This is a genomic window from Lentzea alba, assembly GCF_011067745.1.
GTDB classification, from domain to species: domain Bacteria; phylum Actinomycetota; class Actinomycetes; order Mycobacteriales; family Pseudonocardiaceae; genus Lentzea; species Lentzea alba.
The window spans coordinates 57672-114645 of the sequence record NZ_JAAMPJ010000011.1 but is presented as its reverse complement, the minus strand read 5'-3'; the positions used below and the strand labels follow the sequence as shown (position 1 = coordinate 114645).

Genomic DNA, 56974 nt, shown 5'->3' with positions numbered 1-56974 from the left:
ACCGCTTCCCTGAGCAGCTCGACGTCCTGCCTCGCCACGCCGGTCACCCTGCGGATCGTGGTGCGCGACCAGGGCGACACCCTGGTGGCGGACACCGCGGCCAGCCGCTCCAGTGCTTCGTCGGCGGCTTCCGCGCGGCCGCGTTCCAGGTCGAGTTCGATCATCCGCGCGACCAGGACGCAGGAGTAGGAGGACTCCAGCCGTTCGCCCACGGCCTCGGCGAGCAGGTCGTAGGCCTCGGTCAGCTCGCCTCGGGCGATCAGGTACTCGGCCAGTGCGATGGCGTGCAGCTTCGAGATGTTGATCGACTGCGGCGCCGGCAGCGCGGCCAGCCGGGCCGCCACGTCCAGCTCGCCGCGCCAGGTGCGGATCGACAGTTCGATCGCGTGCAGCACGCCGAGGGCTTGATCGGCCTGCGCCGCCTCGACGTCGGGGAGCCAGCGGCCGATGCCGTCCAGCGCGGCGTCCCAGCGGCCGCCCAGCCAGTCCAGGGCGATGCGGGACGCGGCACGTTCCGCGCGGAAGCCGTGCGAGCCGACCTGGTCGACGAGCTCCTCGGCCCGCCGCACCCGCCACGACGCGTCGTGCACCAGGCCGGCGAGCGAGGTGATCGACGCACAGACGGAAAGAGCCTGCAGTTCGAGCATCGGCTGGCCGTCGCTGCAGGACAGGGCGCGGTTGGCGAACTCGACGGTCTTGTCGTGCTGGAACAGCAACGAGGTCAGCATCGCGAGGTGTTCGAAGACGATCACGCCCTCGGCCGGTGAGCTGATCGGCAACGCCTCTACGCGCGCGACTTCCTTTGCCGCGTCCTCGTAACGGTTGTTGTAGATGAGCAGCACGGCGCGTTGGGCTTCCAACGAGGCCGGGACCGAACCGCGCGCAACTTCGACGTCTGCCAGTTCCATCGCTTCTGCCGTGCGACCGACCGAGAAGAGCGACGAGATCACGGCCGTGGCGACGCGAGCGCGTTCGTGGCCGGTTTCCAATGATTTCAAGGCGGCGAGCCCAGGCTCGATCGCCAGTGCCGGGCGGGAAGCTCTGGCCAGCACACGGCATTGCAGCGCGAGCAACTCGGCACGCTCAGGTGCGTTGCGCGGCAACAACTGCAGGGCTTTGCCGCACAATGCGGCGGCGGTTTCGGGTGCGGTCGCACGAGCGAGCGAGGCGGCCTCGGCGAGAACCCCGACGGCCACGCGGTCACCGGGTGCGGCGGACTCGGCGAGGTGCCAGGCGAGTTGCAGGAGGTCGACCTGAAGGCCCTGATCCCGGTCGTCCAGCAGACGCGCGGAGATCAGGCTGTGGAGGTGACGCCGTTGAGCCGGGCCGACCTCGTGGTAGAGCGCCTCACCCACAAGCGCGTGCGAGAAGCGATAACCGCGGTCGTCGTCGTGCACCACGATGTGCGCGCGCAGCAGTTCGTCGAACGCTTGGACAACAGTCTCTTCTGGCAGTGACGCGACACGCGCGAGGAGAGAGATCTGGTCGAGGCGAACCCTTCTGAACACAGCAACCGCACGCGCCACGAGCCGTGTGTCGTGCTCCAGCGGTGCGACCCGCCGAAGCACGGCCTCGCGCCGAGTCAGCCGAATCGCGTCCGGCGACACCGCAAGCCGCGCGCGGTTGCCGTCGACCGTCACCAGATCGAGTTCTCTCAACGAGCGCGCGATCTCGGTGACGAAGAAGGGGTTGCCGTCGGATCGTTGCCGGACCTCGCGCGCGAGCCCCTCGTCCACGGCCGTCTGCAGCACCGACTCGACGATCCGCGCGACATCCGCCCCCGACAACGGAGCAAGCTCGATCCGCATGACCTCCGCATGCTGCTCAACCCGATCCAACAAGCTCTCCGCACCTGGCTCACTGACGTGCGAACGGCTAGCGGTGACCAGCACGAGCGGCGCCGCCGACACGCGCCGCAGCACCAGTGTCAGCAAGGCCAGGGAGTCGTCGTCCACGTGGTCGAGGTCGTCGATCAACAACGCCGCCGGACGCGCAGCCGTGAGCTCGGTGAGCACCCGCACAACTCGATCACACGCACGCCCGAACCACGCACCGGAGTCCTCGGCAACCGAGATCTCCAACGCCGCCAAGGCATCCGTGCGACTCTTGTCCGCACCGAGTGACCTGATCAACGCGACCACCGCGCCGTACGGAATCCGCTTGCCCAGCACGTCCGACGCCGAAGTCAGCACCGCGCACTGCCGTTCCCGCAGCCGCCGCGCGACCTCCGCGAGCAACGACGTCTTGCCGATCCCCGGCTCACCGCTGACCTGAACCACGACAAGCCCCGTAGCGGGCGCCTGCTCGACGGCGTCGAGCACGGCGCGCAGTTCCGGTTCCCGCCCCCACAGCTCGGGAGCACCACGGAGCGGAGTGTCGGCGATGACGGCCTCCCGGCGAACTTCGGCGGAGCTGCGCTGAGTCTTCCATGTGGGTGTCGCACCCAGGCAAGTGCCGCTTTCCGTACCGGATCACTCACTCTCAGTAGCACTTTCGCTCTCTATGAGGCCCAACACGTTAGCCATTGAGTGTTCCCTACTAATCCGTCGTTCCTCTGAGTGATGACCTGAAGAGGCCAAGCCGCCGCCACGAGGAGGGGTAGATGTCGATCCAGGGAACCTGCACCCCGCAGTTCGCCGAGGTGCGCACCGAGTTCGAACGCAACTTCGCCGAACGCGGCGAAGTCGGCGCCTCCGTGCACGTGACCCTCGACGGCGAACCCGTCGTAGACCTCTGGGGCGGCATCGCCGACCCCTCCACGGGCCAACCATGGTCCGAAGAAACCATCGTGCACGTGTGGTCGTGCACCAAAGCCGCAACCTCGCTGTGCGCACACATCCTGGCCTCACGCGGCGAGCTCGACCTGAACGCACCGGTCGTCAAGTACTGGCCCAAGTACGCCGCCGAGGGCAAGGACACGACGCTGGTCCGCCACGTCCTCTCACACCAAGCAGGCCTACCGGCACTCACCGACTGGCTACCCGCCGGCGCCTTCTACGACTGGGACCTGGTCACCTCAGCACTGGCCGCCCAGAAACCTCTGTGGGAACCGGGTACCAGACACGGCTACCACGGCCTGACGTTCGGCTTCCTGGTAGGCGAGATCATCCGCCGGGTAAGCGGCCTCTCCCTGGGCCAGTTCTTCGAAAAGGAAATCTCCGGCCCCCTGGGCCTGGACTTCTGGATGGGCCTGCCCGACGACCTGGAACCCCACGTGGCGCACACGATCCCGGTCGACCCAACTCAACCCGGCATCCTTCTACCTTCCTTGTTCCTCACCGCCATGACCCAGCCGGATTCGATGCCCGCCTTGATGCTGCTCAACAACGGCGGCTACATGACCCCAGGCGAATCCGACTCCCGCGCCGCCCACTCCGCCGAGATGGGCGCGATCGGCGGCATCTCGAACGCCCGAGGTCTGGCCGGCATGTACCGCCCACTGGCCCTGGGCGGTGCCTACAACGGCGTGCGCCTGGTAGACGAATCCCAGATCCCCCAGATGTCGAACACCGTCGTCTCCGGCCTGGACGCCGTAGTCGGCGTCCCGTCCCGATTCGCGCTCGGCTTCCAGAAGCAGGTCGACAACTCCTACCTGCCCGCCAACGACGCCGAGGGCCTGCAAATGCCCGAGGATGCGTTCGGCCACACCGGAATGGGCGGCTCACTGGGCTTCGCCGACCCGCGCGCCCGAATCTCCTTCGGCTACACCATGAACAGGCAGGGCCCAGGCCTGGCTCTCAACGCACGCGGCCAGTCGCTGGTCGACGCGCTCTACCGCGCCCTCGGCTACCGCCAAAGCCACGACACCTGGTTCGCCTGCGCCTGACCCATGCCGTTATGCCATGGGGGTGACATTCATGGACCTGAGGTCCATGAATGTCACCCCCATGGCAACTCACGCTGCGGATCAGAAGGGTTTGGGTTCTGCGGCGATCTCGTCGAGGATGGTGCTGAGCGGGACCGAAGACTGCGTCGACAGCGCGGCGGCCGCACCCGGCGGGACGTTCTCGGCGATGTCCGTACCGGCACAGGTGACCCGGGAAGCCGGCAAGATTCCCGACACCAGGTACTTGTTCACGATCGTGTCCACACAAGCGTTGCGCCGCAACGCGTAGTGCCCGTGCTGACCGTCGTTGGAAACGTTGATCAGCGGAATGCCCAGGTGCTCAGCCATGACCCGTCCGTTGGCCAGCGGAGTCTGCGTGTCACCATCAGAGTTGACCACCAAGCCGGCCGGGTACTTCCGCGTGATCGCCGGAATCTTCTCCGGCCGCTTGAACGCCCGGAACGTGCAGTTCGTCGGCGCCATGTAGTCGACCGTGCCACCGTACGGGTTCGTGTCCCGCCACCGCTTCATGTCGTTGTAGTACGTGTTCACATCGGTGAACCAGTCCCACTCACAAGTGACAGCCTGGTACACACCAGCAGAAGTGGGCTCGATGTCACCCTTCTTCAACGCGGCCACGATCGCGGAAGCCTCCCCAGGATCACCAGTCCCGGCCACGACAGAAGCGATGTGCCTGGAGAACGCCGCCCAAGACCGGCGATACCGAGTAGCCCCCACCGCGTAGTCGAACGACGAAACATCCGAGTACCCACCAAAAGGCCCAGCCTTCAACTTCTCCGCGATCCCGTCCAGCACCGACCGCACAGCAGCAGGCGTGGCCCCGAGCCCGTACGTCCCATGACGAGCAGCGGTCCACTCGGTCCACTTGCGAAGGTTGTCCGTGATGGCGTCCACCACGTCGACGTCCTGCTCGTGCCAAGTCTTCAACGGATCCAACGCGGAGTCCAGAACACTGCGATCCAACGACTTCGGGAACATCGAGCCGAACACAGCACCGAGCTGCGTGCCGTACGAGTACCCGACGTAGGAGATCTTCTTCTCCCCCAACGCCCCTCGGATCACGTCCATGTCGCGTGCGGTGTTCATGGTCGAGACGAACCGGCGCATCTCACCGCCGCCACGCTGGCAGTTCTCCTCAACCGCCCGCGAGTACTCGGACCAGTTGGAGAGCTGGGAATCCGTCGGACGCGTGGGCATCACGTCGTCGGACGACGTGGAAATGCACCGCAGCTGGGTGGACCGCCCGACGCCGCGCGGGTCCATGCCGATCACGTCGTAGATCTTCAACACCTCGGTCTGCGCGTTGAACCAATGCACAGCACCGAGTCCGGACCCGCCAGGCCCACCGGGGTTGGTCAGCAGGACGCCTCTGCGGCGCGCGGGATCCGAGGCACGTTTACGTGAGATCGCGATTTCCAGGTTGCCGTTGCCCGGGTTCTTGTAGTCCATCGGCACGATGACCGTGGCGCAGTCGATGCCCGTCGAGGGCGTGACCCAGCCGGCCGGGCACTCGCCCCAGGCGACGGTCTGGTCGTAGTACTCGTCCAACGGCCCAGCAGCCTGAGCCGTCCCCACCAGTGACACCACCAACGGAGCGACCAAAGCCACTCCACCCCAACGCTTCCTCACCGCAGAACCCCTCCCGATCATCGGTCAGCGACAGACGCTTCCGCAGTCGCCGACCCGATCGACACCCCCAAAGGTCGGGTGAATTTCACCTCACCTCGCACACCTCGTAGGTCAGCACCAGGCCGTCCAGAACGCCCTTCGCGACCGCCTGGACGCGGTTCAGCCACCGGTAGCGGTCGTCGCCGGTTTCGAACAGCGGGGCCGCGTACAACGGCTCGCCGAAACCATCCGAGACGTCAATCCGCCCTGAGTAGTGCAGAAACACGAAGGCGCCGTCGTGCGTGCGCAGCACAGAGCGGACGTCCAGCGTCGCGGTGCCGTCCGGGCCGATGGTCAGCCAGTCGGCGGCCGACGTGCCGTGCATCTCGCCGCGCAATCGGTCACCGACGAACGAACCGGACTCGACCTCGTAGATCAACCGATCACCGGATGGAGTTTTCGGGAGACGGTAAGGCTTTCGCAAGACAGCGGTCATCGTTCCCAACGGCACGAGCTCCATCACGCCACCGTCCCGCCGTCGACGACGATGATCGAACCTGTGGTGTAGGCGGCGGCCGCGGAAGCCAGGTACGCCACGGCACCGGCGACCTCGGCGGCCTCACCCACCCGTCCCAAGGCGGTCTTCGCGACCACGGACGCGTGCAGCCGCTCGTCAGCCACGATCGCCGCGGAGAAGTCAGTCCTGATCACGCCTGGCGCGACGGCGTTCACGCGGATCCCGGCGGGACCGAACTCCCGAGCCAAAGTCCGGGTGGCGCTGATCATCGCCGCCTTGGCCGCGGAGTACAGGCCCATGAACGGCTCGGCCTTCAAACCCGCTGCGGACACGATGTTGACGACCGAGCCGCCACCGTCGCCGAGCCCGGCCGCAACCGCAGCGCGGGTCAGGGACAAAGGCGCGCGCACGTTCACGGCCATGATCTTGTCGAAAGCGCGAGCGGAGACATCGATCAGCGGTCCGAACGGCGGCGCGGCGCCGGCGTTGTTGACCAGCACGTCGATCCGGCCGAAGCGATCGACGACGGACGACACGACGCCCGGGATCTCGTCGTCGTGCCCGAGGTCGGCGACGACGGGCAGGGCCTCGACCTCGAACTCGCGTTCCAGGGCCGACGCGACCGGCTTGGTGGCCTCGGCGGTGCGCGCGACCACGACAATGCTCGCCCCCGCGCGGGCCAGCGCCCGCGCCGACTCCAGGCCGATGCCACGGGTGCCGCCGGTGACCAGCGCGACGTGTCCGATCAGCGAAAACGGGTTGCTCGACATGGTGGCGAAATTATTCGACACTGTGTCGATTCAACAACGGCCACCGCTTATCTACCGGGAAACCCCGTACACGGACCGCAGCCACACCGCGGTCAGGGTGTCGACGACCTCACGGTCACGAGCCGCCGACTTCCGCGAGAGCGACAGGCTGTAACACATGGTCTCGTTCATCGAGACCAGCACAGTGGCCAGCGAACGTGCGGTCGGCGGCCCCGGCACGGCCACACCGGCGTCGCGTTCGATCTCGATCTGCGTCGCGGTCGAGTCGATGAACCTGCGGGCAACCCCGGACCAGAACCCGCGCACCAGTTCGCTGGTGTCGCGAGCACGAACGGCCGCGCGCAACACGGGACCGTGCGCCCGCCACAACGAAACGGTGCCCGCGATCGCCCGCCGGATCGAGTCCTCCGGCGGTTCGCTGCCCCGCCGCAACCACAGCGCCGCGTTGTCGTAGAGGCCTTCCACGACCCGTTCCGACAACGCGTACAGCACGGCTTCACGCGATTCGAAGTGGAAGTAGAACGTGGACCGGGAGATTCCCGCGCCGGAGGTCAGTTCGTCGACGGCGATCTCGTCGAGCGACTTCGTCTCGAGCAACCGCTCGGCGGTGTCGAGAATGGCCTGCGACGTCAGATCGCCCTTGCTGCGCTTGCGCCGCGAGCCGGTTGGGGACATGGCGAACATCATCGTGGATCGCCGCGACCCCAACAACACAAGGCGTGCGCGGTGCGGATGGGGTAGGAAGAGGTATGGATCCGGTCAAGGCGTTGAAGCAGGTGGCCTTCCACCTCGAACGGGCGGGCGAGCCGACCTACCGCGTCCAGGCGTTTCGCAACGCGGCGGCCGTTCTCGCCGAGCTGGACCCCGCGGACGTGGAGAAACGCGCGAAACTCGGCACGCTCACCGACCTGAAGGGCGTCGGGAAGTCCACCGCGGGCGTGGTCCTCGACGCGCTCGCGAACCGTGAGCCCGCCTATCTCGCGAAGCTCCGGCACGTCGACATCACCGGCGGCGAGGAGCTGCGCGCGCAGCTCAAGGGCGACTGCCACGTCCACTCCGACTGGTCCGACGGCGGCAGCCCGATCAGGGACATGGCGGAGGCGGCCCGCGATCTCGGCCACGAGTTCATGGTGCTGACCGACCACTCGCCGCGGCTGACCGTCGCGAATGGACTGACCAGGGAGCGCCTGGAGAAGCAGCTGGAGGTCGTCGCCGAGCTGAACGTGGAGCTGGCGCCGTTCATCGTGCTGACCGGCATCGAGGTCGACATCCTCGACGACGGTTCGCTCGACCAGGACGAGGACCTGCTGGCCCGGTTGGACGTCGTGGTCGCGAGCGTCCACTCGAAACTGAAGATGCCGAAGGCCGAGATGACCGCGCGCATGGTCAACGCCGTCGCGAACCCGCACGTCGACATCCTCGGCCACTGCACGGGCCGCCTGGTCGTGGGCAAGGGCCGGCCGGAGTCGCAGTTCGACGCCGCACGCGTCTTCGAGGCGTGCGCCGAGCACGGCACCGCGGTCGAGATCAACTCACGTCCGGAGCGGCTCGATCCCCCGCGCCGGCTGCTCAGCCTCGCCGTCGACGCCGGCTGCACGTTCTCGATCGACAGCGACGCGCACGCGCCCGGCCAGCTGGACTGGCTGAACTACGGCTGTGCGCGGGCGGAGGAGTGCGGTGTCACGCCGGACCTCGTGATCAACACCCGGCCCGCATCTCGGCTGCTGTCCGGGTGAGGTGCTCGTACCAGGAGACCAACGGCCCGGTGTCGGCCAGCGCCCGGCTCAGCGCGACCCGGCACAGGTCCCGGACGGGCTCGGGATCCCACCCGGACAACAGCTCGTCGATCGTCCCCAGAGATCCCAGCGCGTACCGCTCCAGTCCGGCGCAGATCGGCACGACCGTCCCGTCCGGCTTGACGACCAGCGGATCGACCCGCACGAACGCCGACGGGTCCGCCCGCAGCAGCGCGGCGGACGTGACGTCGAACTGGACCTCGACGGCGTCGTCCTCGGCGACCCGGTTCAGCTCGACCGCCGCGTAGACGAGGTCGACCCGGTCCACGCCGTGCGGGCGCACGCGCACCTTGCGCGCGCCCTCCCCCACCGCCTCGGCCGCCATGCGCCGAAGCGATGACACGTTGTCCGGCACCAGGTCGATCAGCACCGTCGTCCGGTGGCCGCTGGCAGCGCATTCACCCACATCGTCCAACCCCACCACGAGCTCGGCTCCCGGCACGGCCGTGAGCCAGCGAGGGTCGTGGACCTCGACTCCCATGTCCGTAAGGAGCGTCCATTCGGCCGACAAATACCTCCGTACCGCTCATCGGGCCATTTGGTTTTCTCATCTGGCTGTATCACGGCGAACGGCGCTTCCATCAGAGTGCAAACGAACCAGTCGCCCAGGTGGGCCACCTGCTCGGATGGGCCGATCAGGCGACTTGCCGCCACACCATCGGGAACGCCGGAAACGGGTACCGACGTCCAAGCGACGTCCTAGTTGGAGGGGAGGCAGCATGCGCCGCCAGTTCATCGTGCCCGCGGAGTCATGCGCCAGGAGTGCGGCAGAAGCACGCCGCACGGTGCTGCGCGACCTCCACGACGGTGTCGGCCCATCGCTCGCCGCCGTAGCCCTCGGGTTGCGGTCGGCGCGGCAGCTGCTGACCACCGACCCGGCCGGCGCGGCGAGGCTGCTCGCGCTGCTCGAGGACGAGATGCACTCCGCGATCGGCGACATCAAGGCGCTGGTGGCGAACGAGAGCCCGTCCTCGGTGACCAGGCTCGGCCTGGCGGGCGCCGTCCAGCAGTTCGTGGCCGCGTTGAGGTCACGGCTGCACGTCACGATCGACGTCGTGGTGCTCGGCGACCTCCCGCCGCTGCCGGACGCGGTGAGCGTCGCGGCGTACCGGATCATCCGCGAGGCGCTCACGAACGTCGTCACGCACGCCGACGCGCGCACGTGCCAGGTACGGCTGTGGTTCGACTCGGAGCTGCACGTCGAGGTGGTCGACGACGGCGTCGGTACCGCTGAGGTGTCGAACGGCGTCGGGCTCGCGTCGATGCGCCAGCGGGCCGGCGAGCTCGGCGGCACCTGCCGCGTCGAGCCCGGACGCGACGGCGGCACCAGACTCGCCGCGGCCATCCCGCTGAGATGAAAACACGATCATGATCTTGCGCGCCCTGGTCGTGGACGACCACCCGCTCTTCCGCCGCGGTGTCATGGCGGCTCTGACCGACAACGGCATCGACGTCCTCGGTGAGGCTTCCGGCGGCACGTCGGCGGTCGAGCTGGCCGCCCGGCTGCAACCCGACGTGATCGTCATGGACCTCAACATGCCCGACCTCGGCGGTGTCGAGGCAACGCGACGGATCGTGGCCGCGCGGCCGTCTGCCCGCGTGCTCGTGCTGACCATGTTCGACGATGACGAGTCGGTGTTCGCGGCGATGCGAGCAGGCGCGCGCGGGTATCTGGTGAAGTCCTCGCGGCCGCAGCAGATCGTGGACGCGGTGCGTGCGGTCGGAGAGGGTGAGGCGATCTTCAGCCCGGCCGTCGCGACCCGGTTGCTCGAGTTCTTCGCGACCGCACCACGTCCGAGCACGCTGCCGGAGCTGACCGGGCGCGAACGCGAGGTCGCCCGTCTGATGGCGGCGGGCAAGGGCAACGCCGTCATCGCCAGAGAGTTGTTCCTGAGCACCAAGACCGTGCGCAACCACGTGTCCAACATCCTCCGCAAGCTGCAGGTAGCTGATCGCGCCCAGGCGATAAACCTGTTCCGGGACAGTTCGGGATAACTGCCCCTGTCAGCCGGGACGTCCCAGGAAGGATGATTTTCAGGCAGACGTCAGAAGGGGAGCTGATGAACGCCGAACCGGTAACCGTTGTCCTGCACGCCGCCGACTCGATCACTCGCGCGGGCGTGACCGTCGCACTGCGCTCGCGCCCGGAGATCCGGCTCGTCGAACCGGAGACCGCGGAGAGCTGCGTCGCCCTCGTCGTCGCGGAACGTCTCGACGAGAACGTCCTGCAACTGCTGAGAAAGCTGCAGTGCCAGCCCAACCCGGGCATCGTCCTCGTCACGGGCGACGTGGCCGACTCCGAGCTGCTCGACGTCGTCGGCAGCGGGGTGTCCGCCGTGCTGCGCCGCGCCGAGGCCACGCCGGACACGCTGGTCCGCCTGATCCGCGCGGCCCACGCCGGGGAGGGGTCGCTGCCCGCCGACCTGCTCGGCCGGCTGCTGGGCCGGGTGTCGCAGCTGCAGCGCAACGTGTTGCGGCCCAACGGGCTCAACCTCGCCGGCATGTCCAGCCGGGAGACCGAGGTGCTGCGCATGATCGCCGACGGCCTGGAGACCAGGGAGATCGCGGAGCGGCTGTGCTACTCGCAGCGGACGGTGAAGTCGATCCTGCACGACATCACCAACCGCTTCCAGCTGCGCAACCGCGCCCACGCCGTGGCCTTCGCCCTGCGCGAAGGCCTCATCTGAGCTGGTCACTCAGCTCGCCCGTTGAGGACGACGGAGGGCGTGCACGCGCCCTTCGGTTGCGGGTTCTGGCAGCTCACCCGGAACACGATCTTCTCGCCGGGCTGGAACCGGAGCGGTTCCTGGAAGTGCTCGTCGCGGTCCCGGAAGTTCCCGAGTCCGATGACCCGGATGACGCTGCGGGTCCCGCCCGCGTCCCGGACGAGCTGGGCGGTGCCCGTGTCGCCCTTCGCGTTCTCGAAGAAGATGTCCTTGATGAGCAACGTCTTCTTGTCGTCCGGTGGGGTGAAGGTGACCTCGGTGAAGGTGCCGGCGTTCGCGACGATCGCGGAGGTGGAGTCGAGCCGGAACGTCACCGGTTCGCCCTTCTCCGCGGGCTTGGGCAGCGTCGGCGTCGCACTCGTGTCACCCGGTTTGATGCCCAGCGCGTCCAGGGCCTGTCCGGCGTTGGCCGCCGCCTCCTTCGACTCGTTCTTGGCCGCACCGGCGGCGCTGGCCGCCTCGTCGGCCTTCTCCTTGATCTCCTTGCTCTCCTGCTGCATCGCCTCGCGGGCCGCGGACTTCACGGCCGGCGCCAGCACCGAGAACCACAGCGCCACCAGGGCTCCCGCGAGCAACAGCAGCGCGATCAGGGCCGGCAGCAACCACTTCGGCAGCAGCTGGCGCTGGACCATCGTGCCCTGGGCGACCAGCGGCTCGCCCTGCTCCGGGACGACCTCGACCTGGAACGGGCGCCGCTGGGGCTCACCGCGCCAGAACGTCTTGCGCGGCTTGGCCCGCAAGCCGACGAACGCCGTGGTGCCCGGCGGGAGCGAGATCTCCGTGCGGTCCAGCCGGAAGTCGAGATCGTCCTCGGGGTCGATCGCTCGCAGCCGCAGCAGCGCGGGCGCGTTGCCCACGTTGTCGACGGCGACCTCGTACTTGGCCTTGCGGGCACCCTCCGCCTTGGCTGGCACCAGTTCCACGGCCACGTCGGTGAACGCGCCGACCACGACGACGCCCTCTTCGACGACCGACCCGTGCGGGTCCTCGCGTGAGATCACCCGGACGCCGAACGGGACGGAGCCCGCGTAGACGCCCGCGTCCCGGGGTGGTGCGAACCGGACGAGCACGGGCGCGGACTCGCCGGGGTTGAGGTTGACCACGGCCGGTTCGGCGTGGCTCCACGACGCGGCATCGCCGACGACGTCGATCGTGAACTGATCCACCAGCTCGCCGGCGTTGCGCACCACTACCTGACAGGTGACGTCCCCGCCCGGCGCGACCGCGAGGTCCGAAGTGGACAGTGTCGCTGTTGCTCCCATGACTTGAAGTCTCCTTCTTCAGCGGCCCTGTGGCAGCGGCGGTTCAGACGTGGGCGGGTGCGCTCATCTCTGCCCGTTGGTGCAGTTGCGCGGAAGGTCAGCCGCGCTCGACGAAGTCCGACGGCTGCACGGTGCTCGGCAGCGCGAGGAAGTCCGCGGACTTCACCTCGCCGAACTTCGTGCCCTCGACGGAAACGGCCTGCGCTTGGCGAATTCCTTCGGAGTCGTTGTGGAAGACCAGCAGCTGCGCGGAGAACGTGCCGTCGGCGGTGGTGACTTCTCCCGGTGTCTCGGAGATGCCGGTGGTCCAGCCGAGCCGGAGTTTCGCGCCCGCCGGGAAGTCCTTGCCCTGCAGCGAGACCACGCCGCCGAGCGGTCCGGCCTGCTGGTCGACCGTCAGCGTGGGCTGTTTGATCACGATCCGGGTGACCGCGAGGTTGTCCTGCGCGTTCTGGTCCGGACCGGTCGCGATCACGACGCCGACCAGTTCGCGGTCGACGGCCTGGGTGGCCGGGACGGTGAACTTGACCTCGGCCTGGCCGTCGGGCCCCAGCGTGCCGACCAGGCACTCCGGCTGGCAGCCGAACGCCGAAGCGACCACCCGCACGTTCGTCAGCGTCGACCCGGAACTGTTGAGCAGCTTGAAGGTCACGCTGACGTCGTCACCGCCGACGAACGCAGGCACCGGGTTCGCCGACACCGCGAGCGACAGGGAACCGGTGCGTTCCAGGACCTTCACGGTGACCTGGGACGTGATCGCGCCGACCGCCGCCGTCACCACGTGCTCGCCCGCGGTGATGCCGGTGGCCTCACCGGTCACCGTTTTCCGTTCTCCCGGGGCGATCGGGCCGAGGTTCGTGCCCGCCGGTCCGCCTTGCAGGCCGGGCGGCACGGTCACGGTGACCGTGGCGGGAGCGGGCGCGAAGCCGGAGTTCGTGACCGCCACCTCGATGGTCGTCTTGCCGTTGAACGGTATCTCGGCAGGTGTGGCCGTGGTGGTCACGGCGAGCCGGGGAAGTCGTTGCACTGTCGGCTGACCGGCGTTGCGGGTCAGCAACTGCGGGGTGCCGCCCTGGACGGGCACGGTGTACAGGTCCGGTGGCTGCTCGATGCCTTCGATCTGGAACACGAGCCTGGTTCCGTCGGGCAGCCAGGCGGGGTCGCGCGGGCGGATGATGTCTTCGGCGTCCTCCACGACCTGGCGGGCACCGGACCCGTCCGCGTTGACCGTGCAGATCCGCTCGCTGTCCTGGCTGAACGCGAGGCTCTTGCCGTCCGGGGACCACGCCGGATCCTTGTCGTCACGGGCGTCGCACGGTTCGGCGAAGCGCGCCGACAGATCGGTTTGACTGCTGCCGTCCGGCGTGACGAGCCAGATCCGCGCGCCCTCGGAGTCCTTCGCGACGACCGTGACGACGGCGGTGTCCGTGCCGGTGTTGCCCTGGGCGTCGGTCGCGGTGCAGGTCACCGTGGTGGTGCCGATGGGGAACACCGTGCCGGACGGCGGCGTGCAGGCCGGCGTGAGCGGCTGACCCTGGCTGTTGGTGGCACTCGCCTGGTACGTGACCGGCACGCCAGGGCCGTCCGGGGCCTGCACGGTCACGTCGTCCACGCGCACCAGCGGATCGACGAGATCGGCCACCCGCACGGTGACGGTCTGGACGTGGCCTGGCCGGACGTCGGGTTCGTTGTTGAGCCGGAACTCGATGGTGCAGCGCAAGGTGCTGCCCGGCGTGGCGTTCGGGGCGATGGTGAACTTCTCGGCGAACGTGAAGTCCTGCCCGCTCGGACCTTCGACCGGCCCCGGCGGGGTGAGCTCGACGCTGAGGCCGGTGTCGCACTTCGCCGTCGGCATGACCTTCACCGGGAGGTCGTCGATGCCCTTGAGGATCGCCTGGCCGATCTCCTTCGCGCCGCTGGTGAGGTGTTTGACCACACCGTTGGTGCGTGCGGCGATCTGCGTGGCCTGTTCTTCCGAGTCGAGCCGGCGCCCGGTGGCGGGGCCGGTGTCGACCCCGATGACGCGGACATTGGCTTTGTTCAACGCGGTGACGGCGTCGTCGAACGTGTCGTCCTCGTCAGGCCCCGGCAGGGTCGGCTCGTCGCCGATGAGCACGACGACCCGGCTCGAGTCGGGCCGGAAGTCGAACTCGCCGCTGGAGGTCTCGATCAACGCGTTGAACCACATCTCCTCCGAGTTGTCCTCGTCGACCAGCTTCACGCCCTGGACCGCGGCCACCGGGTCCGGCGTCAGCTCGACCTCGCGCTTGAAGAGCCTGATCCGGTTGTTCTCGGGGCCCGCGTAGGTGGCGACGCCGAACCTGGTCTCCGACTGCACGTCCTTGACGTCCTTGACGATCGCCTCGAGCTGGTCCTTCACCGCCTGCAGCTCCTCGCCCATCGACTTGCTGGCGTCGATGAGCAGCACCACGTCCGGGTTCGGCGGGATGCGCGAGGTGTGCACGACCTGTTCCAGGTCGAACGTGCTGCCCTGGCGGCCGGGACGATCGGTGTCGGGCTGGGTGATCTGCGGCGGCGGTGGGGTGATCGTGCTGGAACGGCGGCTGATCGCGATGGTCTTCCCGTCCGGGGACCAGTCCGGCTGGGTGTCGTCGGCGCTCAGGTGCTTCGGCACCGGGATCTCGCCCGTTTTGACGCCGTCGGCCACGCGGTAGATCTCGACGACCGGGCGGGAGCCGTCACCGATCGGGATCCAGGTGACGAGCGCGATCTGCGTGCCGTCCGGGGACCACGCCGGTTCCGACTGGGCGAGCACCTCGTCGTTGAGCCGCTTGGGGTTCGTCCCGTCGGCGTTGGCGATCATGACGTGCCTGTCGTCGACGTAGGCGAGTTTGGTGCCGTCGAACGAGAACGCCGGGTCGTACTGCTCACGCCGGTCGTTCGTCAGGTTGGTGCGCGTGTTTCCGTTGCTGTCGACGGTGAGGATGTCGCCGTCACCGGTGAAGCCGATGGTGAACGGCTCGGTCTGCGGTGGCTGGGCAACGGCTACCGGTACTGGCGCTGTCAGCAACGCCACGAGCAACAACGGAAGTGCGCGCACGGTCAATTCACCTGCTTCTGGAACAGTTCGATCTCGCTGATCGCCGTGTCGGTGCTCTCGGCGGACGGGTAAACGCCCGCGATGAGCACCTGGACCTGCTTGACGCCGTCACCGTTCTTGATGGCGTGCTGCTGCTCCTCCGGCGTGTCGATGAGTGGGATGTCGTGGGTCTTGCCGGTGTCGAACACCAGCGTCAGGCGCTGCGGCCGTTGGGAGCCCAGGTACTTCTTCGGGTCGCCGCTGCGCACGATGATCCGGCGCAGGTCCGCGGCGTGGTCGAACTGGATCGTCAGCGCGGCGGTCTTCGGGTCGGTCTTGGCGGCCCAGAAGGTGGCGGTGTTGTTGTCCATCGCGAAGCTCGCCGGGTGGTCCGGGAGTTCCGACGAGGCCGCGATCGCGCTCTGCCGGATGGGAACGGGCTTCTCGACGAACATGCCGACGACCGTGTCCTTCGCGTCGATCACCTGGGTGTTCACGTTGCTCCGGAACGGCTGGGAGAACGCGTACAGGCCGCCGAACAGCAGCACCGCGACCGCGAGCGCCCACCGGAAGGCCTTGCCGATGCCCTGGCGGACCTTGGTCGTTCTCCGGACGCGACCCGGCCGGCTGCCGCGTTCCCTGATCTTCGGTCCCTTGGTGGGCAGCCAGCGCTTCCACCAGGGTTGCTTCTGCGTGATCGCGTCGTGCAGCGAGTGGCCGCAGACGTTGCAGAACTTCCTGGTGGGCACGTTGCCGGACCCGCACTGCCCGCAGATCAGGTCGCCGGGCTGGGGCTGGCGTCGCAACGTCTGTTGTGGACGGTGGTGTGGCTGCTGCTGGGGAGCGGCGTCCGGGCGGACGGGCCCGGCCTGGACCTGGGCGCCGGTCCACTTCAGGAAGTCGCCGCAGTTGCCGCAGAACTCGGCGTTGGGCGCGTTGTGCTCCCCGCAGGTCTGACAGACGATCATGTGGTCACCTCGATGGTCGTGGCGACGTGGGCGGGCACCATCCGGCGCACCGCCGCGGTGATCCGCGCGCGGTCGACACCGTCCGGGTTCGCCACCCGGATGCGGATCAGCACGTGCGCGGGAGAACTGCCGGGCATCGGGCCCTGCGGATGCTGCGAGACCGACGTGCCGCCGCTGTCCGCGATGTCGACACGGCCGCCGGTGAGCAGCCAGACGTGTTCGGCGAGGCCCCTTCTGGTGCCGCGGAACCGGTGCAGCCGCACGGCGCGCGCGACGAGTTCGCGGCGTTGGGGTGCCGACCAGCTCTCGTCGAGGTCGAGCGCCACCCAGCCGGCCAGCCAGTCGACGAAGTCCGGCGGCGCGAGGCGCGGATCGAGGTAGGCCGGGAAGCAGTCGAGGACGGTGAAGACCGGGGCGAGGACCTCGTCGAGGGCCTGGGTGAAGCGCTGGGTGAAGTCGTCGTCGGTGTAGACGGCGGGCATGCGCTCGCCGAGGGGGTGGGGCGAGATCAGGTCATCTACCGCACTTCGCATGGTCAGCTCCTCACCACGCGGACCTGGTGCCCGTACGAGAAAGCCAGCCCGTTCGGCGGCAGGTCCACCCGTTGCACCGCCTGCCCGCGCTCCCCCGTCACCAGGTTCGCGGCGAACAGCCGTACGTCCTCCACCAGCTCCACACCCGCAATCCGTTGCAGCACCGCGTAGACCTCGCCGGAGTGCACCGGCCGTCCGAACGGCCACCCGTCGCCGTCCGCGCCGCCGCGAATCGGGTCGAGGTAGTCCCCCAGCGCGTCCATCGCACGTGCCCGGACCGCCTCGGTCGGCGTACCGGTCCGCGCCTTGAGGTCCGCGACGACCGTGATGCCCTGGTAGAACGGCGGCTCCACGCTCACCCGCGCGCCGACGCACCTCCGCGCGTCGAGGTGGCGCGCGATCTTTTCGAGGGTCTCCTGATCGACCTCGAAGGCCGCGAAGTTCGGCTCCTCGTGCGCCGGAACGGCCGGCACGACCAGCACGCGCACCCCGTCGTCCCCCGGCGCACACCGGACCCGCGCGACCTCCGGGGCGGCCTCTCGGGCGAGGATCTCGTAGTCCTCGGCCGTCACCGCCCGATCGCGGGTCCGCAACGACAGCGGCCCCCGCAGTGCCGCGTCCTCGACGGACTCACCCGCGACACCACCGCGACCGGCCTTGCGGTTGGTCACGTTGCTCACGAACGGCACCGGATCCCGTTGCACGGTCACGAGGTTGCGCGCGACGTTGCCCCGCAGGCCGCCGCCGGTGCGGTACTCGGGCACGCGGATCGCCGCCGACTTCGCCGGAACGGCGCCGTAGTGCCGCAACGTCCCGTCCTGCTGGCGCACGGCCGGGCCGAAGATGATCTGGCCCCCGATGTTGTCCAGCTGGAAGTGCCGGTCGTCCGGCCCCGACTCGACGAACGCGGGGACCTCGACCCACTCGTCCCAGCCGTCGGTGGTCGCGACCTCGACGGTGATCGGCGCCCCCGCGACGACCGGGGTGCGGGCGAGCGGGAACCGTTGCCCGGCCACGCCTTCCGAGACGCCGATGGTCTCCGCCTGGACGACGTCGGCGTGCACGGCCTCGGTGGTGCCGCCGATGGTCGACGCGGTGACGTCGCGGATCTTCGGCGAGCGCTGGTAGAACGGCTGGTCCTGCCACAGTTCGGCGGCGCGGCAGCGCAACCAGCCGGCGCGTTGCCGGACCAGGATCGACGTGGTGTGGCCGGGCGGGACGTGCACCACGACGTCGCCGGCGGAGTTGAAGCCGCCGTTGGTGAAGTGGTCGACCTCGCACGCGGTCCAGCCCTCGCTCGTCCAGGCCTCCCACACCCATGGCGGGTCGGCCGGGTTGATGCCGGACCCCATCGGCTCGCAGTCGAACCTGAGCAGCACCGCGCAGCCCGGAACGGCGGCGGACAGGCCGAACAGCACGGCGTCCCCCGGTTCCGGCTGCTCGCTGAACGCCGACGGTTCCTTGGCGGCCTTGAGGTCGTCGGTGCGGTCCACGGGCTGGCCGTTCGCCGTGGCCGTGGCCAGGTGCGTGAGTTCGCAGGGCACGATCGTGAGCGGGCGGTCGACCGTGAAGACGACGGGCTCCTCGAGGCCCTTTCGCTGCGTCGCGACCTGGTTGCCCTGCGGCACCTCGACCGGGGCAGGTTGGGGTGCCGACAGCCAGTAGGTGACGTCCACGCGAGCGGCGGTCGGGGCGAACAGCTCGACTCCGATCAGCTCCAGGAACTTGAGGTAGTGCAGCCGCGGCACGCGGTTGAGCCGGTACATCAGCTCGTCGACCATGTGCGCGAAGGCTTCGATCAGCGTGACACCGGGGTCGGAGACGTTGTGGTCGGTCCACTCCGGACAGTGCTGCTGGACGCGGCGCTTGGCCTCGTCGACGAGCTGCTGGAAGCGCCGGTCGTCCAGGTTCGGCAAGGGAAGCGGCATCACGCACCGTCCTCGTGCGGCGGTATGACGTAGAACGGGAAGACGAGGTTGCGCGGATCGTTGGTGTTGCTCAGGGTGTAGCGGATGTCGATCAGCAGGGTGCCGTTGCCGGCCTCGGCGAAGTCGACGACCACGTCGGTGAGGTCGATGCGCGGTTCCCACCGCTCCAGCGACGCCCGCACCTCGTAGGCGATCTGCCCGGCCGTCGTCGAGTCGGCGGGCGCGAACACCAGGTCGTGGATCGCGCAGCCGAACTCGGGCCGCATCGGGCGTTCCCCCGGCGCGGTCGCGAGGATCAGCCGGATGCTCTCCACGATCTCGCGGTCGCCGTCGACGAGCGCCACCGAGCCGGTCGCGTCGGTGCGGACGGGAAAGCTGAGGCCCCTGCCGATGAAGTCCACCGGTTCACCCTCCGATCAGGACGGTCGGACACCCCGGCGGGAGGATCGGCGCGCCGCAGCCGCTCATGTCGCCCACGCGGGCCGCGGGCTTGCCGCCGATCAGCACCGTCGGGCAGCCCGGCGGGATGATCGGCGTGGGCGGGTGCACGGCGGGCGGCGGGAACGAGCACGTGTGCATGTTCCCGACCGTCGCCGCGGGCAGTCCGCCGATGAGCACGGTCGGGACACCGGGCGGCATGACGACGCCGGGGTGCCCGGTCATGTCTCCGACTCTGGCTGCGGGTGGCATGTGTGCTTCCTCAGTTGATCTTGACGATGGAACCCTTGACGGTGAGGACACCGCTGGAGGTCACCTCGGTCTGCGCCTGGCCGGCGATCTTGACCTGCGCGCCTTCCGCCTTGAGCTCGGTCTGCGCCTTGACGGTCACCTTCTGGCCCTTGAGCTCCAGCGGCCCGGTGCCGGCGTCGACGGTGATGCCGTTCTGCGCCTTGACGTTGATGGTCTTGCCGCTGGTGATCTCGACGTTCTGCGACTTCTGGTCGAGCTTGACCACGAACTTCCCGTCACCGCTGGAGATCACGATGCCGTCGTCCTCGACGAACTCGACCTTGTGGCCCTTGCGGCTCACGAACCCCCTGGCCGCGATCTCGCCGCTGGCGCCGTCGACCGGCGGTTTGGTCAGCTTCGGCGGCTTGTCCTTGCCGTTGTAGAGGCCGCCGAGCACGTAAGGCGCGTCGAACTCGCCGTGCTCGAAGCCGACCAGCACCTCGTCGCCGACCTCGGGGAGGATCACCGTGCCGCGATTCGCCCCGGCGCCCGGTTGCACCGTTCTGGCCCAGACGCTGGTGAAGTCGTTGGCGAGCCACGGGAACTTCACCTGGACCCGGCCGAGTTGCAGCGGGTCCTTGGCGTTCGTGACGATCGCGGGGACGAGTCCGTTGAGCGGCTTGGCCGTGGTGCCGTGGACCAGCCCGTAGAGCGAGCGTTCCTGCCTGCCGGACACGGTGAACTCGGTGGTGTAGCCGGTGTGCTCGGCGAACAGGTGCCGGGTGCTGGTCAGCGTGTACTTGCCCTGGAACGGCTCACCGACGTTGGCCAGCGCCACCGCCACGCCCGCCTTGAGCTCCGGATTTCCCTTCGCCACCCCGGTGAGCTCGGCGCAGGAGCCACCGAGCTGTGCCGCGATCGCTTCCGCCGCGGTCTTGGCCTCGGCGTGCGTCCGGTAGGGCAGGCCGGTTTCGAGGTGGGGCGGGGCCTTGAACTTGCCCGCGAGCTCCACCGGGTTCGCCTGCGCCACCTCGACTCCCGCGGTGTTCGGGGTGGCGGTCGCGACGACCTCCTGCTTGTTCTCGAAGTCCCAGCCCCTGACCTGCACCTCGGGCACCTGGCCGGCGGTGGTGATGCCGGCCCGCAGCGCCACGAGCGTGCTGTGCATCTCGAGGACGAGCGGGTTCGACTTGGCCTTGGCGTTGGGTTTCGGCGCGGCCGCCGGTGGTTCGGGCAGCTTGAAGTCGAGCTTGCCCTCGCGGACGGCGATCTGCGCGCCGACGGTTCTGGCCAGGCGGCTGAGGAACTCCCAGTCGCTGACGTTGTCCTGGCTGAGCTGCGTGTCCGGCCGGCCGCCGAAGCCCGGCACGTTGTCGATCTCGCCGGGCTTGATCTTCGCGCGTTCGGCGACCTTCCTGACGACGTCGCTGACCGTCATGTTCGGGTAGACCGCGACCCGCGTGCCGCGGAACAGCCGGTGCGCCTCGTCGTACCCTCTGACCTCGGTGAACGTGCCCTGCCCGTCCAGCTCGACGCCGACCGCCGTGATCTCGCCGCTCATCAACGACTTCGGCCCGCCGGGGTCGGCCGTCTGCACCTTGAGCGCGGCCTTCGCACCGATCTTGAAGCCGCCCTTGGCGAGCACGACGTGGCCGGGGTCGCGGAACCGCAGCACGAACATGTCCGGCAGGTTCCGGCTGTCGTCGACGTACGCGTAGGTCAACAGCAGCTTGACGTCCGCGGGCAACGGCCGGCCCTCGACCTCGACGACCAGGTTGTTGGCGAAGCTCTCGTTAGCCATGCTGGATCTCCTCCAACGCCGGAACGAGGACCGTCGTGCCGAGCTTGAGCCGCATCGGGTCGTCGATGCCGTTGGCCTCGGCGATGTGGCGCCACAGCTCCGGATTGCCGTACGCCTGGTACGCCAGGCTCTGCAGCGAGTCGCCGGCGGTGAGGACGTGCACGTCCCTGGCCGCGAGCGCGCCGCTGGTCGGGTTCTGCCCGCCCGGTTCACCGCTGACCTCTTCGAGGTTGACCGTGCACACCGCCCGCACCGGCATGCCGCCGGGGGTGAAGAGCGTGTACTTGGCCGTGACGCTGGAGACGTAGCTCGGGAAGCCCTTCGTGGTGCCCCACTGGAAGATGACCCAGGGCGGGCTGCCCTTGCCGTCCGTGCGGCTGTCCTTCGTGGGCACGGTGAGCTTGAACAGCTGCTCGACCATCTTGACGGTCGAGTCGCCCATGTCCTTGGTGGAGTCGAGGAAGATCTCCAGACTCAGCTTCGCGGGTTCGGCGCCCTTGAACTCCGGCACGCCGGCCTTGGCCGCGTTGGGCTGCGTCTGCCGCTGCCACTTGGCGTTCTTGGCGAGCGTCAACTCCTTGGGGTTGAACTGGAACTCGATGTCGGCGATCCACGCACCCGGCTTCTGCACGCTGCCGCGCTTCGGCGGCTCGTGCACCACCAGGATCGCGTGCACCATCTTCTTGGACGTCGTCGCGGGCCCCGCGCTCGTGAACGTGATGGTCATCGCGCGTCCAAGAACCCGTGGTGCGCCAGCTCGAGCGTCTCCGTGGCGACCTTGGTCTGCTCCGCGCTCAACTGCGGCCCGGTCCACCTGACCGGGATGACCTCGCTCAGCGACCAGCTGGCGATCGTCTTGCCCTCCAGCGTCTTCGCCTCGATGACGGCCGTCCGCCGCTTGACGCCCGACGCCATGCCGGCGATCCACTTCGTGATCTTCTGGCTGTCCCTGGTGACCGGCCGGGTGAGCTTGACGTTGGGATACTTGATGCGCGTCGGCAGCTGCCAGACCATCCCGTTGTTGCCGCCCTCTTCCCGCTGCTCGATGACGAACTCGCACCCGAGCCCCTCACAGCTGTTGAACGACCCCAGGTCGTCCTTGTCCACCTGCACGCTGAAGCAGACGGCGACGGCTTCCTCTGGTGCGGTCATGGCGTTGTCCTCACAGGTCGGTGAGCGCCCCACGACGCTCGCGGTCGAGCCACAGATCGGCCTTGAGCCGGCGCAGCAGGGGGTCGTACAACTTGCGGAGCAGTTCCTCGGGGTTCTGCGCCGACGGTGCCGCGGCGGGCTGAGCCTTTTCGGGCTGGGGTGGTTCGGGCTGGGACGGTTCGGGCTGGGGTGCTTCGACTCGCTGGACTTCCACGATCCGCTGGACGAGTTCGGGCGCCGGGGGTTCGGGAGTGGCGACGACCGGCAGCGCTGGAGGTGTTGCCCGTTGGACGGCCGGCGGGCTGGTACCTGCGAACCGCTGTGCGACCGGCTCGGCGAAGTCTGTCCGGGGCAAGGCGAGTGTCGTGGTTGCTGTTGGGGCGCCGGTTGGTTCGGGGTGGGTGAGGACCGGCAGGGCGGGCGCGGTGCCGACAAGCCGTTGCACCACTGGGGAACTGGCCTGTGGCAACGTGGGCGGATCCCCAATCCGGGTGTTCGGGGAGGCTGGAGTGTGGTTCACCGTGGAGAGGCGCTGAACCGTCGGAAGTGCGGCGGTTCCGGGGCTGTTCTGGCCACCATTGACCGGGTGGTCCACTGCTCGCTGCAGCGTTGGTGCATCCGCCTCGGCCCGCTGCACCATCGGTGACGCGGGTCCGGGGACGGCACCGGTCTGGAGGATGTCAGGCATGCGCTGCAACGTCGGCGCATCCGCACTCCACGCAGTCGAGGGCGGGTCCGACTCGGTCCGCTGCACCGTTGACGCCACGGCACCCTCGGCGGGTCCGGGGATCGGGCCGAGCCGGCGGACGTCCACCGGGTGATCCACTGCTCGCTGCAGTGTCGGCGCGTTCGCCTCGGCCCGCTGCACCATCGGTGACGCGGGTCCGGGGGCGGTGCTGGTCTGGAGGATGTCAGCCGTGCGCTGCAGCGTCGGCGCGTCCGCACTCCGAGCAGCCGAGCGCGGGCCCGACTCGGTCCGCTGCACGATCGGCGGCACGGCACCGCCGACAGGTCCGGGGATGGGGCCGGTCTGGCGGACATCAGCCGGTTGTTCTGCTGCCCGCTGCACCGTCGAGGACGCGACATCGCGGGCGGGTTCGGGAGTGACGCTGCTTTGACGGATGTCGGCTTGCTGCAACGTCGGCACATCCGCACTCCGAGCAACCGTCGCCGACACAGCACCCTCGACGGAGCCGGGGACAGCGCCGGTCTCGCGGACATCAACCGCACGCTGCAACGTCGGCACATCCGCACTCCGAGCAACCGTCGCCGACACAGCACCCTCGACGGAGCCGGGGACAGCGCCGGTCTCGCGGACGTCAGCCGCACGCTGCAAGGTCGGCGCATCCACACTCCGAGCAACCAAGGATTGCCCCTGCTCGGTCCGCCGCACCGCAGGCGACACAGCACCGCCGACCAGTCCGGGACCGATGCCGGTCTGACGAACGTCAGACGCGCGCTGCAACGTCGGCACATCCGGCCCCAGCTCGGGCCCCTGCACCGTCGCCGACACAGCACTCTCAACCGGCCTGGGGACGCTGCCACCCTGACGAACATCAGCCGCACGCTGCAACGTGGGCCGATCCGCAGAACTGCCCACCTCGCCGACCACCGACGGACCCAGCTCGGTCCGCTGCACGGTCGGCGACCCAGCCCCTTCGACGGGTCCGGTCTGGCGGACGTCAGGCGCGCGCTGCAGTGTCGGCGCATCCGCACTCCGAGCAACCTCGGACGGCCCCTGCGCGGTTCGCTGCACCGCTGGCGTTGCGGTGCCTCGGACGGGTTCAGCAGTGCTCGGGCGAACATCGGCCAGGCGCTGCACCACCGGCCCGACAGCTCGCTCCGGCGTGTCCTCGTGGAATTCGGCGGACTGCTGAGGCCCTGCCGGCACCTGCTCGGCGAGGCCCAGTATCGGGGCCGACGCCGAGTCACCAGACTCCTCCGGGCTGTGCACCACGTGTTCGGTTCCCGGCTCGTTCTGGGCAGACACTCGGGTGGCGGAGGGCGGTTCCGGCGCGGACGGCACAACAGATCGCTGCACGACCGGCGAGATCGGCTCACCGAGGCCCAGCCTCCGCGGCCGGGCCGGGCGAGGCGGCTCTTCCGGCACCGAGCGCTGCACCGCCGCCGCCGGCCCGGTCTCGTTCGCGGTCTCGGTCACAAGTTCCGGCAATGCGGGTTCCTGCACGGGTTCCGGCCGCGGTTCAGGTGCAACCTCAACGTGACCTGGCGAAACCGCGGGCGCGCTGTCCACCGCCAGCCGCGAAACCACCGGCACCGCGGCAGGTTCGGACTTCCACACCGGAGTCCAGCCCGAAGGTTCCGCGGCAGCAGGAGCAGCCACGTCCGAGATCGAGCCGGACGGCTCGGCCGGGCCCACGGCGTGGGCCAAGGGCGCCAGGAACGACGGGTTCTGCCACGACGTCAGCCGCGACGAGAAGGACGACACCGGGTTGATCAGCGGATGCGGCGAGACGACCCGCTGCAGGGGCGGCAACGTCCGCCAGTCGGCCCGGACCACGGGCAAAGGAGCAGAACGCCGTCGAAAGGGCCACACGACAAGTCACCTCCCCGAACCAGAACCAGCCGAGATCCGCGTGTTGATGCGGCCGATCTCCTCCACGTACCGCAGCCGCTCGGGGTGCTCCAGGTCCAAAATGGACTCCAGCGACCAGTGGAAGTGGTAGGCGACGTACGCGACCTCCGAGTACAGCCGGTCCGGCGCGTACGTCACGATTCCCCCAGGCGCCCACCTGAGATGTCGACCTCGAACCCGTGCCCGCAGGAGGGACACAGCACCGCCGAGCGCGTGTGCCCCTCGCTGTTGATGCGGCGGTACATGTCCTGCAGGAAAGCCAGGTCCGAGGCGAACAGGTTCTCGATGATCCCGGCGTGCACGTCGGTGACCGAACCGATCCGCACCACCACTCGCCCGAGCAGCACCACCGTCAGGAACGCCGCGTTCTCGCGAACGCGGTCGTCCCGCAACGGGATCAGCTCGTCGCGTGCCGTGGCCAGACGCATCACCCCGGACTTGTGCACCACGCCGGAGTCGTCCACGTAACCGCGCGGAAGCTCGAACGCGAACTCCGTCTGCATCGAAACGACAGCAGCAGCCCGCTTCACTCGACTTCCATCTCCTCGTAGGTGACCGTGAGCTTCTCGGTCAGCACGGAGGTGTCGCCGGCCTTCAACGAGCCGATCTCCAACGCCTTCGGCCAGCAGCGCATGATCTTGTAGCGCTTGATCGCGGAGCCTTCGTAGTCGTAGACGACGACCACGCCGTTCTTGCGGGCGGCGCCCATCTTGCCGAAGCGGGAGTCCTTCACCCACTTCTCGAACGAGTTGTCGCCCGTCAGGCCGCGGGTGAAGACGACCTCGCCCGCCTTCTGGCGGCCGGGCAGCTTCTTGATGACGTACTTGCCGTCGGCCATGTTCTGCTTGAGCTCGATGACGTCCTGCTCCATCTTCAGGCCGGTCACCTCGGAGATCTGCTTGATCGTGATGCCGTCGACCTCCAGGCCGAACGAGTGGCCTACCGACGTGTCGAGATCGGGGAGTGCCATGTCGATGAACCGCCTTTACTCGTTGACCAGACTGGTGCCGCCCTGCAACTGGGCGAGCCGGAAGACGACGAACTCCGCGGGCTTCACCGGCGCGATGCCGACTTCGCACACGACCTGGCCGAGGTCGATGCCTTCGGCCGGGTTGGTCTCGCGGTCGCACTTGACGTAGAACGCCTCGTCCGGCGTCAGGCCGAACAGCGCGCCCTTTCGCCACTCCATCACCAGGAACGCGGCGATGGTGCGGCGGATCCTGGCCCACAGGGCGTCGTCGTTCGGCTCGAAGACGACCCACTGCGTTCCGTCCAGAATGGACTCTTCCAGGTAGTTGAAGAGCCGCCTGACGTTCAGGTAGCGCCAGGCCGGGTCGGAGGACAACGTCCGCGCGCCCCAGACGCGGATGCCGCGCCCGGTGAACGACCGGATGCAGTTCACGCCGATCGGGTTCAGCAGCTCCTGCTCGGCCTTGGTGAGCTGGGTCTGCAGCGCCACCGCACCGCGCACGGTCTCGTTCGCGGGAGCCTTGTGCACGCCGCGGGTCGCGTCGGTGCGCGCCCACACGCCTGCCATGTGACCTGACGGCGGCACGAAGATGTTGTCCGAAGTGGACGGATCGTAGACCTTGATCCACGGGTAGTAGAGGGTCGCGTACTTCGAGTCGTAGCCCGCCTCGACCTGCTTCCAGTTCTTCATCTCGTCCGGCGAGAATTCCGGTGGCGGGTCCAGGATCGCCATGCGGTCGCCCATGAGCTCGCAGTGCGCGATCACCGCCGCCTGCACGGTCTTCACGGCTTCCAGCGTGATCAGCCCGCGCTGGTAGGAGCTCATCAGGTCGGGGACCGCGACCATCGTGACCTCGTCGATCGCCTCCAGACCACCGAAGCCGGTGCGGTCGGCGACGTCGCCCACGTAGTCGTCCGCCACGACCTTGCGCGGCACCGGAGGCGGCGCGGGGGCCTCGCGCAGCGCCACGGAAGCCTTGTCCGGTCGCGCGACCGAAGCTCCGGCGACCTCTTCGATCGTGATCAGCTTCGAGGCCGTGTTCACGACGGTGACGACGTTCTCCTTGCCGCGCTTGGCGGAGACCTGGTGCGTCTCGACGACCTTGCCGTTGTCCTTGACCAGCAACGAGAAGCGGTCGTCCGGCGCGTTCTCCCCCGCCGGGTCACCGACCTCGACCGAGAGCGAACCCGCGCCGAGCTCGCGCGCCGAGACGCGATACGCGCCCAGCTGGGCCTGCGGACCGGCAGGCAGCGCGGCGGCGGACTTCGACCCGCCGACGCGGACGACGTAGCAGTTGTTGCCACCGTTGAGGAAGTAGCCGTAGACGGCCAGCGGCAGGTAGCAGCCCTCGGCGAAGTCACCGAACTTCTCGGTGTACTGCGCCCAGTTCGACACCAGCGTCGCGGTGTTGTACTCACCCTTGGCCGCGAACCCGACGAACGCGGCGACGGCGGTGCCGACGCCCTCGATCGGGCGGGCACCTGCCTCCACCTCCTCGACGTACACGCCCGGCGAGAGATAGGTGGGCATCGACGGCCTCCCATGTCGTACGGAACCCTGTCCGACACATGCTGCTGCGACCAGGGAAAACGCGACACGACCGCGCGGCGGTGCCGGAGGGAGCCGGTGACTGCCCGAAAGGGCAGTCACCCTGTGGCGGGGTTTTCCCGCCGTTCACCGAACTGCCTACGAACGACCGTTGGAGAGCGGTGCTCCGCACCCCTACTCTTCGCGACGGCCCATGTCCGCCCACCACTGCAAGGACTGGCATGTCACGTCGCAGAGCGCCCCTGGCCGTGCTCTCCACGATCATCGTCACGGCGGCGACCCTCACTGCCTCCACCACCGCCCAAGCGGCGACAACGACCTTCACCCCGACCGCCGACACCTACGTCGACAGCGCCGCCGCCGGCACCAACTACGGGACGTCCGGACAGCTCGGCATCGACAACTCGTCGACCAAACGGTCGTTCCTCAAGTTCTCCGTCTCCGGGATCAGCGGCGCGGTCAGCAACGCCAAGTTGCGCATCCACACCGATGACGTCTCCGACGCGCAGAGCCCGAACGGCGGCACGTTCCGGTCCATGAGCAACGTCAGCTGGACCGAAACCGCTGTCACCTGGAACAACCAGCCCGCCGTGGACGGCGCCACGCTCGGCTCGCTCGGCGCGGTCGTGCGCAACGCCTGGTACGAGGTCGACGTGACCAGCTACGTCACTGGCAACGGCACGTTCAGCATCGGCGTCACGTCGAGCAACTCCGACGGTGCCGACTACGACTCGCGGGAGTCCGGCGCCACCACCGCGCCACAGCTCGTGATCACCAGCGGCACCACCGAACCGCCCGGCGACCCGGTGTGGGTCGGCGCCGGTGACATCGCGGACTCCGGCTCCGGTGACAGCGCCACCGCCGCGCTGCTGGACAACATCCAGGGCACGGTGTGGACCACGGGTGACAACGTCTACCCGGACGGCACCGCCGGGCAGTTCACGAGCTACTACGAGCCCACGTGGGGCCGGCACAAGGCGCGCACGCGTCCGACGCCCGGCAACCACGACTACCACACCAGTGGCGCCACGGGGTACTACAACTACTTCGGGTCACTGGCCGGACCGTCGGGGCAGGGCTACTACTCCTACGACCTCGGCAACTGGCACATCGTGGCGTTGAACTCCAACATCAGCATGTCCGCGGGCAGCGCGCAGGAGCAGTGGCTGCGGCAGGACCTCGCGGCGAGCACGAAGCCGTGCACCGCGGCGTACTGGCACCACCCGCTGTTCACCAGCGGCGCCAACCACGCGCCCTCGGCGGCCACCAAGCCGTTGTTCCAGGCGCTGTACGACGCCAACGCGGACCTGGTGCTCTTCGGGCACAACCACCAGTACGAGCGGTTCGCCCCGCAGAACCCCAACGGCGGGCTGGACAACGCACGCGGCATCCGCACGTTCGTCGCGGGCATGGGCGGCGCGGGCGCCTACGGTTTCGGCACGATCAAGCCGAACAGCGAGGCGCGCAACACCGGCACCCGAGGCGTGTTGAAGCTGACGTTGCACAGCAACAGCTTCGACTGGCAGTTCGTCCCCGAGGCCGGCAAGACCTACACCGACAGCGGCACCACGAACTGCCACTGACGGACCGCTGGAGGCCGATGTGTACCTGTCCACCTTAGACAAACCCAGGACGGCGAACTGGAAAGGGCTGAGCGGCAACGTCTTCGCGCTCGGCACGGTCAGCCTGATCACCGACGTCTCGTCGGAGATGGTCGCTGCGATCCTGCCGCTGTACCTGGTCATCGGCCTCCAGCTCAGCCCGGCCGCGTACGGGCTGATCGACGGCGTCTACACCGGCGCCACCACGTTGCTCAGGCTCGCCGGCGGCTACCTCGCCGACCGGACCAACAGGCGCAAGGCGGTCGCGGGCTTCGGTTACGGGCTCTCGGCCGCGGCCAAGCTCGGGCTGCTGGCCGCGGGCAACTCCCTGAGCGCGCTCGGGTTCGTGATCACCGCGGACCGCGCGGGCAAAGGTCTGCGCACCGCGCCACGGGACGCGCTGATCACCCTCTCGACGCCGAGCGACGACCTGGGCCGGGCGTTCGGCGTGCACCGCGCGATGGACGGAATCGGTGCCTTCGCCGGGCCGCTCGTCGCGATGGCGGTGCTGGCTGCTTCGGCACAGTCGTTCGACGCGGTGTTCGTCACCAGCTTCTGCATCGCGGCGTTCGGCGTGCTGGTGCTCTTGCTCTACGTGCGCGACCGACCGGAACCGGTGGAGCGCAAGGAACCTCTGAAGCTCGCGCTGCTCAAGGACCCGGCCGTGCGCAGGATCGTGGCGGCCGCGTCCCTGCTCGGCCTGGTCACCATCGGCGACGGGTTCGTGTACCTGTTGCTGCAGAAGCGGGAAGGGCTGGCGTTCGGCTGGTTCCCGCTGCTCGCCGTCGGCACGAGCTTGGTCTACCTGCTGCTGGCCGCACCTCTGGGCGCGCTCGCCGACCGCGTCGGCCGGCTGAAGGTCATGCTGTGCGGCTACGGCGCGCTGACGCTGGTCTACCTGTTGCTCTTCGGACCGCTGGGTGGCTGGCCGTTGCTGGTCCTGGTCGTGCTGCTCTACGGCGTCTTCTACGCGGCCACGGACGGCGTGCTGATGGCGCTCGCCGGGCCGGTCCTGCCGGAACGCCTGCGCACCACCGGGATCGCGCTGATCCAAAGTGGACAGGCACTCGCCTACCTCGGCTCGTCCGTGCTGTTCGGTCTCGCCTGGCAGTTCTGGAGCCCGGAGACCGCCACCAGGATCGCCGCGGTCGCGGTCGTCCTGGCCCTGCTCACCACCGCCGCACTGCTGGGACGTCGCCGCTCATGAAGAACCGCCTGCTCATCACCGTGATCGCCGCCGTGTTGCTCGGTGGCGTCGCGGTCGGCTACACCGTGCTGTCCGGCGCCTCGCCAGAAGAGGCCGCGCACTCCGTCCCGACGGGCGACGGCCCGCGGCTGATGATGCTCAGCAACGGCAAGCTCTCCACGGTGTCCCGCAACGATCCCGCCGGCTCGCGGGACGTCACCGAACAGCGCTGCGACCGCGTGTACGCCGCCGCGGGCACCATCTCGTGCCTGCGCCCGGTGGGTGCGCTGAAAGCAGGCGAACTGGCCGTGCTCGACAGTCAGCTGAAGGAACTGAAGACCGTCCCGCTGACCGGTTTCCCGAACCGCACGCGGGTGTCCGCCAGCGGGCGCATGGTGGCCTGGACGCTGTTCGTCGACGGGCATTCCTACGCCGCCAACGGGTTCTCGACCAGCACCGGCATCCTCGACACGAAGACCGGCACGCTCGTGCACTCGCTGGAGGAGTTCGCCGTCGAGGGCATGTCCCAACGGCCCGTGGACGTGAACTTCTGGGGTGTCACGTTCACCGCCGACGACAACCGCTTCTACGCCACCATGTCCACCGGCGGCCACCGCTACCTGCTCGAAGGCGACTTCGCGGCCCGCAGGGTCCGTCTGACGGGCCAGGAGAACGTCGAGTGCCCGTCGCTGTCCCCGGACGGCACCCGGATCGCCTACAAGGCCGCGGTCAACGGCGATCCCCAGCAGGGCTGGCGGGTGTCCGTGCTCGACCTGGCGACGAAGAAGATCACGCCGCTCGCCGAGACCCGCAGCGTCGACGACCAGCCGGCGTGGCTGGACGACAGGACCGTCGCGTACGGGATCCAGCGCGACGACGGCCTGAACGACGTGTGGGCCGTGCCCGCGGACGGCTCCGGCACCCCGGCGGTGCTGGTGCCCGAAGCGAACTCCCCCGCCCCCTGGTGATTGCCCGAACGGGCGCCCGCCGGTGCACGAGTGGCCGACCACGCAGCTCTCGACGGCTGCTGAACCGGTGCGAACACTGAAGAAATGACCCACGCTGTGCCCGGCCGCGACCGGCCCGCCGACGCACGTGGGACCCGTTCCGCCCCAGCGCCGCCCACACCGAAGCCGCCGCCGAGGCATCACCTCAACGCCGCGGCCGCGATGGCGTTGCAACGTCAGGCCGGCAACCGCGCGGTGGCGAGCCTCGTCCCGTCCGCGCCGCAGGAAACCGTGCTGCAGCGCGGCATTCTCGACGACGTCGCGGGCGTGGCCGGTGACGTCAAAGGCCGCGTCCTGGGCCAGTTCGGCACCTGGGCGCGCCGCATCCCCGGCTACGGCGTGCTCTGCGTGGCACTGGGCAAGGACCCGATCACCCAGCAACCGGTCGCGCGCGACGCCACCGCGATCGTCGGCGCGCTCGTCGGCCTGGTGCCCGGCGGCGCCGCGCTGTGGGAGAACCTGCAGCAGTCCGGCGCGGTCGCCAAAGCGGGCGAGTGGCTCTCGGCGGAGCTGCCGAAGCTGGGACTGACCTGGGAATCGATCCGCGCCCTGTTCGCCAGGGCGTGGGACGCGGTGAGCGTGACCGACCTGATCGACCCGAGCGCCGTCTGGAACCGGCTGTCCGGCATCTTCAGCGACCCGATCGCCCGGCTGCGCACCTTCGCGAGCGCCGCCGGCACCAAGCTGATGGAGCTCGTCTTCGAAGGCGTGCTCGGCGGCGCGGGCGGCATCGGCGGCCAGGTGATGGGCATCATCCACCGCGCGGGCGACGTGATCGGCACGATCGTCCGCAACCCGATCGGCTTCGCGGGCAACCTGGTCACCGCCGTCCGCGGCGGCCTCGGCCAGTTCGTCACCAACGTCCTGACCCACCTGCGCACGGGCCTCTTCGGCTGGCTGACCGGAGCCCTGCGCGGCGCGGTCCAGATCCCGCAGCGCTTCGACTTCGGCGGCATCCTCTCCATGGTCGCGAGCATGCTGGGCCTGACCTGGCAGTGGCTGCGCGAACGCCTGGTCCGCACCCTCGGCGAACGCACCGTCCGCCTGGTGGAAACCGGCGTCGACTGGGTGCGCGACATAGCGACCCGAGGCCTCGCCGCGGTGTCACAACGACTGGGCGACATGGCGTCCGGCTTCGTGGACACGGTGATCGGCGGCATCCGCGACTGGGTGGCGAACTCGATCGTCGGCGCCGCGATCACCCGCCTCATCTCGATGTTCAACCCGGCCGGCGCCGTCATCCAGGCAATCCTGGCCGTGTACAACACGATCCGTTTCTTCATCGAACGCGCCCAGCAACTCGGCGCCCTGGCCGAGTCGGTGTTCGGTTCCATCGCCGCGATCGCCTCCGGCAGCCTGGACACCGCCAAGAACGCGGTGGAGCAGGCGCTCGGGCGGGCCGTGCCCGTGGTGCTCGGGTTCCTGGCGCGGCTGATCGGGCTCGGGGACGTGGCGGCGCCGGTGCGCAACGTCGTCACGCGGATCCGGGGGGCGGTGGATCGGGCGGCGGACCGGGTGATCGGCTGGGTGTCCGGGGTGGCGCGCAGGCTGACCGGACGAGGTGGTGCTCCGGCAGCGGAAGGCCAGTCCCCGCAGGGGAACCAGACCAGGGATCTCAGCGGGTTGATGGGAAGCCAGACCGTGGCGATGAAGGGCCACACCCACACGGTGACGCTCGAGAAACAGAACGGCAGTCACGTCGTGATGATGGCCAGCGAGAAGGAACGCCTTTCCGCCAAGCTGTACCGAGCGCTGCAGGACCAGGAGGTGCAGAAGAACTCGCAGGTCGTCGAGCACCTCCACGGGGTGCAGGCCAGCCTTCGCGAGTACGAGGACAAGATCCACCAACACGAGCGGGTAGCCCCGAACGAGCGCGAGCTGAACAGGGTCCGTGCCGAGGTGGAGACGTACTCGAGGCAGATGATCAGTCAGCTGGCCATGATCGGCCGGGTCATGGACATCGACATCCTCAAGGGCGGCGTGTACGTGCTCGACAACAAAGTGCACCCGGACTACGACGCGTCCATCCGCCGCACCTTCTACGGCCCGGAGTCCGCCTACCAAGCGCACCGCAACACACTGATGGCCGCGCAGATAGCGCTCATGCACAGCCAGCCCCAGTGGGCCTCCAACCCGATGTTCGGCCAGGGCACCTACGTCTGTCCGGGCGCGAGTCGCGGTGGCCTGACCAAGCCCGCGCATCTCATGTCCCAGGCCGACGGCGCGGTGGATCACAAAACCCCGGTGGTCTCGCACTGGAGGACCAACGGCCGCAACGAAAGCCAAGGGGACCGCGAAGAGTGGTACCAGCGGCTCGGCAATCTGCAGATCCTGTGCTCCACCTGCAACGGCTTCAAGGGCGGCGGCGGCGAGAACTTCGAACGTGAGGTCGGCGCGACCTTCACCGGTCCGAACGGCCTGCGGTGACCTACTCGGCGGCTTCTTCCTCTTCCTCCGCCCGCTGCACGAACGTCTGCGCGGTCTCCTCTTCCTCAGCAGGAGCTTCCTCACGCTGAACAGCCGCCTCACCATGACCACCGTGGTCCGCACACCGCTGCACGGGAGCGGCAGGAGCAGACATGATCCGGTCGGCGTTCGACACGGCCTCCCGCTCGAACCGGTCCGAAGGATCGCTGACCTTGACCCCACCTCCGGCATCGGTCCCGTCCACCGGCCCGGACCGCTGCTGCACCACGTGCGTCAGCTCGTGCGCCAGCATGTGCTTGCCGGTGTCCGAGGAGGGGTCGTACTTGTCGCGCTGGAACACGATGTTCGACCCGACGGTGTAAGCCTGCGCGTTCACCGACTTCGCCGAGTCGTGTGCCGCGGCGCCGGTGTGCACGCGGACGTCGGAGAAGTCCTGGCCGAAGCGGCCTTCCATGTCTTCGCGCACGTCCGCCGACAGAGGCGAGCCGCCGGACGAGACGACGTCGTGCACGGGTGAGCGTTCCTCCTCCACGACGGCGCCGACGCCCGCGTTGCCCACGGCCCGTTGCAGGCCGAGCATGCCCGTCGGTCCCAGCACGTCGGGGCGGCCTGCCACGGCCGCGCGGCCCAGCAGGTCGGTTTCCTCGTGTGGCATCCGGTCGCCCTTGGGGCGGAAGGAAGTTTCCTGCTCGTGTTCGTGTCCCCGCATCTCCGCTCCCTACAAAGGTCCTAACCCACCAGACGTTCGGTGGCCAGTTCGAAGTACCGGCCGAACTCGCGTTCTCCCACCAGGCGCCCCAGCTTGCGGTACTCGCGCGCCACGGCGCCGATCAGCTCGACCATGCCGACGACGTGGCCGGCCGCGGCGGCCAGGTAGGCCGCGGTCACCGCTGCCGAGCGGATGTGGCCGCCGGCCAGTTCGAACGACGCCGCCAGGAACTCCAGGTCCACATCGGACGATCGGGGCACCGCGCCGCCGAGGCAGCGGTCCCACAGGCCGCGGCGCAGGTCCGCGTCGGGCAGCGGGAAGTCCACGATCACGTCGATGCGGCGGGTGAAAGCGTCGTCGAGGTTCGCGCGCAGGTTCGTCGCGAGCACCGCGATGCCGTCGAACGACTCCATGCGCTGCAACAGGTAGGCGCTCTCGATGTTCGCGTACCGGTCGTGGGCGTCACGGACCTCGGAGCGCTTGCCGAAGATCGCGTCGGCCTCGTCGAACAGCAGGACGCCGTTCACGCCGGCCGCCTCCACGAAGATCCGTTCCAGGTTCTTCTCGGTCTCGCCGACGTACTTGTCGACGACCGTCGCGAGGTTGACCGTGTAGAGGTCGAGGCCGAGTGATGCCGCGATCACCTCTGCCGACATCGTCTTGCCGGTGCCGGAGTCGCCCGCGAACAACGCTGTCACGCCACGGCCTCTGCCGCCGCCGGGCCGCATGCGCCACTCGTCGATCACGCGGTCGCGGTGTCTCGCCCTGGCCGCCAGCTCGCGCAGCAGCGCGGTGATCGGCACGGGCAGCACCAGGTCCGGCCACGACACCGCGGGTTCGATGCGGCGGGCCAGGCGTTGCAAGCCGCCCGCGTTCTGGCTGCGCGCGCCCGCCCGCAGGTGCGTGACGTCGACGAGGCCGTCGTCCGCCAGCGCCGAGACCGAGGCCGCGCTCGCCGCCCTGCTGATCTGGGTGGGGCCCAGCACGAAGTGCGCGGTCACCTCGGCCGGGTCGATGCCGTCGGACAGCTTGCCGTCGAGTTCGGTGCGCCACAACGCCACCCGCACGTCGAACGGCACCTGCACCGCGTCGTGCTGCAGCGGTGGCATCCGCGTCCAGCGCGGCTCCCACGCCCCGGAACCGTACGCGACCACCGGGATCTCGTCGTGCAGCAACGGATCCAGCGTGAACTGGGCGTCCACCGGGCCGACGATGATCCCCGCGCCGCGCAGCAACGCCTCCCGCGTCACCGCGAGCGGATCCGTCAGGCGCGCCGCGTCCACCAGCAACGCCGGGAAGCCGGCCTGGGCCAGTGCCGCCGCGGCCAGTTCCGCCGCGCCGCCGCCGGGATGTTCGCGCAGGTAGATCAGCCGCACACCGCGCTCGACACCGCGCGCGAGCCGGTCCGCGCCCGGCATCGGCACCGGATCTCCCGGCAACGTCACGAAATCGGCGAGCAACGGGTCCGGGCGATCGTCGCCGAGCAGGTGCGCGCCGACCCGGTCCGGCACCCGCAGCGACCGGCTGAGCAGCGGCCTTTCCTGGTCCTCCACGGTGATCAGTCCGCAGCGGACGAGCGGGCTGCCGTGGTCGAGTCGCGCACGGCCAGGAGAGGAAGCCTCCGCGAGCCCGCACAGCCGCAGCGCCAGGCCGATCGTCGCCCGGCGCCGCGTCACGTCGTCGTTCAGGTAGCCGTAGAACTGCTCGAACCTGCTGTCGACGTCCGGGGCCAGCGCGACCAGGAGCAGCTCCACGTCCACTTCGGACAGTTGCGCGACGCGCGCGAGCCGCCCCAGCCGGCCGTCCGCCACCGTCTCCGTGAACGGCGCGAACGGCTCCCTTCCGCTGTCCAGCAACGCTTCGATGACCTCGTCCGACAGGTACAGCCCGCGGAACGGGTCGTCCGGGTTCGGATCCGTCGACCGCCGCGCCGCCACCGCCATCCGGATCCGCCGCTCCAGCCCGGCCATGCGCTCGAAGATCATTGCGCCACCTTGCGCATCGACACACCGTCGTCGGAGACGCTGTGCCGCACCCGATCGTTGCCGGTCTGCAGCTGCACGCCCTCCCGCGCGGGCGGCCCGGCGGCGAACTTGCGCCCGGACGACACCGGCGCCGACACCACGACGTCCAGCGACGGCTTCAGCTCGCCGCCCAGCGCGCTCCACACGTCCGCGAACGCGCGATCTTCGGGCGGCGGCAACGCGACGGTCATCGGCACGGGCAGCGCCAACTCCGCAAGCGACCCGCTCAGCAGCCCGGGAGGCACGGCGTCGTAGCGCAGGAACCCCATGAGCAGGTCCGAGAGCAGCCGGTGCTCGTCCTCCGGCCGTTGTGTCCACGCCGTCACCAGGTAGGACAGCTTCATGTGCCGCGGCGGCAGATGCCGGGCCGCGACCTGTCCCTGCGCGTCGTACTCGTTGAGCAGCCCGCGCTGGCGGCGTCTGATGTCCTCGCGGATGTCGTAGAGGTAGATGTTGACCGTGGGCGCGTTGCGCCGCGCGGCCCAGTCCTTGGTCGGCGCGTCGAACGCGACGTCCAGATCGGAACCGCGCAACGCCTCGTCCCGGACCAGGCGGCGCAGAGCCTCGTCAACCTCGTGGATCACACCGTCCACGATCGCGCGCCGCCGCACCGGGAACCATCAGCGCACCGACGTCCCCGAGGACACCGTTGGCTGCCCCTATGGGCAGCGGATCGCGGTGATCACGCCCTGCCGCCGCTGCGGGGGCTCACCGCGCGCAAAACGTCCGGTGACGGTGAAACCGGCCTCCGAGACCACGCGGCTGAGCTCGTCGACTGGCCAGTAGTAGGCCGTGATGATCTTGTGGTCGAACGGCACGAGCTCCGGCCCCTCGAAGAACCCCAGTAACAGCCCGCCGCCGGGTTCGAGGCACCCGGCGAACCGCGCCAGGATCGCCGGCACCTCGTGCGGAGGCGTGTGGATCAACGAAAACCAGGCGAGGATGCCGGACAGGCCCGCGAAGTCGAGCGCTTCGGCACGGCCCGCCACGAACCGGGCGTCCGGGTAGTCCCGCCGAGCCCGATCGAGGAACTCGGGTGTCGGGTCGACGCCGATCACGTCGATCCCCTGCTGGTGCAACCAGTTCGTCCACTGGCCCGGCCCGCACCCGACGTCCAGGATCTGCCCGGCCGAGTGATCCCGGGCCCACGCGCCGATCCGGTCGCGGTCGATCGGCGAGGTGTCCGCCATGGTGCCGACGACGTCGATGTACTCGTCGGCCCGCTTCCCGTATGCCTGGCTCGTCTGTTCAACCGTCACATGGCGTTTATACGGGCAGCGGCCGCATCCGGTCCGGCATGTGCGCGCGCAGCGTGTCGTGCAGCAACATCACCTCGTCCGCATCCAGCACGACGGACCCGGTGGCGCAGGCCAAGACCGCCTCTCCGGTGCGTTGGTCAGGCACGTACCGCAGTGTCACATCCTGCTGGGCGACGTCCCGGACCGTGCACGACTCCGCCTGACGAATCGCGGTCAACAGCTCCGACACCCGTTCGTACCCCAGCCGCGCGTTCCAGCGCAGCGCGGCCGGGGGACGGACGAACAACCGGAGGCCTCCTGCGGATCGGCGAACTTCAACGCACGTCAACACCGCTGCAACCTCCTAGCAACATCTCACCAGCGAGACTAGCGAAAAACGCAGTCCGTCAACGGTGGATGTCACCCGTTCGGTTCATTGGTAACAGGGCTTCTCGAACTTGAAATCCTTCGCTGTCGATCCGGTGAAGAAGTCCTCTACCAGCGTCACTCCGGTCGGCGCGGCGTCGTCAGGCCGGTAGATGAGCGTCTGACGGAACAAGGCGTCCTGCGCGGAAGCGGAGAAATTTCCCGCATTTGAAGGAAGCATGCCCTCGTAGTCCACCGAGGTGAGTTGACGCACCGCGTTCAGGACCCCGGCACGCGTCAGGTCCTTGTTCGCCGCCGCCTTCTCCAGCGCGGCCTTCAGCGGGTACGCCCACACCCAACCGGCGGTGTAACCGTCGTTCGGCGTCACGCCGGGTAGCGCGGCACGCATCGCGGTGTGGCCGACGGACTCGGTGCCCCACGCCTTCCACGGCGCCGACTGCAGGTACAGCGCCTTGATCGCGGGCGCGGCCGGCGACTTCAGCAGACCGGGGTTCCAGGTCGGCGAGGTGCCGATGAACTTGCCCTTGTACCCGCGGGCCGCGGCCTGTCCGATGATCACGGCCGCGTCGGTCGGGCCGGTCGTCAGCACGACCAGGTCGGGCTTCTTCGACACCACGGCGTCGATGGCGCCGCCCTGGTTGTCCTGGCCGGTCTGCGTGGTCACGTTGTCGAACGTCAGCCCGCGCTTCTCGGCGGCGATCTTCGCGCCGGCCGCGGCGTCGTCGCCGTAGTCACCGGCGAGGTGCACCGCCATCACGGACTTCACGCCGAGCTTCTCGACGGCGTAGTCGACGGTGTTCATCGACTCGACGCAGTAGTTCGCGCCGGACTCCAGCACGACCTCCTCGAAGCCCCACAACGAGGTCCAGGACGCGGGCACCGACACCATCTGGGTGCTCTCGAGGTCCGGCAGGATCGCGGCCGTCGTGGGAGAACCCAGCGTCTGGGTGATGGCCAGGATGTTGCCCTTGATCTCCTGGTAGACCTGGTTGTGGATCTGCGGGTTGTACTTGTTGTCCTTGACGTACTTGGTGACGTCGATCTCGTAGCCGCCAATGCCGCCCTTGTCGTTGACGCGCTTCCAGAACGCCTTCTGCGAGTCGGTGATCGGCACGGCCAGCGTCTTGAACGGGCCCTCGGTGAGGTCCGAGATGGTGCCCAGGTAGATGCAGCCCTTGGACTTGTCGACGGCGTTGGGGCACGCCTCCTTGGTCACCCCGGCGTCGATCTTGATGCCACCCGCGCCCTCCTGCGGCGCGGCGCCGTCCCCACCCCGGCACGACGCAAGTACAAGGACCAACGCCCCGACGTACAGTGTTGTTTTTTTGCGATCAGCCAATCTCTTACCGGACATGGTGATCTCTCTCCTCAGTACGAGAACGGCCAGGTGCGCCAGTAGTTGCGGACGCGGACCCAGATGCCGAACAACCCGCGTGGCTCGACGATGAGGAACACGATGATGAGCACGCCGTAGAGCACGGCCTCCACCTGGAAGACCGTGATCCCGCCGGTCGCGTCACCACTGATGAACGGCAGCACCGCGGGCAGTTCCCTGGTGATGCGTGGCAGCAACGTGATGAAGAGCGCGCCCATGATCGCGCCGGAGATGGTGCCCGCGCCGCCGATGAGCACCATCGCGATGTACTGCACTGACAACAGAAGGCTGAACGAGCCGGGATCGAAGAACCCGTTCATCACGAACAGCAACGCGCCCGCGACGCCCGCGTAGAAGGAGGACACCGCGAAGGCCAGGACCTTGTACTTCGTCAGGTCCACGCCGATCACCGACGCGGCCAGGTCGCGGTCCCGCACCGCGGCGAACGCCCGTCCCACCCGCGAACGCACCAGGTTCCGCGCCAGCACACCGAAAATCACCAGCAGCACGAACATCACGAGATACAACTGCTGTGCCGCCGTGAACATCGCGTTGTCCCGGTCCAGCCGCACCCCGAAGAGTTCCGGGATCGCCGCGGGCCGCCCGACACCGGGCCCGCCGGTCAGCGACGTCCACTCCCGGAACACGTGCTCTCCCAGGAAGACCAGCCCCAGCGTCACGATCGCGAGGTAGAGACCCCGCAACCGCACCGCCACCGGCGCCACCAGGACGCCGAACAACGCGGCCACCAACCCCGAGGCCAGCAGCCAGATCGGCAGCGACGTGATGCCGAACCCGATCACCCGGCCGGTCTCGGAACCGCTCAGCGCCGCACCCGTGTACGCACCGATCGCGAGGAAGAACGCGTGTCCCAGGGAAACCTGGCCCGCGAACCCCGTGACGATGTTCAGCCCGATCGCGCCGATCGCCGCCACGAACCCGGTCGCGAGCAGCTGCAACAGGTCGTCCGTGATGAGGAACGGCATCAGCAGGGCGACGACGACCAGCCCACCAGACCACGCGCGTTTGGGACGCGTGTTCAGGAACGCCATGTCCTGCCCGTAAGAGGTGTACAGCTCAGGACGACCCTTCACAGCCGCTCCACCTCCCTCTTGCCGAACAACCCGTACGGTCTGACCAGCAACACGAGCAGCATCAACGCGTACGGCGCGACCAGCCCGAAGTTCGGCCCGAGCCACGGCGCGAAATCACTCTGGTAGGTGCCGAAGAGCGACTCGACCACCCCGACCGCGAGCCCGCCGACGACCGCGCCGCCCAACGACTCCAGGCCGCCCAGGATGATCGCGGGCAACGCCTTCAGCGCCACGATCCACAGCTGCTGGTCGACACCGGCCCCGGTCGCCACGAACACTCCGGCCAACGCCGCGAGCCCTCCCGCCAGCGCCCACGACAGCGCGAACACCGAGCCGACCGAGATCCCCTGCGCCAGCGCGACTTCCTGGTCGTAGGCGACCGCGCGCATGGCGAGCCCGATCCGCGAGTACCGGAAGAACGCGAACAGCGCGACCGTCACGACCGCGGTCGTCCCGATCATCACCAGGTACCGCTGCTGCACCTCGGCGCCCAGGAACGACACCGTGTTCAAGCCCCACGGATCGCCGACCTGCCGCACGTCCAGGCCGATGAACGCGTTCGTCACGACCCTGACCACGACGTCGACGCCGATCGTGATGATCGCGACCACGAACACCGGTTTGCCGACCATCGGCCGCAGCACCGTGCGTTCCACGCCCAACGCCAGCACCGCGATCACCACGGCGGCCACGAGCACCGCCCCGAGGAACGAGACGGCGGGCGAGAGGTACGAGACCAGCACCGCGCCCGCCAGCATGAACGCCGGCTGCGCGAAGCTGATCACCTGCGTCGACTTGTAGATGATCACGAAGCCGAGCGCGAGCAGCGAGTAGATGGACCCGGTGCCGAGACCCCGGATCAACGACTGGAGAAACTCATCCATACATGCTCTCCACGAGGTCGTCGAACATCTTGCCCAGCGCGGATCTCTTCACCTTCTGGGTCGCGGTCAGCTCGCCGTCCTCGTGGTCGAGCTCCTTGGGGAACATCCGGAACTTCTTGATCTGCTCGACACCGGCGAACCTGGAGTTCACCTCGGTCACGATCTTCTGCACCAGCTCCAGGACCTCCGGCTTCTCCGACAGGTCCCGGTAAGTGGTGTAAGGGAGTTTGCGCTGCTGCGCCCAGTGCCCGACGGTCTCGTACTCGATGCCGATCAACGCCACCAGGTACGCCCGCTGGTCGCCGATCACCACGGCTTCCTTGATGTACGGGGAGGTCTTCAGCGCGTTCTCGAGCTCCGACGGCGCGATGTTCTTGCCGCCCGCGGTGATGATGATGTCCTTCATCCGGTCGGTGATCTTCACGTGCGTGTCGTCGACCCACTCGCCGACGTCACCGGTGTGCAGCCAGCCGTCCTCGACCACCCGGCTGGTGGCTTCGGGATCGCGCCAGTAGCCGGCGAACGTCCCACCGTGCTTCGTGAGGATCTCACCGGTCTCCTCGTCGATCCGCAGCTCGATCCCGGGCTGCGGTTCGCCGACCGTGCCGACCTTGACCCGTCCCGGCCGGTTTCCCGTGGCCACGGCGGTGTTCTCGGTCATGCCGTAGACCTCGTGCATCGGCACCCCGATGCCCATGAAGAACTTCAGCACGTCCGGCGCGATGGGGGCGGCACCGGACGCGGCGTACCGCACGTACCGCATGCCGATCCGGGCCTTCAGCGCGCGGAAGCAGAACAGCCACCCCAAGCCGTAGATCAACCGGCTTTGGGAGGTGTGCTTGCCGCCGGTCCGCACCAAGGTCGAGCCGATGCTCTCCGCGCGCCTGAGCCAGAACCGGGTGACCGAGCGTTTGAGCCAGGACGCCGACGACACGCCGATCGTGACGCCCGCCAGCACCTTCTCCCAGATGCGCGGCACGCCGAACAGGATCGTCGGCTGCACCTCCCGCAGGTTCGCCTGCACCGTCTCGATCGACTCGGCGAAGTGCACCTGAACGCCGGAAGCAGCGCTGAACCACGTGGTGAAGATGCGTTCGGCCACGTGACACAACGGCAGGTACGACAGCGTGACATCGGCGGAGGACGGCGGCGGCGAAGTGAAACCGCCGCCCTCCACCAGCACGTGGACGGCGAACTCGACGTTCGCCACGGTGAGCATCGCGCCCTTGGGCGGCCCGGTGGTGCCCGACGTGTAGATCAACGTCATCACGTCGTCCGGCTCGGTCTGCGCCATCCGTTCGGCCAGCTCGCCGCCGAACTCGTCCCGGTGTGCCGCGCCGAGCGCCAGGAAGTCGTCCCACCACAGCAGCTTCGGGTTGTCGTAGCGTCCTTTGATGCCGCGTGGTTCGAGGTAGACGATCCGTTCCAGGTCGGGCGTGTCCTCCAGCACCAGCAACGCCTTGTCGACCTGTTCCTGGTCCTCGGCGATGAGGATCCGCGCGCCGGAGTGCGACAGCAGGTAGGCGACCTCGGACGCCGGGTTCGTCGGGTACAGGCCGACCGTGATGCCGCGTGCCGCGACGATGCCGAGGTCGGCGTAGAGCCACTCGCGCCGGTTCTCCGAGTGGATGGCCACGCGGTCGCCGGGTTGCACGCCGAGCGCGAGCAACGCGTGGCCCACCAGTTCGACGTTCGCCCAGTAGCCCGCCCAGTCGACCTCCTGCCAGATGCCGAAGTCCTTGGCGCGCAACGCGATCTGGTTTGGCGTGGTGGCCGCCCGGTGCTTCACCCTCGTGACGACTGTCGTGGTCATGGCGTCACGCTCCGGTGTTGCTCGCCGAGGTACGCGCGGATGACGTCGGGGTCCTGCTGCACTTCGGCGGGGGTGCCGGTGCGGATCGGGCGGCCGAAGTCCATGACCATCACGCGGTCGGCGAGGTCCATGACGAGGCCCATGTCGTGCTCCACCATGATCATCGGGATGTTGAGCTCCTCGCGGACGTCGAGGATGTACCGGGCCATGTCCTCGGTCTCCTCGACGTTCATGCCCGCGACCGGCTCGTCGAGCAGCAGCAGCTTCGGCTCCATCGCGAGCGCCCTGCCCAGTTCGACGCGCTTCTGCACGCCGTAGGGCAGCAGGCCGACCGGGAACCGGCGCCACTGCTCCAGTTCCAGGAAGTCGATCACGTCCTCGACCGCGGCCCGGTTCTTCAGCTCCTCGTTTCGTGCTTTGCCGAGCCAGAAGAACGCCGACAGAGCGCCGTACCTCATGTGGTTGTGGCGGCCGAGCATCAGGTTGTCGACGACGGTGAGATGCGAGAACAGCTCGATGTTCTGGAACGTGCGGGCCATGCCGCCCGCCGCGATCCGGTGCGGGCGCATGCCGACGAGGTCCTGGTCGAGGAACCGCACAGTGCCCTGCTGCGGCCGGTAGACGCCGCTCAGGACGTTGAAGATGGAGGTCTTGCCGGCGCCGTTCGGTCCGATGATCGCGAAGAGCTCGCCTTCCTCGACGCTGAACGACACCCCGTCGACGGCCACCACGCCGTCGAACGCGAGCCTGATGCCGGTGACTTCGAGGACGCTCACGACAGCCACCTCTTCCTGCGCTTGTAGTGCTTGACCGCACGGAACGAGGAGGTGCCGAGGCCGAGGTAGAACTCGCGGATGTCGTCGTCGGCGAGCAGCGCCTCGGCCGGCTTGTCCATGACGACCTTGCCGGTCTCCAGCACATACCCGTGGTCGGCGATGGACAACGCCATGCTGGCGTTCTGCTCGACCAGCAGGACCGTGGTGCCCTGTTCGTTGATCTTCACGACGAGGTCGCGGATCTGCTGCACGAGCAGCGGCGCGAGGCCGAGGCTCGGCTCGTCGAGCAGCAGGTAGGAGGGTTCGGACATGAGGGCCCGGCCGATCGAGAGCATCTGCTGCTCGCCGCCGGACAGGTAGCCGGCACTCTGTCTTCGCCGTTCTTCTAGCCGCGGGAAGAGCTCGTAGCATCGTTCGAGGTTGCTCTTGAGGCTCTTGGGGCGGGCGTGCCCGCCGACCTTGAGGTTCTCCTCGACGGTGAGCTCGGCGAGGATCCTGCGGCCCTCCAGCGCCTGTTTGATGCCCCTGTCGGCGATCTTCGCCGGTGAGAGGCGGTGAATCGGTTCACCGTCGAGCGTGATCGACCCCTTGGTGACCTTGCCGTCGTGCACGTCGAGGAGCCCGCTGAAGGCCCTCATCAGGGTTGTTTTCCCAGCTCCGTTGGCTCCGAGCAGGGCGACGACCTTGCCCTGGGGCACCTTGAGGCTCACGCCTCGGAGCACCAGCATCACGTCGTCGTAGACAACCTCAAGGTTGTTCGCCTCGAGCACCAGCGCCTCCTAGGGCCCCTGACATACCGAGCAGTATGCAGCGGCTATGACTTGGATCACAGCCGATTTGACCACTGTGGGTGATTTCGTGATGTGCAGATCGCGATTGGTCCAGCACTTTGCGTGACCGTCCAGTGTGGACCTGTGGCCGATGTGTAACGGCGCGTGACACGGGTACTCAGTTGTCGACACCAATTGAAGGAGGAGGTTTCGTGACCACCATTGAGAAGTCGGTGGACGTCCACGTGCCCGTGAGCACCGCGTACAACCAGTGGACCCAGTTCGAATCCTTCCCGGCGTTCATGGACGGCGTCGAGAAGATCGACCAGGTCACGCCGACCAGGACGCACTGGACCACGAAGATCGGCGGTGTCGTCCGCGAGTTCGACGCGGAGATCACCGAACAGCACCCGGACGAGCGCGTCGCGTGGACCACGGTCGACGGACCGCCGCAGGGTGGTGTGGTGACGTTCCACCGGCTCGACAACGACACGACTCGGGTGCACCTCCAGATGGAGTACGACCCCGAGACCCTCACGGAGAAGGCCGGTGCGGCGCTCGGCGTCGTGGGCCATCGGGTCGAAGGCGACCTGAAGCGGTTCAAGGAGTTCATCGAGAACCGCGGCACGGAGACCGGCGCCTGGCGAGGCGACGTCACGCCGCCGCCCCAGGTCTGATCGCGGTGCAAGTTGACGCCCGACCAACACTCGGCGTTCGAGGAACTCGCGCGCACGTCGCGTGACTCGTCGCGCTATTACGCGTTGCGCGACCGGCTGGTGCGCGAGTTCCTCCCGCTCGCCCGGCACATCGCCCGCCGCTTCAGCGAACGCGGCGAACCGATGGAAGACCTCGCACAGGTCGCCGCGGTCGGGCTGATCAACGCCATCGACCGGTTCGACGTGGGCCGGCAGACGGACTTCCTGTCCTACGCCGTGCCCACGATCACCGGCGAGGTGCGCCGGCACTTCCGCGACCAGTGCTGGGCGGTGCGAGTGCCGCGGAGGTTGAAAGAACTGTGCGACTCGATCGACGGCGCGACCGCCGAGCTGTCGCACAAGACCGGGCGATCTCCCACTCCCTCCGAGATCGCCCGGCACCTGGGGATTCCGCTGTCAGACGTCTACGAGGGCCTGCGCGTCGAGAAGAACGTCTCGTTCGCGTCCCTCGACGCGTTGGAAGGCTCGACAGCGGACGACCCAGCTCTCGAAGGCGTCGAGATCCACGAGGCCCTGCAGCCGATGCTGCGGGGCCTCCCTCGACGCGAGAGGACCATCGTGGTGCTGCGGTTCTTCGGCCGCCTCACCCAGACGGAGATCGCGCGCCGCGTCGGGATCTCCCAGATGCACGTGTCGCGGCTGTTGACCAAATCGCTGGAGCAGTTGCGCCACGACCTTCTGGCGGAGGACTGAAATGAGCGAGCGGGAATGCCCCGGTTTCGCGATACTGGCCGCATGAACCGGTTGCGGTGGCCCCAGAAGCTGGCGATCAGCACTGGCGCCCTGCTCGCGCTCTGGGGGATCGCCGGGTTCTTCGTCACCGGTCTCTCGTCGTTCGCCGGCGAGTCCGACACCTGGGTCCTCGGACTGCGGGTCAACCCCCTGCAGAACACGCTGCACCTGGTGTTCGGCGCGGCCCTGCTGCTGGCGGCGCCGCGCCTGAAGGCGTTGAGCGGTGTCGGGCTGCTGACGGCCGTGTTGTTCCTGGTGGTGTTCGGGCTGGGGCTGGCCCGCTACGACGACCAGGTCGTCAACTTCCTGAACGTCAACCCCGGGAGCAACGCGCTGCACCTGTTCACCGGGTTCGCCGCGCTGGCGGCGGCGCAGGGTGCCGCCTGGTGCCGGCAGTGCGACCGGGCGGCGGCGCTCAAGGCCGCCTGACTCACCGGGCCTGGCTCACCGGGCCTGACTCACCGGGTGAGCAGCTTGCGCACCGCCCGCTCCGGGTCCCCGTTGCCGATGACCTCACCGCGTTCGAACGCTTCGATCAGGCGTGGGTCCACGTAGGACTTCCGCGCGACGGCCGCCGTGTTGCCCAGGTGTTCGGCCACTTCCTTCATCACCGCGCTGATCGCTCGTTTCGACGGCTTTCCGCGTTCGTGGAAGGCCTCGGCGAAAGCCTGGGCGGCGCGGACGGTGGCATGCCAGGTGCGGAGGTCCTTGGCGCTGAACTGCTCGCCGACCAGTTCGCGGAACCGTTCGTTGATGTCGTCGGCGGTGAGCTCGAAGACGCGGCAGTCCGGGGTCTGGTCCTTGAGCAACGTCCGGACGGCTCGGGCGAGCTGCGGATCGGTGATCTCCTCGTCGACCTCCACGCCGTGCTTGGCGGGGAACCGGAACCGGACGCGGTCGCCGCGCACGCTGAGGTGTTCGCAGAGCAGGGTGGCGACGCCGTGCGTGCCGTTGTCCTCGGCGTACTGCTCGTGACCGACGCGGAACACGCCGAGATCGAGCATCCGCAGGGCGATGGCGAGCAACCGCTTGCGGCCGCGTGACTTCATGTCCCGGGAAATCTGCTCGCGGAACTTGTTCAGGCGTGGGGCCAGTTCGAGGACCCGGTCGAACTTCTCCGCGTCCCGGTCGGTGCGCCACTGCTCGTGGTAGAGGTACTGGCGGCGGCCCGCGTCGTCGTAACCGACGGCCTGGATGTGTCCGTTCGGGTGCGGGGAGATCCACACCTCGCGCCACGCAGGTGGGATGACCAGGGCTTTCACCCGCGAGACGTCCTCAGGCGAGAGGGGCCGGCCGTGGGCGTCGAGGTACCGGAAGCCCTTGCCGTGCTTCACACGCGTCCAGCCTGGACCGGACGTGGCGCTGCGGCGGAGTCTCATTCGGCCACCTCGTGGTTGATCAGCACGAGATGCGGGTACCCGCTCGCCGATGAATCACTACACGGTCGGTGTGGAGCAGGAGTTCCTGCTCGTCGATCCCGAGTCGCGACGGCCGGTAGCACTGGCGCCCCGAGTCAGGGAGCTCTCCCGCGCCCCCGGTGACCTCGACGTCCAGGGTGAGCTGACCCCGTTCCAGATCGAGATCGCCACCGGCGTCACGCACTCCTTCGAAGAACTGTCCGAGCAGGTCAGGCAGGGCCGCCGGGTGCTGGTGGACGCCGCCGACAAAGCCGGGTGCCGGCTGGTGGCGACCGGCATGCCGCCGATCGGCGAGGCCGGGCCCCCTCCCGGATCGGACGACCCCCGGTATCACCAGATCGAGTACTCCCACCGGCGGCTCGTCCTCGGGCAGGGTGCCTGCGGGCTGCACGTGCACGTCGGTGTCGAGTCGAAGGCCGAAGCCCTGGCGGCGTCGAACAAACTGCGGGCGTGGCTGCCGACGTTGCTGGCGCTGAGCGCGAACTCCCCGATCTACGAGGGAGAGGACACCGGCTACGCCAGCTGGCGGTCGATGGTGTGGTCGCGCTGGCCGGTCAGCGGGCCACCGCCGTGGTGGGACGGCCCCGCGCACTACGACCAGACGGTCGACGCGATCATCTCGACGCAGGCGTTGCTGGACCGCGCGATGGTGTACTGGGACGTGCGACCGTCGGCCGATCATCCGACGGTTGAGGTGCGCGTCGCGGACATTCCGCAACTGGCAACGGAAGTCGCGGTTCTCGCGGAGCTGATCCGGGCGCTCGTCGTGACGGAACCCTCCGAACAGAGGGTGGACGATTCCGTGCTGCGAGCGGCATATTGGCGGGCGTCGCGCGACGGGGTCGACGGACTGGCCGCCGATCCACAAACCGGAAAACTCTCCCCCGCGTTCGACCGGGCAGTGGAGCTCGTCGAGCACGTCTCGGTCGCGCTGCGCGATCGCGGCACTCTGTCTACTGTGGAGCAGCAGATGGACTGGTTGCGCCACAACGGCTGCGGTGCCGCTCGGCAACGACGCTGCCCGGACCCCGAGTCCCTAGTGGACATGCTGATCGCCCGAACGCGTGAGGAAACCTGACTGATGCGCCTCCCTGCACCCCGTGGCCACATGAGCGCCGCCCTGGTCGCCGCTCTGCGTTCGAAGCCGCTGCCGAGCCCGGCGTTACTGGTCAGCGGAGGCACCAGGGACGCGTGGCTGGACGACGACCTGCAGCTGTCGTTGTGGATCTGCTACGAACTGCGGACGCACGGCTTCGACGACGCCGACCCGGCCTGGGAGGACAACTCCTTCCTGGCCCAGTTCCACCTGGCACTGGAAGCGCGCTGGGAAGCGGCGCTGCGCACGTTGACCGAGTCGACGCAGCCCGCGGTGTTGTCGGACGAGGGCCATGCGGAGCTCCGCAAGCACCACGCGTTCTGGCAGCCGCGCCGCGAAATGCGCTCAGTGCTGCGCGACATCCAGGGTGACGCATACGGCGCACGGTCCGAACGCGCGCACTCAGTGCTGTTCACCGTGACGTTGCGCGACCTGGATTGTTTTGTCGGGGTGGACGAGATGCCCGCCCCCACGCTCGCGCTGGTGAACGCCATGTCGTTGTTCGGCCTGCACCAGCGCCTGGTGGGAGCCCTGGTCGGCTTCCTGACCGCCGTCGACACCATCGGCGGTGACCCGTTCGCACAGCTCCTGCCCGTCCAATGTCCGCCCGACGACGTCCGCCTCGGCTTCACCGTGTGCCACGAACTGCACGCACGTTTGACCCAGCACGTCCACTCGTCCCTGCAGGCGGGCCGCACTTCGTTGAGGGGTCGCTGGCTGGTGCCGCAGGGCCGGGTTAACGTGGGGTGCTGAAGCTTTTCTCGAAGGGAGACAGCGTGCCCGACCCCACCGCTCTGGCCTCCGTGGTCGTCGACCGGATCGCACCCGACGTCGTCGTGCTGCACGTGTCCGGCGAACTCGACACCACGTCCAGCAGCGAGCTGACCTCGCCCTTGGACAGTCACGTGGTGCCTGCTCAGCGGGCTGTCGTCGTGGACCTCGGCGGGGTGAAGTTCCTGGGCTCGGCCGGGTTGGAGGCCCTCGTGCTCGGCCAGCAACGCGCTTCGCGGGCTTCGGTCGAGTTCGTCGTGGTCGCGTCCACTCGGGCGGCTTTGCGCCCCATCGAGGCGACCGGGCTGGACTCGGTGTTCACGATCCTGGGGTCGGTGGACGAGGCGGTGGAGCGCTATTCGTCCTGATCAGCGGGCGTCGAAGTAGCCGCCCGTTGGTCCGTCCGGACCGATCTGCGCCATCCGCACGATGATCTCGGCCGTGGTGCCGGGCTCGACCGCGTTGATCCGCATGCCGGGAAACGCCTCCGCGTACCGCAGGGTCACCATGGTGGCCATCGACGCCAACCGGCTGCTGACGTTCACCACCACCGGAGCGGCAGACCGCTCCAGCAACGGCAAGAACGCCTCCAGCACGCGGACCATCCCGAAGAGGTTGACCTCGAACGTCTCCCGCATCGGATCCGCGGCCACGCCCGACTCGCTCCGCTCGGGAGCGATGCCGACGTTGTTGACCAGCACGTCCAGCGGCCCCACCGTCTTCACGGCGGCGGCCACCGACTCGTCGGACGTGACGTCCAGCTGGACTGGCCGCGCACCCACGCGTTCAGCAGCCGCCTCCCCGAGCGAGAGGTCACGGCTGCCCAGCCACACGGTGTGACCGGCACGAACGAGCTGGCGGGCGGCCTCCAGGCCGAGGCCCTGGTCCGCGCCGGTGATCAGCACAGAAGCCACCCGAGAAACCTAATCCTGGCCGATGTCCTCGTACCAGAGCTCGGGCCGCTCGGCGATGAAGTCGGTCATCAACGAGATCAGCTCGGGGTCCTCGACGACCGTGATGCCCACTCCGTGCTCCGCCAGCCAGTCGTGGCCGCCGACGAACGTGGTGGCCTCGCCGATCAGCACGTGGGAAATGCCGAACTGGCGGACCAGGCCGCTGCAGTACCAGCACGGCGACAGGGTCGTGACCATGGTGGTGCCGCGGTAGCTGCGCTGGCGGCCGGCGTTGCGGAAGGCCGAGGTCTCCGCGTGCATGGAGGCGTCGCCGTCCTGCACGCGACGGTTGTGGCCCCGGCCCAGCAGACGGCCGTCGCCGTCGAAGAGTGCCGCGCCGATGGGGATTCCGCCCTCGGCGAGTCCCATCCGCGCCTCTTCGACGGCGACGGCCAGCATGTCTGAAGCAGCGGTCATACCGCTCAAGTTACTTCGTTTTGAACAGTTTCACCGTCATCGACGTGCCGCTTTGACGAAGCACGCGGAGTCCGACACCGACCGCCGGCAGCTTCACGCCCGCGTTGGGCTGCTCGGCGTACCAGTACTGCTTGGTGTCGTCGAACGTCGGCTGGGCCGCGGCGCCACGCACGTAGGACGCCTTGCCGTTGACGTGCAACGTGAAGGAGTCCGACTTCTGCAGCGAGAACGGCGCGTCGTACCCGCCGACGGCCGGCGACCAGCGCTGACCCTCCAGGTTGTAGAGCGGCGCCGGGTTGGCGTCGATCGGCAGGATCAGGCCCTCACCGGGGTGTTCGCTGACGTTGTTGTCGAGGAACGAGGTGTTCCACAGCGACACGAGCAGGCCGTCCTGGTACGGGAAGTGCTCCACGTAGTCGGGCTTGTCCGGGAAGCTGTAGCGGTACGGGCCAGTCTTGTTGTACTTGCCGTACGACTCGTAGGTCCGGTTCGACGCGATGTAGAACTGGTCGAACGCCTTGGTTTCCTTGCCCTCGGTCGTGCGGAACCCACGCGTGGTCCAGACGCCGGAGGTCTCGCCGCCGTCCGTCAGCACCGGAGTGCCGTCGGCGACGACTGAAATGGCGTCCGCGAAGAAGCCTTGCAGTGCAAGGGCACCATCGGTCCGGTAGGCGAGACGCAGTTTGGTCTGCTTGCCGGCGTACGCGTCCAGGGGAACCGTCAGGTCGACCCACTGGCCACCGGACGACGCGCTCAACGCGGGCGCGTCGGCCGAGTCGCGTTGGAAGGGCACGCCGCCTGCCACGCCGTCGAGCTGGGTCCAGCTGCCGTCCTCATTGGACGCTTCGACGTAGAGGTAGTCGTAGTCCGCCTCGATGTCGTAGCGGGCCTTCATCGACAGCGACGCCGTGGTCTTGCCACGCAGGTCCAGCGGCACCGTCATGGAGTTGTCGAGGTCGTTGCCCTTCTCGCTCCACCACATCTTGGTGCCCGCGAAGGGCGCGCCGTAGTCGAACGACTTGGAGATGTCCGGCAGCACCACGACAAGGCCCTGGGCCTTCGCCGAGTTGTACTCGTGCGGACCGAGTTCGAAGACGCGTTCCTGGCCCGCGACCGCGACCTCGTAGTCGAGCCAGCCGAGCTGCAGCTTGTCCCACGCGGAGAACTCGTTGGCGCGCTCACCGGGCACCTCGCCGGGGCCGTTCACCCGGTTCTGGGCCATGATCGACCACCAGTTGACGCCGTTCGCGCCGCCGGCGGTGTCGTAGTGGTCCGGCAGGCCGAGGTCGTGGCCGTACTCGTGCGCGAAGACGCTCACGCCGCCGTTCTCGGGCTGCACGGTGTAGTCGCCGACCCAGATGCCGGTGTCACCGATCTGCGCACCACCGAGCTTGTTGGTGCCGGGACCGGTCGAGTAGTTCTTGAACGCGTACCCGCGGTGGCTCCAGAGCGCGTCCTCGCCCTGCCACGGGTCGCCGTCGGCCTGGTCACCGCCGGCGTGCACGATCTGGAAGTGGTCGATGTAGCCGTCGGCCTCGTTGAAGTCACCGTCGGCGTCGTGGTCGTAGCGATCCCACTGGTCGTACTCGGCCAGCGCCGCCTTGATCTGGTCGGCGGTCCTGCCCGCGGCCTGCTGGTCGGCGACCCACTGCGTGACCGCGTCCTTGATCAGCTCACGCGAGTTGTTGCAGATGTTGTCGCCGCACGGGTAACCGTTGCTGCGGCCGTAGCGGGCCTCGTTGTACTTGACCTTGACCCAGTCCGTGACGGTGCCGGAGACCGTGTACCGCCCGGAGGACTGCTTGTCGTAGAAGTTCGCGACGGAGTTGGCGTCCTTCTTGCGGGAGAAGTACAGGTCCTGGAAGTACTGGCGGCTGAAGTCCGGGCGCCAGATCGTGGTGTTGTCGACGGCCCGGTCGGGCTCGGGGATCTGGTTGTGCACCGGCCCGTCGAACCGCTGCGGGCCCGGCGTGTTCGGGTTCGTGTCGCGGTCCGGGTAGTCGGGGTGCCGTTCGTTGCCGAACTCCGCGAGGATGACGAAGATCTTGTCGGTCTTCTCCCGCTTCAGTTCGACGTACTGGTCCTTGCTCTGCTTCTTGCCGACCTTCGCGACGGTGCTGGTGCCGCGCTTCTCGGTCGTGGCCTGACCGGTCAGCACGTCGGCCAGCGCCTGCTGCTTCAACGCGCGGCGCTTGATCTCCAGCTCGTGCGGCTGCTCGTCGGACTGCCGCGTCTCCTGCTTCTCGGGCTGTGCGGGCGGCGTCGCGGTGGCTGGTGTGACCAGGCCGGTCGTGATGAGCGCGAGTGCCGCTGCCCCCGCCAGAACTCTTCGCACTTTCGTCCCCTCTCGGATCCGGACGGCACGCTACGTAGTTGACCGGTAGCTCGACACGTCCGAAAGTCGGGTGTCGACACCTGGCCCCTCTTAGGCCTTTCGGTTGGCAGCCGTTCGGCGTATAACCGTCTGCGGGTCGGGGTTGATCCAGGGAGTCCACATGAGACGTCTCATCGCGGCTGCCGCTGCCCTGGTGCTGTTCGCCGCGGGGGCACCGGCGCTGTCCGCCGCCCCCGCCCCGTCCGGCTACCTCGTCGGCAGTGCTTCGCCGCTGACCTCCGCCCAACTCGACCGGCTGGCCGCCGCCGGCGCCCAGGTGCACGTGGCGTACCGGAACTTCGGCGGCGCGGCCGCCGCGATCCCCAGCTCGAAGCTCGCCGCGGTGCGCGCGCTGCCGTTCGTGACATCGGTGAGCCCCGACCCGATCCGCAAGCTCGCGGCCGTCTCCGATCCGGCGGCGGCACCGTTGCCGAACGAGCCTTACTGGCACGACCAGATGGACCTGGAGAACGTGACGCGGACCGGTGCGGGCGTGTGGGTTGCGGTGCTCGACACCGGCTTCTACCCGAACTGGCGCGACTACTTCGTCGAGAGCGACATCCTCACGGACAAGGCACGCGCGTTCGCCGGCGTGCTGGGCAACCCCAACGCCGGGCAGTGGGACGCGGGCAGCGACCCGCACGGCATGGCGGTCGCCGCGACCATCACCGGCCACCGCTTCGCCGACGACCTCAACGAGGGCGGCTGGGGCACCGGCTACGCGACGGGCTCCCCCGGCACGCGCTGGATCCCCGGCGTGGCGCCGGAGGCCAAGATCATCCCGATCAAGGTGTGCGAGCCCATCGGCTGCTTCGGCAGCGCCATCAACGCCGCCGTCGACTACGTGACCTCGTTGAAGAAGGCCAACCCGCGGCAACCGATCGTGATCAACGAGTCGATCGGTGGACCGGGCCTCGACGCGGTCGAGAAGGCCTCGCTGGACGCGGCGATCAAGGCGGGCGTGGTGTTCGTGGCGTCCGCGGGCAACGAGGGTGACACGGGCATGGGCTTCCCGGCCGCGTACGAACCGGTCGTCTCGGTCGGCGCGGGCGGCTGGACCCAGCAGTGGAACAACTACCCGGACAAGACCTGGTGGCTCGACGACGTGCCGGAGACCGGCGTGTCCGAGGTGTACGTGACGGGCTTCTCGTCCCGGCAGAAGGCAGGCCAGTACCTGGACGTCGTGTCGGAGGGCCGATACCTGCTGCTGCCGTACCCGTGCGCGAACCTGTACAAGGACGGCCAGGCCACGCCGTCCACGAACAACCGCACCTGCGCGTCGAAAGCCGCACCGGACAACGCGTCCGCCGCGCCGTTCCAGTACCTCTTCATGAGCGGCACCAGCTTCTCCGGCCCCGCGGTGGCAGGTGTGGTGGCGCTGATGCTCGAGGCGAACCCCGGACTGTCCAATGCGGACGCTCAGTTCGGCACGCTGACCGATCCCGCGTCGTGGGGTCCGGGTGAGCTGGAACGCCGGCTGGAGGCCTCGGCGACGCCGTTGGCACCCGGCTCGGTGACCGTGACGCACCGGAACGGTGCTCCGCTGGTCGAGACGTGGGGCGCGGACGCCATCGGGCACGGCTGGGTGTTCGCGGACGACGCGGTGAACGCCGCCGGCTGAGGTTTGCCGATCTGTTGACCGATCACCCGGCACGTCGGGAGAGTGGGAGCTTCCGTTCCCCGACGTGTCGGGAGGTCGACCGTGTCGTCGATGCAAATCGGAGTGAGCAGGCCGCCGCTGGACGTGGCTGACCTGCCAGAACCCGAGGAAGTCTTCAAGGTTCGGAAACTGGGTCCGCGGCAGGTGGTCCAGTTCGTCATCGGCCCGAGCCTGATCGCGCTCGGCATCTCGATCGGCAGCGGCGAGTGGTTGCTCGGCCCGCAGGCCGTCGGCAAGTTCGGTTTCGTCGGCATCGGCTGGGTGATCACCGTGTCGGCGTTGCTGCAGACGTTCTACAACGTGGAGATCGCCCGTTACGTCGTGGCGACCGGCGAGGTCCCGGTCGTCGGCTGGGGCCGGGTGCCGCCGGGCTGGAAGTTCTGGGTGCCGGTGTCACTGCTGGTCTTCTACTTCGCGTTCATCTTCGGCGGCTGGGCGGCGGGCGCCGGACAGGGACTTTTCGCGCTGATCACCGGTCGCGGCTACCGGCCGGACGAGATCGAGTACGTGCGGCTGCTCGCCATCGGCCTGCTCGTCGTCGTCTTCCTGATCACCGCGGGCGCCCGCAAGGTGTCGCGGGCCCTGGAGCTCACGAACTGGGTGCTCGTCGGCACGCTGCTGCTGATCCTGATCGTGGTGACGCTCGCGATCGTGCCGTGGTCGGTGTGGTCGGAGGGCCTGCGCGGCCTGGTCACCCCAGCCGCACCGCCGTCCGGCATCACCGCGACGCAACTAGGCGGCCTGGCCGGGTTCACGGCGCTGGCGTCCGGTCTGAACTGGTACGCGATGAGCCACTACCGCGACAAGGGTTACGGCATGGGCCACCGCGTGGGGTTCCTCTCCGGCCTGCGCGGCGGGAAGCAGGAGCTGCGCCCGGTCGGTGTGACCTTTGTGGACACTCCGGCGAACGCGTCGCTGTGGCGCCGCTGGTACCGGCTGCTGCTGATCGACCAGTGGGCGGTGTTCTTCGTCGGCGCGATGCTCGGCATGCTGCTGCCGACGGTGCTGATGGCGCACATCGTCGCGGTGTCCGGGCAGCAACCGACCGCGGCGAACGTGCCGACCTTCTCCGCGGAACAGCTGGGCATCCTGTACGGCCAGGGCATGTTCTACCTGATGCTGGTGGTGGGCGTGCTGGTGCTGTTCTCCACGCAACTCGGCATCTTCGAGGCACTCGTGCGCAACTTCACCGACGCCGCGCACGCGGTCTCGCCCCGGCTGCGCCAGCGGATCGAGGACGACCCGCGCCGGTTCTACTACCCGTTCATGCTGCTGGTGCTGGTGATCATCGGCGTCGCGCTGCACCTGGCGCTGCCGGTGGAGCTCGTGCAGATCTCGGCGAACATGTCGAACCTGGGCGCGCTGATGTTCCCGTTCGCGTTGATGTACCTGAACTCCCGGCTGCCGCGCCCGGCTCGGCCGCGGTGGTGGCACCACGTGATCCTGGTGCTGAACGTGGTGTTCTTCGGGTTCTTCTTCGTGAACTTCGTCTACGAGTTCTTCACGGGAGGTCCGTTGGTGAGGTTCTGAGCGCGTCGGGGACGAACGACTCGATGTCCATCAGGGCGTTCTCGGCGTTCCCTCCGACACCAGGCCACCGAACATCTCGACCTCGCGGACGTTCCCCCACCCCTCGAGCGCCGCCCGGACGCGGTCCACGAGCGTCACTTCGGCGGCAGCGCTTCCACGAACTCGCGGCACCGCGCGATCCAGTCCTCCAGCGCCGTGTCCTCCGCCACCGCGCCGCCGTCGACCACCACCCAGCCGTTCATCGGCCGGCCGGTGAAGTCGAAGACGCGTGCGCCCGGTTGAGCG

The 56974-nt window shown here is 68.6% G+C and carries 54 protein-coding genes (2 of these 54 only partly in view); 17 read left to right on the top strand and 37 right to left on the bottom strand.

Annotation, left to right across the window (positions count from 1 at the left end; translation table 11 throughout):
* A protein-coding gene (locus G7043_RS33585; protein WP_278185944.1) for an AAA family ATPase crosses the window boundary here: on the bottom strand, positions 1-2351 show its 5' portion. 397 nt of this gene lie to the left of the window's left edge; the window shows 2351 of its 2748 coding nt (coding positions 1-2351); its start codon is at positions 2349-2351; its stop codon lies off the left edge, out of view.
* A gap of 251 nt (positions 2352-2602) precedes the next feature.
* Between G7043_RS33585 and G7043_RS33580 the strand changes: the two genes are divergently transcribed.
* Positions 2603-3826, top strand: coding sequence for a serine hydrolase domain-containing protein (locus tag G7043_RS33580; RefSeq protein WP_166052674.1), 1224 nt, complete (start codon positions 2603-2605; stop codon positions 3824-3826).
* Between the two features lie 81 nt (positions 3827-3907).
* On the opposite strand, the gene G7043_RS33575 is transcribed toward G7043_RS33580, so the two are convergent.
* The 4 genes from G7043_RS33575 to G7043_RS33560 form a co-directional block, all read right to left on the bottom strand.
* On the bottom strand, positions 3908-5455 hold the full coding sequence (locus G7043_RS33575; protein WP_166052673.1) for an alpha/beta fold hydrolase: 1548 nt from the start codon (positions 5453-5455) through the stop codon (positions 3908-3910).
* Between the two features lie 106 nt (positions 5456-5561).
* Positions 5562-5975 carry a DUF3237 domain-containing protein gene (locus tag G7043_RS33570; protein ID WP_166052672.1) on the bottom strand — a complete coding sequence of 138 codons (414 nt, stop codon included), beginning with the start codon at positions 5973-5975 and terminating at the stop codon, positions 5562-5564.
* A complete protein-coding gene (locus G7043_RS33565; protein WP_166052671.1) occupies positions 5975-6742 on the bottom strand; it encodes an SDR family NAD(P)-dependent oxidoreductase in 768 nt (255 codons plus the stop codon). The genes G7043_RS33570 and G7043_RS33565 overlap by 1 nt, the downstream gene beginning before the upstream one ends.
* Before the next feature lie 51 nt (positions 6743-6793).
* Positions 6794-7417 carry a TetR/AcrR family transcriptional regulator gene (locus G7043_RS33560; protein ID WP_166052670.1) on the bottom strand — a complete coding sequence of 208 codons (624 nt, stop codon included), beginning with the start codon at positions 7415-7417 and terminating at the stop codon, positions 6794-6796.
* Positions 7418-7491: 74 nt separating this feature from the next.
* Here G7043_RS33560 and G7043_RS33555 point away from each other — a divergent pair, with 74 nt between their 5' ends.
* Positions 7492-8478 (top strand): PHP domain-containing protein, encoded by a 987-nt coding sequence (locus G7043_RS33555; protein WP_166052669.1) that lies wholly within the window; start codon positions 7492-7494, stop codon positions 8476-8478.
* On the opposite strand, the gene G7043_RS33550 is transcribed toward G7043_RS33555, so the two are convergent.
* The gene (locus tag G7043_RS33550; protein ID WP_166052668.1) at positions 8441-9019 is read right to left on the bottom strand and encodes a hypothetical protein; all 579 of its coding nucleotides are present in this window, start codon (positions 9017-9019) and stop codon (positions 8441-8443) included. The genes G7043_RS33555 and G7043_RS33550 overlap by 38 nt on opposite strands.
* Before the next feature lie 238 nt (positions 9020-9257).
* Here G7043_RS33550 and G7043_RS33545 point away from each other — a divergent pair, with 238 nt between their 5' ends.
* The 3 genes from G7043_RS33545 to G7043_RS33535 all read left to right on the top strand — a co-directional run bounded on the left by G7043_RS33545 (position 9258) and on the right by G7043_RS33535 (position 11225).
* Positions 9258-9896, top strand: a complete 639-nt coding sequence (locus G7043_RS33545) for a sensor histidine kinase (protein WP_166052667.1) — start codon at positions 9258-9260, stop codon at positions 9894-9896.
* A 10-nt stretch (positions 9897-9906) separates the two neighbouring features.
* Complete coding sequence (locus tag G7043_RS33540; RefSeq protein ID WP_166052666.1) at positions 9907-10533, top strand: response regulator; 627 nt, start codon at positions 9907-9909, stop codon at positions 10531-10533.
* A 65-nt stretch (positions 10534-10598) separates the two neighbouring features.
* Positions 10599-11225, top strand: a complete 627-nt coding sequence (locus tag G7043_RS33535; protein WP_166052665.1) for a response regulator transcription factor — start codon at positions 10599-10601, stop codon at positions 11223-11225.
* Between the two features lie 5 nt (positions 11226-11230).
* On the opposite strand, the gene G7043_RS33530 is transcribed toward G7043_RS33535, so the two are convergent.
* From G7043_RS33530 to G7043_RS33460, 15 genes are all read right to left on the bottom strand, one after another.
* Positions 11231-12526, bottom strand: coding sequence for a COG1470 family protein (locus G7043_RS33530; RefSeq protein WP_166052663.1), 1296 nt, complete (start codon positions 12524-12526; stop codon positions 11231-11233).
* 97 nt (positions 12527-12623) lie between these two features.
* The gene (locus G7043_RS33525) at positions 12624-15587 is read right to left on the bottom strand and encodes a VWA domain-containing protein (RefSeq protein WP_166052661.1); all 2964 of its coding nucleotides are present in this window, start codon (positions 15585-15587) and stop codon (positions 12624-12626) included.
* A 2-nt stretch (positions 15588-15589) separates the two neighbouring features.
* Positions 15590-16534 carry an NADase-type glycan-binding domain-containing protein gene (locus G7043_RS33520; protein ID WP_166052659.1) on the bottom strand — a complete coding sequence of 315 codons (945 nt, stop codon included), beginning with the start codon at positions 16532-16534 and terminating at the stop codon, positions 15590-15592.
* A complete protein-coding gene (locus G7043_RS33515) occupies positions 16531-17067 on the bottom strand; it encodes a phage tail protein (protein WP_166052657.1) in 537 nt (178 codons plus the stop codon). Before G7043_RS33515 ends, G7043_RS33520 begins: the two co-directional genes overlap by 4 nt.
* Before the next feature lie 2 nt (positions 17068-17069).
* Positions 17070-18995, bottom strand: a complete 1926-nt coding sequence (locus tag G7043_RS33510) for a putative baseplate assembly protein (RefSeq protein WP_166052655.1) — start codon at positions 18993-18995, stop codon at positions 17070-17072.
* The gene (locus G7043_RS33505) at positions 18995-19396 is read right to left on the bottom strand and encodes a GPW/gp25 family protein (protein WP_166052653.1); all 402 of its coding nucleotides are present in this window, start codon (positions 19394-19396) and stop codon (positions 18995-18997) included. Before G7043_RS33505 ends, G7043_RS33510 begins: the two co-directional genes overlap by 1 nt.
* 4 nt (positions 19397-19400) lie before the next feature.
* Positions 19401-19685 (bottom strand): PAAR domain-containing protein, encoded by a 285-nt coding sequence (locus tag G7043_RS33500; protein WP_166052651.1) that lies wholly within the window; start codon positions 19683-19685, stop codon positions 19401-19403.
* Positions 19686-19695: 10 nt separating this feature from the next.
* Entirely contained in the window at positions 19696-21465 is a 1770-nt protein-coding gene (locus tag G7043_RS33495; RefSeq protein WP_166052649.1) for a VgrG-related protein, read from the bottom strand.
* Positions 21458-22192, bottom strand: coding sequence for a CIS tube protein (locus G7043_RS33490; RefSeq protein ID WP_166052647.1), 735 nt, complete (start codon positions 22190-22192; stop codon positions 21458-21460). The genes G7043_RS33495 and G7043_RS33490 overlap by 8 nt, the downstream gene beginning before the upstream one ends.
* Positions 22189-22617, bottom strand: coding sequence for a phage tail protein (locus G7043_RS33485; protein ID WP_166052644.1), 429 nt, complete (start codon positions 22615-22617; stop codon positions 22189-22191). The genes G7043_RS33490 and G7043_RS33485 overlap by 4 nt, the downstream gene beginning before the upstream one ends.
* A gap of 10 nt (positions 22618-22627) precedes the next feature.
* Entirely contained in the window at positions 22628-25174 is a 2547-nt protein-coding gene (locus tag G7043_RS33480) for a hypothetical protein (RefSeq protein WP_166052642.1), read from the bottom strand.
* 6 nt (positions 25175-25180) lie between these two features.
* On the bottom strand, positions 25181-25351 hold the full coding sequence (locus tag G7043_RS33475; protein WP_166052640.1) for a DUF6760 family protein: 171 nt from the start codon (positions 25349-25351) through the stop codon (positions 25181-25183).
* A complete protein-coding gene (locus tag G7043_RS33470) occupies positions 25348-25716 on the bottom strand; it encodes a hypothetical protein (protein ID WP_166052638.1) in 369 nt (122 codons plus the stop codon). The genes G7043_RS33475 and G7043_RS33470 overlap by 4 nt, the downstream gene beginning before the upstream one ends.
* Positions 25717-25739: 23 nt before the next feature.
* Positions 25740-26183 (bottom strand): phage tail protein, encoded by a 444-nt coding sequence (locus G7043_RS33465; RefSeq protein ID WP_086667269.1) that lies wholly within the window; start codon positions 26181-26183, stop codon positions 25740-25742.
* Between the two features lie 15 nt (positions 26184-26198).
* A complete protein-coding gene (locus G7043_RS33460; RefSeq protein ID WP_166052636.1) occupies positions 26199-27713 on the bottom strand; it encodes a phage tail sheath family protein in 1515 nt (504 codons plus the stop codon).
* 239 nt (positions 27714-27952) lie between these two features.
* Between G7043_RS33460 and G7043_RS33455 the strand changes: the two genes are divergently transcribed.
* From G7043_RS33455 to G7043_RS33440, 4 genes are all read left to right on the top strand, one after another.
* Positions 27953-29314, top strand: coding sequence for a CBM96 family carbohydrate-binding protein (locus tag G7043_RS33455; RefSeq protein WP_166052634.1), 1362 nt, complete (start codon positions 27953-27955; stop codon positions 29312-29314).
* A 19-nt stretch (positions 29315-29333) separates the two neighbouring features.
* Positions 29334-30539, top strand: a complete 1206-nt coding sequence (locus tag G7043_RS33450; protein WP_166052632.1) for an MFS transporter — start codon at positions 29334-29336, stop codon at positions 30537-30539.
* The gene (locus G7043_RS33445) at positions 30536-31486 is read left to right on the top strand and encodes a PD40 domain-containing protein (protein WP_166052630.1); all 951 of its coding nucleotides are present in this window, start codon (positions 30536-30538) and stop codon (positions 31484-31486) included. The genes G7043_RS33450 and G7043_RS33445 overlap by 4 nt, the downstream gene beginning before the upstream one ends.
* 84 nt (positions 31487-31570) lie before the next feature.
* The gene (locus G7043_RS33440) at positions 31571-33952 is read left to right on the top strand and encodes a hypothetical protein (RefSeq protein WP_166052628.1); all 2382 of its coding nucleotides are present in this window, start codon (positions 31571-31573) and stop codon (positions 33950-33952) included.
* 1 nt (position 33953) lies between these two features.
* On the opposite strand, the gene G7043_RS33435 is transcribed toward G7043_RS33440, so the two are convergent.
* From G7043_RS33435 to G7043_RS33385, 11 genes are all read right to left on the bottom strand, one after another.
* Positions 33954-34661, bottom strand: a complete 708-nt coding sequence (locus G7043_RS33435; RefSeq protein WP_166052626.1) for an eCIS core domain-containing protein — start codon at positions 34659-34661, stop codon at positions 33954-33956.
* A gap of 20 nt (positions 34662-34681) precedes the next feature.
* Positions 34682-36646 (bottom strand): ATP-binding protein, encoded by a 1965-nt coding sequence (locus G7043_RS33430; protein ID WP_166052624.1) that lies wholly within the window; start codon positions 36644-36646, stop codon positions 34682-34684.
* Entirely contained in the window at positions 36643-37269 is a 627-nt protein-coding gene (locus G7043_RS33425; protein WP_166052622.1) for a DUF4255 domain-containing protein, read from the bottom strand. The genes G7043_RS33430 and G7043_RS33425 overlap by 4 nt, the downstream gene beginning before the upstream one ends.
* Before the next feature lie 75 nt (positions 37270-37344).
* A complete protein-coding gene (locus G7043_RS33420; RefSeq protein WP_166052620.1) occupies positions 37345-37944 on the bottom strand; it encodes a class I SAM-dependent methyltransferase in 600 nt (199 codons plus the stop codon).
* 7 nt (positions 37945-37951) lie between these two features.
* Positions 37952-38230 carry a hypothetical protein gene (locus G7043_RS33415; protein ID WP_166052617.1) on the bottom strand — a complete coding sequence of 93 codons (279 nt, stop codon included), beginning with the start codon at positions 38228-38230 and terminating at the stop codon, positions 37952-37954.
* A 126-nt stretch (positions 38231-38356) separates the two neighbouring features.
* Positions 38357-39610, bottom strand: a complete 1254-nt coding sequence (locus tag G7043_RS33410) for an ABC transporter substrate-binding protein (RefSeq protein ID WP_207312077.1) — start codon at positions 39608-39610, stop codon at positions 38357-38359.
* A 68-nt stretch (positions 39611-39678) separates the two neighbouring features.
* Entirely contained in the window at positions 39679-40779 is a 1101-nt protein-coding gene (locus tag G7043_RS33405) for a branched-chain amino acid ABC transporter permease (protein ID WP_166052613.1), read from the bottom strand.
* Positions 40776-41663: a branched-chain amino acid ABC transporter permease gene (locus G7043_RS33400; protein WP_166052611.1), complete on the bottom strand. Its 888-nt coding sequence runs from the start codon at positions 41661-41663 to the stop codon at positions 40776-40778. The genes G7043_RS33405 and G7043_RS33400 overlap by 4 nt, the downstream gene beginning before the upstream one ends.
* Positions 41656-43476 carry an AMP-dependent synthetase/ligase gene (locus G7043_RS33395; protein ID WP_166052609.1) on the bottom strand — a complete coding sequence of 607 codons (1821 nt, stop codon included), beginning with the start codon at positions 43474-43476 and terminating at the stop codon, positions 41656-41658. The genes G7043_RS33400 and G7043_RS33395 overlap by 8 nt, the downstream gene beginning before the upstream one ends.
* Positions 43473-44252 carry an ABC transporter ATP-binding protein gene (locus G7043_RS33390; RefSeq protein WP_166052607.1) on the bottom strand — a complete coding sequence of 260 codons (780 nt, stop codon included), beginning with the start codon at positions 44250-44252 and terminating at the stop codon, positions 43473-43475. Before G7043_RS33390 ends, G7043_RS33395 begins: the two co-directional genes overlap by 4 nt.
* Positions 44249-45025 (bottom strand): ABC transporter ATP-binding protein, encoded by a 777-nt coding sequence (locus tag G7043_RS33385; protein WP_449279976.1) that lies wholly within the window; start codon positions 45023-45025, stop codon positions 44249-44251. Before G7043_RS33385 ends, G7043_RS33390 begins: the two co-directional genes overlap by 4 nt.
* A gap of 209 nt (positions 45026-45234) precedes the next feature.
* On the opposite strand from G7043_RS33385, the gene G7043_RS33380 reads away from it, so the two are divergent.
* From G7043_RS33380 to G7043_RS33370, 3 genes are read left to right on the top strand one after another with little or no spacing between them, the layout of a single operon-like run.
* Entirely contained in the window at positions 45235-45699 is a 465-nt protein-coding gene (locus G7043_RS33380; RefSeq protein WP_166052603.1) for an SRPBCC family protein, read from the top strand.
* A 12-nt stretch (positions 45700-45711) separates the two neighbouring features.
* Positions 45712-46431: a SigB/SigF/SigG family RNA polymerase sigma factor gene (locus G7043_RS33375; protein WP_166052601.1), complete on the top strand. Its 720-nt coding sequence runs from the start codon at positions 45712-45714 to the stop codon at positions 46429-46431.
* Between the two features lie 42 nt (positions 46432-46473).
* On the top strand, positions 46474-46899 hold the full coding sequence (locus tag G7043_RS33370) for a DUF4383 domain-containing protein (RefSeq protein WP_166052598.1): 426 nt from the start codon (positions 46474-46476) through the stop codon (positions 46897-46899).
* Positions 46900-46928: 29 nt separating this feature from the next.
* Here G7043_RS33370 and G7043_RS33365 read toward each other — a convergent pair whose 3' ends face one another.
* Entirely contained in the window at positions 46929-47849 is a 921-nt protein-coding gene (locus G7043_RS33365) for a DNA topoisomerase IB (RefSeq protein ID WP_166052596.1), read from the bottom strand.
* Between the two features lie 49 nt (positions 47850-47898).
* On the opposite strand from G7043_RS33365, the gene G7043_RS33360 reads away from it, so the two are divergent.
* The 3 genes from G7043_RS33360 to G7043_RS33350 are packed head-to-tail and all read left to right on the top strand — an operon-like array spanning position 47899 to position 50123.
* The gene (locus G7043_RS33360) at positions 47899-48966 is read left to right on the top strand and encodes a carboxylate-amine ligase (protein WP_166052594.1); all 1068 of its coding nucleotides are present in this window, start codon (positions 47899-47901) and stop codon (positions 48964-48966) included.
* A gap of 30 nt (positions 48967-48996) precedes the next feature.
* Positions 48997-49737 carry an iron-containing redox enzyme family protein gene (locus G7043_RS33355; RefSeq protein ID WP_166052592.1) on the top strand — a complete coding sequence of 247 codons (741 nt, stop codon included), beginning with the start codon at positions 48997-48999 and terminating at the stop codon, positions 49735-49737.
* 23 nt (positions 49738-49760) lie between these two features.
* The gene (locus G7043_RS33350; protein ID WP_166052590.1) at positions 49761-50123 is read left to right on the top strand and encodes an STAS domain-containing protein; all 363 of its coding nucleotides are present in this window, start codon (positions 49761-49763) and stop codon (positions 50121-50123) included.
* Here the strand turns inward: G7043_RS33350 and G7043_RS33345 are convergent, their stop codons facing one another.
* Genes G7043_RS33345 through G7043_RS33335 form a run of 3 tightly spaced genes read right to left on the bottom strand, consistent with a single transcriptional unit; the run spans position 50124 to position 53460 of the window.
* Positions 50124-50669 carry an SDR family NAD(P)-dependent oxidoreductase gene (locus tag G7043_RS33345; RefSeq protein WP_166052589.1) on the bottom strand — a complete coding sequence of 182 codons (546 nt, stop codon included), beginning with the start codon at positions 50667-50669 and terminating at the stop codon, positions 50124-50126. It lies immediately after the preceding gene.
* A 9-nt stretch (positions 50670-50678) separates the two neighbouring features.
* A complete protein-coding gene (locus tag G7043_RS33340; RefSeq protein WP_242642962.1) occupies positions 50679-51125 on the bottom strand; it encodes a nucleoside deaminase in 447 nt (148 codons plus the stop codon).
* A 10-nt stretch (positions 51126-51135) separates the two neighbouring features.
* Positions 51136-53460 (bottom strand): immune inhibitor A domain-containing protein, encoded by a 2325-nt coding sequence (locus G7043_RS33335; RefSeq protein ID WP_166052587.1) that lies wholly within the window; start codon positions 53458-53460, stop codon positions 51136-51138.
* A gap of 160 nt (positions 53461-53620) precedes the next feature.
* On the opposite strand from G7043_RS33335, the gene G7043_RS33330 reads away from it, so the two are divergent.
* The gene (locus G7043_RS33330) at positions 53621-55120 is read left to right on the top strand and encodes a S8 family peptidase (protein WP_166052585.1); all 1500 of its coding nucleotides are present in this window, start codon (positions 53621-53623) and stop codon (positions 55118-55120) included.
* Between the two features lie 90 nt (positions 55121-55210).
* Positions 55211-56689 (top strand): Nramp family divalent metal transporter, encoded by a 1479-nt coding sequence (locus G7043_RS33325; RefSeq protein ID WP_166052583.1) that lies wholly within the window; start codon positions 55211-55213, stop codon positions 56687-56689.
* Positions 56690-56823: 134 nt separating this feature from the next.
* On the opposite strand, the gene G7043_RS33320 is transcribed toward G7043_RS33325, so the two are convergent.
* Positions 56824-56974, bottom strand: the 3' portion of a protein-coding gene (locus tag G7043_RS33320) for a TfoX/Sxy family protein (protein WP_166052581.1). The gene runs 179 nt beyond the window's last position; 151 of the gene's 330 nt are visible here — the last part of the coding sequence; its start codon lies beyond the right edge, outside the window; the stop codon is at positions 56824-56826.

Coding starts and splice junctions, on each gene's coding strand:
- G7043_RS33580 (WP_166052674.1), top strand. CDS start 2,603: ATGTCGATCCAGGGAACCTGCACCCCGCAGTTCGCCGAGGTGCGCACC.
- G7043_RS33570 (WP_166052672.1), bottom strand. CDS start 5,975: ATGGAGCTCGTGCCGTTGGGAACGATGACCGCTGTCTTGCGAAAGCCT.
- G7043_RS33565 (WP_166052671.1), bottom strand. CDS start 6,742: ATGTCGAGCAACCCGTTTTCGCTGATCGGACACGTCGCGCTGGTCACC.
- G7043_RS33560 (WP_166052670.1), bottom strand. CDS start 7,417: ATGTCCCCAACCGGCTCGCGGCGCAAGCGCAGCAAGGGCGATCTGACG.
- G7043_RS33555 (WP_166052669.1), top strand. CDS start 7,492: ATGGATCCGGTCAAGGCGTTGAAGCAGGTGGCCTTCCACCTCGAACGG.
- G7043_RS33550 (WP_166052668.1), bottom strand. CDS start 9,019: ATGGGAGTCGAGGTCCACGACCCTCGCTGGCTCACGGCCGTGCCGGGA.
- G7043_RS33545 (WP_166052667.1), top strand. CDS start 9,258: ATGCGCCGCCAGTTCATCGTGCCCGCGGAGTCATGCGCCAGGAGTGCG.
- G7043_RS33540 (WP_166052666.1), top strand. CDS start 9,907: ATGATCTTGCGCGCCCTGGTCGTGGACGACCACCCGCTCTTCCGCCGC.
- G7043_RS33535 (WP_166052665.1), top strand. CDS start 10,599: ATGAACGCCGAACCGGTAACCGTTGTCCTGCACGCCGCCGACTCGATC.
- G7043_RS33530 (WP_166052663.1), bottom strand. CDS start 12,526: ATGGGAGCAACAGCGACACTGTCCACTTCGGACCTCGCGGTCGCGCCG.
- G7043_RS33520 (WP_166052659.1), bottom strand. CDS start 16,534: ATGATCGTCTGTCAGACCTGCGGGGAGCACAACGCGCCCAACGCCGAG.
- G7043_RS33515 (WP_166052657.1), bottom strand. CDS start 17,067: ATGCGAAGTGCGGTAGATGACCTGATCTCGCCCCACCCCCTCGGCGAG.
- G7043_RS33510 (WP_166052655.1), bottom strand. CDS start 18,995: ATGCCGCTTCCCTTGCCGAACCTGGACGACCGGCGCTTCCAGCAGCTC.
- G7043_RS33500 (WP_166052651.1), bottom strand. CDS start 19,685: ATGCCACCCGCAGCCAGAGTCGGAGACATGACCGGGCACCCCGGCGTC.
- G7043_RS33495 (WP_166052649.1), bottom strand. CDS start 21,465: ATGGCTAACGAGAGCTTCGCCAACAACCTGGTCGTCGAGGTCGAGGGC.
- G7043_RS33490 (WP_166052647.1), bottom strand. CDS start 22,192: ATGACCATCACGTTCACGAGCGCGGGGCCCGCGACGACGTCCAAGAAG.
- G7043_RS33485 (WP_166052644.1), bottom strand. CDS start 22,617: ATGACCGCACCAGAGGAAGCCGTCGCCGTCTGCTTCAGCGTGCAGGTG.
- G7043_RS33470 (WP_166052638.1), bottom strand. CDS start 25,716: ATGCAGACGGAGTTCGCGTTCGAGCTTCCGCGCGGTTACGTGGACGAC.
- G7043_RS33465 (WP_086667269.1), bottom strand. CDS start 26,183: ATGGCACTCCCCGATCTCGACACGTCGGTAGGCCACTCGTTCGGCCTG.
- G7043_RS33460 (WP_166052636.1), bottom strand. CDS start 27,713: ATGCCCACCTATCTCTCGCCGGGCGTGTACGTCGAGGAGGTGGAGGCA.
- G7043_RS33455 (WP_166052634.1), top strand. CDS start 27,953: ATGTCACGTCGCAGAGCGCCCCTGGCCGTGCTCTCCACGATCATCGTC.
- G7043_RS33445 (WP_166052630.1), top strand. CDS start 30,536: ATGAAGAACCGCCTGCTCATCACCGTGATCGCCGCCGTGTTGCTCGGT.
- G7043_RS33440 (WP_166052628.1), top strand. CDS start 31,571: ATGACCCACGCTGTGCCCGGCCGCGACCGGCCCGCCGACGCACGTGGG.
- G7043_RS33435 (WP_166052626.1), bottom strand. CDS start 34,661: ATGCGGGGACACGAACACGAGCAGGAAACTTCCTTCCGCCCCAAGGGC.
- G7043_RS33430 (WP_166052624.1), bottom strand. CDS start 36,646: ATGATCTTCGAGCGCATGGCCGGGCTGGAGCGGCGGATCCGGATGGCG.
- G7043_RS33400 (WP_166052611.1), bottom strand. CDS start 41,663: ATGGATGAGTTTCTCCAGTCGTTGATCCGGGGTCTCGGCACCGGGTCC.
- G7043_RS33395 (WP_166052609.1), bottom strand. CDS start 43,476: ATGACCACGACAGTCGTCACGAGGGTGAAGCACCGGGCGGCCACCACG.
- G7043_RS33370 (WP_166052598.1), top strand. CDS start 46,474: ATGAACCGGTTGCGGTGGCCCCAGAAGCTGGCGATCAGCACTGGCGCC.
- G7043_RS33365 (WP_166052596.1), bottom strand. CDS start 47,849: ATGAGACTCCGCCGCAGCGCCACGTCCGGTCCAGGCTGGACGCGTGTG.
- G7043_RS33360 (WP_166052594.1), top strand. CDS start 47,899: ATGAATCACTACACGGTCGGTGTGGAGCAGGAGTTCCTGCTCGTCGAT.
- G7043_RS33355 (WP_166052592.1), top strand. CDS start 48,997: ATGAGCGCCGCCCTGGTCGCCGCTCTGCGTTCGAAGCCGCTGCCGAGC.
- G7043_RS33340 (WP_242642962.1), bottom strand. CDS start 51,125: ATGACCGCTGCTTCAGACATGCTGGCCGTCGCCGTCGAAGAGGCGCGG.
- G7043_RS33330 (WP_166052585.1), top strand. CDS start 53,621: ATGAGACGTCTCATCGCGGCTGCCGCTGCCCTGGTGCTGTTCGCCGCG.
- G7043_RS33325 (WP_166052583.1), top strand. CDS start 55,211: ATGCAAATCGGAGTGAGCAGGCCGCCGCTGGACGTGGCTGACCTGCCA.